Source organism: Actinomycetota bacterium, from assembly GCA_016700055.1.
Lineage (GTDB): Bacteria > Actinomycetota > Acidimicrobiia > Acidimicrobiales > Ilumatobacteraceae > Kalu-18.
The window spans coordinates 287,140-343,951 of record CP064997.1 but is presented as its reverse complement, the minus strand read 5'-3'; the positions used below and the strand labels follow the sequence as shown (position 1 = coordinate 343,951).

Here is a 56,812-nt window from a genome sequence, read left to right as displayed (position 1 = left end):
GCCGAGGTAGTCGTGGCCGTCCCAGGCGGGGAACGGGGCGAGGAGCTGCAGGCGCTCGCTCGTCGGGCTGACCGCGACCTGGACCCCAGAACCGTCCGCCGGCGGAGCGGTGAAGGTGTCGACTCCGGGGTCGTAGCCGCGGTTCGGCAGCACCTCGCCGACGGGCGGGTCGAGGCGCACGGCGGTGCCGTCGGGGGCGGCGATGGTGTCGGCGGTCGGGTCGAAGTCGAGCCGGCCGGCGAGCGCGATCGCCATCACCGTGTCGGGGGAGGTGACGAAGCTGAGCGTGTTGGCCGAACCGTCGTTGCGCTTCGGGAAGTTGCGGTTGAACGAGTTGACAATCGTGTTCGGCTTGTCGGTGATCTCCTTCGCGCGCTCCCACTGGCCGATGCAGGGCCCGCAGGCGTTCGCGAGCACCGTCGCCCCCACTGCCTCGAGGTCGGCGAGCAGGCCGTCGCGCTCGATCGTGGCCCGGATCTGCTCCGAGCCCGGCGTGATCAACAGCTCGCACTTCGCGCGGAGCCCCTTCGCCGCGGCCTGCCTCGCGACCGAGGCGGCGCGGGTGATGTCCTCGTACGAGGAGTTCGTGCAGGAGCCGATCAGCGCGGAGGACACCTCGAGCGGCCAGCCGTTCTCCGCGGCGGCGGCCCCGACGCCGGCGGCGCCGACGGGATGGGCGCGGTCGGGGGAGTGCGGGCCGTTGATCAGCGGCTTCAGACCGTCGAGGTCGATCTCGACGAGTTGGTCGTAGAGGGCGCCGTCGTCGGGACGCAGGTGCTGCGCGACCCGGTCCGCGGCGTCGGCGATGGCCTCACGCCCGGTCGCCTTCAGGTACGCGGCCATGTTCTCGTCGTAGGCGAAGAGCGAGCAGGTGGCGCCGATCTCGGCGCCCATGTTGCAGATGGTGGCCTTGCCGGTGGCCGAGATGCTGTCTGCCCCGGGCCCGAAGTACTCGACGATGGCCCCGGTGCCACCCTCGACGGTGAGGATCCGGGCGACCTCCAAGATGACGTCTTTCGGGCTGGACCAGCCGCTCAGCGAGCCGGTCAACTTGACGCCGATCACCTTCGGCCAGCGCACGTTGAACGGGAAGCCGGTCATCACGTCGACGGCGTCGGCCCCGCCGACGCCGATCGCCACCATGCCGAGGCCACCGGCGTTCGGGGTGTGGCTGTCGGTGCCGATCATCATCCCGCCCGGGAACGCGTAGTTTTCCAGCACCACCTGGTGGATGATCCCGCTGCCCGGGCCCCAGAAGCCGATGCCGTACTTCGCGGACACCGAGCGCAAGAAGTCGTAGACCTCGCGGTTGGTGTCGAGCGCCACGCCGAGGTCGATGTTCGCGCCCACCTTGGCGAGGATGAGGTGGTCGCAGTGCACCGTCGAGGGCACGGCGGTCTCGGGGAGGCCGGCGGTCATGAACTGCAACAGCGCCATCTGGGCGGTCGCGTCTTGCATCGCCACCCGGTCGGGGCGGAAGTCGGCGTAGCTCGCGTTGCGCTCCAGCTCCTGGCCGGCGGGGTCGACGAGGTGGTTGATCAGCACCTTCTCGGTGAGGGTGAGCGGCCGGCCGAGCCGCTCGCGGCCGAGCGCGACCCGCTCGGCCAGGGTGCTGTAGACCCGCTCGACGAGCTCGATCGGTGTACCGGCGGTGACGGTGGCCATCTGGGATTCCCCCTTGCGTTCTCTACCTGATGTAGACAACTCTAATACAAGTGAGGGAGATCCGCTACCAGCAGATCGCACGTGAGGTGCGCGAGCGAGTCGTCGACGGCGCGTACGGCGCCGGGGGCGTGCTGCCGAGCGAGGCGGAGCTCGGCGTCGAGTTCGGCGTGAGCAGGGTCACCGTGCGCCGGGCGCTCGAGCTGCTGCGCGAGGAAGGGCTCGTCGATGCCCGTCAGGGTTTCGGCTGGTTCGTCGCCCGGGAGCCGCTGCGCCAGAGCCTCGGCCATCTGGCCACGATCGAAGGCCAACTGGCCGAGTCGGGCATCCGCCCCGAACGGCGGATCCTCGAGTTCGCGTTCGTCCCCGCCACACGCGCGGTCGCGGCCGTGCTCGGAGCCGAACAGGTGCTGCGCGTGAAGCGCGTCAACCTGGCTGACGGTGAGCCGTTCGCCGTCGTCACGGTCTGGTGCCCGGCCGAGCGCGGCCAGCACCTGAGCCGGAGCGACGTGGAGCGCTCGCCGTTCTACGAGCTGCTCGACGTGGTGCTCGCCGGCGCGACGCAGACCATCGCCGCAGACGCGGCCACCGCGGCCGATGCCCGCCTGCTGGGCGTGCCCTCAGGCTCGCCGGTGCTGCGCTGCCGGCGCGTGACCACCGACACCACCGGGCGCGCGGTGCTGCTGTCCGAGCACGTCTTCCCCGGCCACCGCACCGAGTTCGTCGTCGACCTGCCCCACGCCGAGCCCTCGATCGCGCCGACGGGTCTGCGCCTCGTCGACGAGCGCTGACCGCCTGCCAGACTCGGTTCCATGACCGAGCGCGTGACCATCTCCATCGCCGGCGGAGTCGCCGACGTCCGCCTGAACCGACCCGACAAGCGCAACGCGCTCGACGGGGAGATGTTCCTCGCCATAGCGAGGGCCGGCGAGCGGCTGTGCTCCGAACCCGGGGTGCGCGCCGTGGTGCTGAGCGGTGAGGGGCCCTCGTTCTGCGCCGGCCTCGACTTCTCGTCGTTCCAGCAAATGGCAGGTGGCGCAGCTGCCGGCAACGACGACGGCAACCCGGGCCGCGTCGACGCGGGCCGCATCACCCACCTCGGCCAGCAGGTGTGCTGGGTGTGGCAGGAGGTGCCGGTACCGGTGATCGCCGCCGTGCACGGCCACGCGCTGGGCGGCGGCATCCAGATCGCGCTCGGCGCCGACATCCGCATCGTGCACCCCGACGCCCAGCTGTCGGTGCGAGAGGTGCACTGGGGGCTCGTTCCCGACATGACCGGCACGCTCATGCTGAGCCACCTCGTGCGCCCCGACGTGGCGAAGGAGCTGACCTTCACCGCGCGGGTCGTGTCCGGGCGCGAAGCGGTCGAGCTCGGCCTCGGCACGCGTCTGTCGGAGACCCCGCTCGAGGACGCGTTGGCCCTTGCCGGCGAGATCGCCGGGCGCAGCCCGCATGCCATCCGCGGGGTGAAGGAGCTGTTCAACCGGTTGACGGGCGCGGGGGCAGCCGAGCAGTTCGCCGCCGAGCGCCGGGTGATCGGCTCGCTGGTGGGCACCGCCAACCAGGTGGAAGCGGTGAGCGCGAACTTCGAGAAGCGTCCCCCCGCCTTCGGCGACCTCGGCTGAACGACCCCGGCTGAACCGGGGCGGTCAGCTCCGCCCGCCTACGGTGGCGACGACGAGAAGAAGGATGCCGGCGAGGCCGACGAGCAGCAGGATCGACGCCACAATGCCGCAGACGCGGCCGGCCTGGACGGCCCCCCGGTTGCGGTACATGGCGGGATTGGCGTCGATCTCGCGCAGCGCGTTGTTGCCCATCGACCAGGCGATCGGGCCGAGGATCTGGCAGAGCACGAGGCTCAAGATGCCGACCACGAGCACCGCGGTCCCCTGGGGGTGGTCGATCTGGCCGCCTCCCCAGCCGTACCCGCCTTGGGGCGGCGGCTGGTAGCCGGGCGGCGGGCTCGGAGGCGGAGGCGGCATGCTCACCGGCAGAGTCTGGCACGGTAAACCTTGGTCGCGCGGCCCCGCCGCGGCCTAACATGGGTTCCGACACCGCTCGGGCCAGTGCCGTCCCGGAGGTCCACCCAGCCGATCTCGACTCCGTGGATGAGGACGATGCACAACCAGTACCCCGCGCCGTATGGGCTCTACGATCCGCGCTTCGAGCACGACTCGTGCGGCGTGTCGTTCGTCGCCAACGTGTTGGGCAAGCCCAGCCGCTCGATCGTCTCGATGGCGATCGGGGCGCTCTGCAACCTGGAGCACCGTGGTGCCACCGGGGCCGAGGCCGACACCGGCGACGGCGCCGGCATCCTCGTGCAGGTGCCGGACCGGTTCTTGCGTGAGACGGCGCCGTTCGGGCTGCCCGCCGCCGGGCACTACGCCGTCGGGCTCGCGTTCTTGCCGGCCGACCCGGCGCTCGCCGAGAAGGCGCAGGAGTCGATCGAGCGGATCGTCGCCGACGAGGGCCTGACCGTGCTCGGCTGGCGCGCCGTGCCGGTGAAGCCCGAGTGCCTCGGTGCAACGGCGCGCCGGGCGATGCCGTCGTTCCAGCAGCTCTTCGTCACCGACCCGGCGGGAGCGAGCGGGATCGATCTCGACCGCTTGGTGTACGTGGTCAGGAAGCGGGTCGAGCACGAGCTCTCCCCCGAGGAGCGCACGTACTTCCCCTCGCTCGGGAGCCGCACCCTCGTCTACAAGGGGATGTTCACCACCCCCCAGCTCGCGACGTTCTTCCCCGACCTCCAAGACGAGCGTGTCGAGAGCGCGCTCGCGTTGGTGCACAGCCGGTTCTCCACCAACACCTTCCCCACTTGGCCCCTCGCCCACCCCTACCGGTACGTCGCGCACAACGGTGAGATCAACACCGTGCAGGGCAACCGCAACTGGATGCGCACCCGCGAGGCGATGCTCGCTTCCAGCCTCGTGCCCGGCCTCGACCGCGCGTTCCCCATCTGCACCCCGGGTGCGAGCGACTCGGCCACCTTCGACGAGGTGCTCGAGCTGCTCCACCTCGGCGGTCGCTCGCTGCCCCACGCGGTGCTGATGATGATCCCCGAGGCCTGGGAGAACCACGAGACGATGGACGCCGACAAGCGGGCGTTCTACCGCTTCCACGGGTCGCTGATGGAGCCGTGGGACGGCCCGGCAAGCATCGCGTTCACCGACGGCACCGTCATCGGCGCGGTCCTCGACCGCAACGGGCTGCGCCCCAGCCGGTACTGGGTGACCGACGACGACGTCGTCGTGCTCGCCTCCGAGGTCGGCGTGCTCGACCTCGACCCGGCGCGGATCGTGCGCAAGGGGCGCCTCCAGCCCGGCAAGATGTTCCTCGTCGACACCGCGCAGGGGCGCATCGTCGACGACGAGGAGCTGAAGCGCACCCTCGCCGCCGAGCAGCCCTACGCCGAGTGGCTCGACGCCGGCCTGGTCGAGCTCGCCGATCTACCCGCTCGTGAGCACGTCGTGCACAGCCACATGAGCGTGCTGCGCCGCCAGCAGGTGTTCGGGTACACGCACGAGGAGCTGAAGGTGATCGTCGCCCCGATGGCGGCGAAGGGGACCGAACCGATCGGCTCGATGGGCACCGACACCCCGATCGCGGTGCTGTCGGACCGGCCTCGCCTGCTGTTCGACTACTTCGCGCAGCTCTTCGCCCAGGTCACTAACCCTCCCCTTGACGCGATCCGCGAAGAGGTGGTGACTGCAGTCGGGGCGACGATCGGGCCGGAGTCGAACCTGCTGTCGCCTGGCCCGCAGAGCTGCCGTCAGCTCGTGCTGCCGTTCCCGATCATCGACAACGACGAGTTGGCCAAGATCATCCACATCGACGACGACGGCTCACGGCCCGATCTGCGGGCCCACGTCGTCGCCGGGCTGTACCGCGTGGCGGGCGGGGGGCTGGCGCTGAAGCGCGCGCTCGACGCGATCCGCCGCGAGGTGTCGAACGCCATCGACGAGGGTGCCCGGATCATCGTGCTCTCCCAGCGCAACTCCGACGAGGTGTACGCGCCGATCCCGTCGCTGCTGCTGACGAGCGCCGTTCACCACCATCTGATCCGCGAGAAGAAGCGCACGATGGCGGGGCTGGTGGTGGAGTGTGGCGACGCCCGCGAGGTGCACCACATGGCGCTGCTCGTCGGCTACGGCGCCGGCGCGATCAACCCCTACCTGGCGTTCGAGTCGATCGAGAAGATGATCGCCGAGAACTTCCACGGCCTCGGGGAGATGGACCCGCACAAGGCGGTGAAGAACTACATCAAGGCCTGCGGCAAGGGTGTGCTGAAGGTGATGTCGAAGATGGGCGTCAGCACCGTCGCCAGCTACACCGGCGCCCAGATCTTCGAGGCCATCGGCCTCGGTCGGGAACTGGTCGACGAGTACTTCACCGGCACGGTCAGCCGGCTCGGGGGCATCGGGCTCGACGAGATCGCGGCCGAGACCGCAGCTCGCCACGCCGACGCCCACCCCGCGAATCCCGAGCAGCGGGCGCACCGCAAGCTGGAGCTCGGCGGGGAGTACCAGTGGCGCCGCGAGGGCGAGCACCACCTGTTCAACCCCGAGACGGTGTTCAAGCTGCAGCACGCGGCGCGGGCCAAGCGCTACGACATCTTCAAGGAGTACACGGCGAAGGTGAACGACCAGTCCGCGCGCCTCGCCACGCTGCGCGGCCTGTTCGAGCTGAAGACCGGCGCGCGGCCGGCGGTGCCGATCGAAGAGGTCGAGCCCGTCGCCGAGCTGGTCAAGCGCTTCTCCACCGGCGCGATGAGCTACGGCTCGATCTCGCAGGAGGCCCACGAGACGCTCGCCGTCGCGATGAACAGCCTCGGCGCGAAGAGCAACACCGGCGAGGGCGGTGAGGATCCCGACCGGCTGTACGACCCCGAGCGGCGGTCGGCGATCAAGCAGGTCGCCTCGGGCCGGTTCGGAGTGACGAGCGAGTACCTGACGAACGCCGCGGACCTGCAGATCAAGATGGCCCAGGGGGCCAAACCCGGCGAGGGCGGTCAGCTGCCCGGCGCCAAGGTGTACCCGTGGATCGCCCGCACCCGGCACTCCACCCCCGGTGTGGGCCTGATCAGCCCCCCACCGCACCACGACATCTACTCGATCGAGGATCTGAAGCAGCTGATCCACGACCTGAAGAACTCGAACCCCGAGGCGCGCATCCACGTCAAGCTCGTCGCCGAGGTGGGTGTCGGCACCGTCGCCGCGGGGGTGTCGAAGGCGAAGGCCGACGTGGTGCTGATCTCGGGCCACGACGGCGGGACGGGTGCCTCGCCGCTGACCTCGTTGAAGCACGCCGGCGGGCCGTGGGAGCTCGGTCTCGCCGAGACCCAGCAGACGCTGCTGCTGAACGGGCTGCGTGATCGCATCGTCGTGCAGACGGACGGCCAGCTGAAGACCGGTCGCGACGTGGTCGTCGCCGCGCTGCTCGGCGCGGAGGAGTTCGGCTTCGCGACCGCGCCGCTCGTCGTCAGCGGCTGCGTGATGATGCGCGTCTGCCACCTCGACACCTGCCCCGTGGGCGTCGCCACGCAGAACCCCGAGCTGCGCAAGCGGTTCAGCGGCAAGCCCGAGTTCGTCGTCAACTTCTTCGAGTTCATCGCCGAGGAGGTACGTGAGCTGATGGCCGAGCTCGGCTTCCGCACGATGGCCGAGATGATCGGCCATGCCGAGCTGCTCGACACCCGCCAGGCGGTCGACCACTGGAAGGCCCACGGGCTCGACCTCAGCGCGATCCTCGCCGTTCCGGAGAACCCCTACGGCCAGACGCTCGTGCAGTCGGTGGCCCAGGACCACGGCCTCGACGTGGCCCTCGACCGTCAGCTCATCGAGCGCGCGCAGGGCGCGATCGAGCGCGCCGAGCCGGTCGCGTTCTCGATGGCGATCCGCAACGTGAACCGCACCGTCGGCACCCTGCTCGGCCACGAGGTGACCAAGCGTTGGAAGGGCGAGGGCCTTCCCGACGGGACGATCTCGATCCACTTCCGCGGTTCTGCCGGCCAGTCGTTCGGCGCGTTCGTGCCACGAGGGATCACGTTGCGCCTGGAGGGAGACGCGAACGACTACGTCGGCAAGGGCCTGTCCGGGGGCACGGTCGTCGTGCACCCCGACGAGCGGGCGACCTTCCCCGCCGAGGCCAACGTCGTCGCCGGCAACGTCATCGGCTACGGCGCCACCGCCGGGGAGATCTACCTGCGCGGCGTCGTCGGCGAGCGCTTCTGCGTGCGCAACTCGGGGGCGACGGCCGTCGTCGAGGGTGTCGGCGACCACGGCTGCGAGTACATGACCGGTGGCCGGGTGATCGTGCTCGGCCCGACGGGTCGCAACTTCGGCGCCGGGATGTCCGGCGGCATCGCCTATGTGTACGACCCCGAGGGGGTGTTCGCTTCCAGGGTCAACTACGAGCTCGTCACGCTGCAGGAGCTCGATGACGGCGACCGTGAGTTCGTCGCGAACACCGTCGAGCGCCACCGCGCGCTCACGGGGAGCCCGGTCGCGGCGCGGATCCTCGACGCCTGGGAGGCGGAGCAGGCCCACTTCCGCAAGGTGATGCCCACCGACTACGAGCGCGTGCTCGCGGTGATCCGGGCGGCCGAGGCCGAAGGTCTCGACGAGGAGCAGACGGCCGAGCGAGTGATGGAGGCGGCGCATGGGTGAGGTGACGGGTTTCCTGCAATGGGACCGCGAGATGCCGTCGCGGCGCCCGGTCCCGGTGCGCCTGCGCGACTGGTCGGAGGTGTACGAGGACTTCGGGGTCGACCGGATCACACGCCAGGCCGGGCGTTGCATGGACTGCGGGATCCCGTTCTGCAACAACGGCTGCCCGCTAGGCAACCTGATCCCCGACTGGAACGACCTCGTCTACCGCGATCACTGGCGCGACGCGTTCGACCGCCTGCATGCCACCAACAACTTCCCCGAGTTCACCGGCCGGCTGTGTCCGGCGCCGTGCGAAGCGGCGTGCGTGCTCGGGATCAACGCCGACCCGGTGACGATCAAGCAGGTCGAGGTGGAGATCATCGACCGCGCCTGGGACGAGGGGTGGGTGACCCCCCACGTGCCAGCGGTGCGCACCGGCAAGCGGGTCGCCGTGATCGGCTCTGGCCCGGCGGGCCTGGCCGCTGCCCAGCAGCTCACCCGCGCCGGTCACGACGTGCTCGTGCTCGAGCGCGCCGATCGGGTCGGCGGGTTGCTGCGCTACGGGATCCCCGAGTTCAAGCTGGAGAAGCGCCACGTCGACCGGCGCCTCGCCCAGATGGAGGCCGAGGGCACCGAGTTCCGCACCGGTGCCATCGTCGGCGTGAGTGTCGACGTCGAGGTGCTGCTCGCCTCCCACGATGCCTTGGTGCTCGCCTGCGGAGCCACGCAGTGGCGTGACCTGCCCGTGCCCGGGCGTGAGCTGAACGGGATCTTCCAGGCGATGGAGTACCTCCCGCTCGCGAACAGGGTGCAACAGGGCGACATCGACAGCTCGCCGATCGACGTGGCCGGCAAGCACGTGGTGATCATCGGCGGCGGGGACACCGGCGCGGACTGCCTCGGCACCGCGCACCGTCAGGGGGCGGCGTCGGTGACCCAGCTCGAGATCCTGGCCAGGCCGCCCGACGCGCGAGCGCCGGACAACCCCTGGCCGCAGTGGAGTCAGGTGTTCCGGGTGTCGTCCGCGCACGAAGAAGGCGGCGACCGCGTCTACTCGGTCAACACCGAGCGCTTCTTGGACGACGGCGACGGCAACGTCCGCGCGCTCTTGATCCACGAGGTCGAGCTCGTCGACGGCAGGTTCGAAAAGATCGCGGGCACCGAGCGTGAGCTGCCTGCCGACTTCGTGTTCTTGGCGATGGGCTTCGTCGGCCCAGAGCGCGGATCCTGGCTCGACCAGCTCGGCGTCGCGTTCGACCAGCGCGGCAACGTCGCCCGGGGCCAGGACTACCAGACGAACGTGCCGGGGGTGTTCGTGGCCGGCGACATGGGCAGGGGTCAGAGCCTGATCGTCTGGGCCATCGCCGAGGGGCGGTCCTGCGCGGCAGGCGTCGACCGCTACCTGACGGGTTCCAGCACCCTGCCGCGCCCGGTGAATCCCACCGATCGTCCACTGATGTGACGCAAGGTGACGGGGGCGACACCAGTTGACTCCGGTTCACGCGTACGCTGTCGTCCCGTGCGCGCGCATCGAACTCGTTCCCTCCGCTCCGTCGTCGGAGTCGGCTTCGTCGGCATCGTCGGCATCGTCGGGCTGACAGCCTGCGGGGGCGGCGGTTCCGAGGCCTCGAGCACCACCTTGAAGCCGCTCACGTCGACCGCGTACGTCACCACTCCGCCGCTCGTGTCGAGCACCGTCGATCCGTCGAACACGGTCCCGCCCGAGCGTCAGTACACCGTGCAGTCGGGCGACTACTTGTACGCGATCGCTGAGGCCTTCGGCGTGAAGGCGGAGGACATTGCGAGCTACAACAGCTGGACCGACGGCGTGCGCCACCCGCTGAACCCCGGCGACGTGGTGAAGATCCCGCCCGGGGGCACAACGCCGACGACCGACCCGACGACCGAGTCGGCCGCGCCGTCGTCTGACTCGACGCCCTCTACCCCGACCACCGTCCCACCGGATTCCCAGGGCACGTACACGGTCGAGGAGGGCGACTTCCTCTACGGGATCGCGGAGAAGTTCGGCACGACCGCCGAGGCGATCGCCACGGCCAACGGCTGGACCGACGGGGTGAACCACAGCATCTTCGCCGGCGACGTGATCGTCATCCCGGCAAAGAGCGAGTAGCTCAGTCTCCGAGGTCGGGCCAGCGCCGGCGTTGACGCCGGCGGACTCCGGCCGTGCCCAAGCGGCGGCGCTCGGACAGCTCCCACTGGCGGCGCCAGCCGGTGTAGTCGGGGCCGGTCAACTTCGGGCTGGTGCCGGCATGGGCGCGGCGTCGCGCGGTCCAGAAGTCGGTCAGTGCCTCGTCGCCGAGCGCGGTCACCGCCGCCTCGATGCGCGCGGAGAAGCGGCGCGTGCTCTCGTCGGTGCCGGGTCGCAGCGGGTGGCCGAACACCACCTTCGTCGTCCCTGCCTTCGGGCGCTTGGCACCCTTGCCGTAGAGCGCGCCGGTGCCGTCGATGAAGACCGGCACCACCGGCGCCCCGGTGCGCGCCGACAAGTAAGCCGCGCCACCCTTCCACTCCTGGCCCCAGCCGTCGGGAGAGCGGCCCCCCTCCGGGTAGATCACGAGGCTCCAGCCGTCTTCGAGGAGGCCCCTGATCATGTCGGCTGACCGCCTCCCGGTGGCCTCGCGATCGATCGGGATCGCGTTCAGCGTGAGTGCGGCCAGCACCGCCTTCCAGCGGGTGTCGAAGAAGTAGTCGGCCGCAGCGGCGACGACCAGCTTGGAGCGCCACGGCTCGGGGACGCACACCGCCATCAGCGGGGTGTCGAGGTGCGAGTGGTGGTTCGGCGTGAAGATCAGCGGCGGGGCGTCGTCGTCGAGCCGGCGCAGGTCGGCCAGGCGATCGACGCCGAACACCTCCGGGCTGGCGAGTCCGGTGATCATCGCCCGCACCGGCCCTTCGGCCAGCACCCGCCGGGCGGCGCGCGCCGGGACCGAGCGCGCCCAGTCGGTGTCGTAGTCCGCGCCGAGCGTCGAGGGCTCGCGCGGCACTGCCACCCCGCGGGGGACCGTCGGCGACCGGTACGGGAAGCCGTAGGAGCTCACCTTGCGCACCGCGCCCGCCGAGGCGCGCTCCAGCGAACCCGCCACCTTGCCCACCTTCGCCAGGCGGCTCGGCCTCCACGGGGCGTCGTCGCGAGCCATCAGCGGACGTCGGCCACGAGCAGCGGCGGCGAGTGCAGGTGGGTGATGGTGGGGGAGCGCCCGACGACGTCGCTCGCGATCTCCAACGCGTCGTCGAGCGTGCTCGCGGGGGTGAACCCCAACCGGCGGACGGCCTTCGGGTCGCCGCCGACGATGATCACCTTGGCGCAGTGCTGCATCCCGTGGCTGCCCCAGTACCACATGTAGAACGGGTGCACCCCGTGGTAGGCGTAGCTGGTGCGGTACAGGTGGCGGTACCACTCGTCCTCGGCGTAGCGGCGCTCCCACTTCTCGCTCATCACGTGGGGGTCGGTGGTGTCGGTGAGCACCTGGTCGTAGAAGTCGATGTAGCTCGGGTGGTGCACGGGGTTGAAGTCCGGGTACGTCGGGTGGGTCATGATCACCACCCCGCCCTCACGCACGAGGGGCATCCCCCGGTACATGTTGAAGAAGTAGCCGAGGCCCATGCACATGACGAGGATCGGGTTGAGGATCGAGTGCACGTTGTACGGGCTGATGTAGGGGATGCCCATCGTCAAGATGTCGGTCTGGCCCTGCACCTCGACCAGCTGCTGGGCGTAGACGTGCTCGGTGGTGAGCTTGTGCACCGCCTCCACCTCGCCGGCCTGCACGCTCGTCATCTGGTGCGGTGACTCGATGGAGTGGAAGATGTTGCGGGCCACTCGCCGCGGCGCCCGCTTCAGCGACTTCTCGGTGCCGAGGTACATCGCCCGGTCACGGGCGGTCCACTCCCACTCCCGCTTGGACAAGAAGGCGAACGGCGTCGGGAAGGTGTCGGTGTTGAGCGTCGTCTCCACCTGGAACACCTTCACCCCGGAGTCGACGAGCACCTGGCCCATGCGCCAGTTGCTCTTGTGCAACTCGCTGCGGTGCTGGTCCATGAAGCTGCGCGATTGCAGCATCGTCACCGGGTTGTGGTGGTGGCGCAGCGAGCGGTACGACGCGAGACCGGTGGCGGTGCTCTTCCAGCCACCGTCCATGGCGACGAGGTTGATGTTCACGTACACCAGCAGGTCGCTCTCGGCGGCCCGCTTGTTAATCTCCACCTCCTCGCCGTGGGGGGTGGTGCCGAGGAAGCTCAGGTTGTCGGGATCCTCGGCGTCGTGCTGGTACAGCAGCCCGCGGGGCGCGAACGCGTCGTACACCCTGTCGCCGACCGCGTGACGCAGCTCGGCCTCGGTCATCCGCCGGTGCAGCGCGAGCGCGGAGATGATGTGCACGTCGTCGACGCCGGCCTCGGCGGCGAGATCGAGCACCGCCTCGATCACGCGCTGGCGGATGTCGGGGCGGCGCATCTTCGGCAGCGGCAGGCTGACGTCATCGAACGCGATCGTCAGCTTCATCCCCGCGTGCAGCAGCGTCGGCAGCGGGTCCTGGTCGATCGGGTTCAACAGCGCGTGGCGGATGGCACCGTCGACGTCGTCGATCGCGGCCAGCGGCTCGGCGGGGTAGACCACCCGGCTGCGGCCCGCAGGCAGGCGCTCCAGCGAGAACTGCTCGCCTCTCCAGAAGAGGGTCGGGGGGGTCGAGCGGTCGACCTCGAGGACGAATCCGGGACGGGGCATTACTTCCTCCGCACGTTCTGCCGTAGGTCGAAGGCCACCTTCACCGCGCCGCGGCGGCCCGCCGCGGCGGCGTGGGCGATGGCGTCCTCGAAGTCGTCGATCGGGTAGGTGGCCGAGCACAGCCGCTCCAGCCGGCACGCGGCCGCGGTGTCGATGGCCAGCTCGAACGTGCGCCGCCGTCCGCCGTCGGGCATCGTCTCGGTGCCGTAGGTGTACGCGCCGACGAGCTGGGTCTCGCGGTGCCAGAGGCCGGTCAGGTCGACGGTGACCTCGGCCGGCATCCCCATCAGCACCACCCGGCCCCGCGGCCGGGTGAGGCGCAAGCAGACGGCGATCGAGTCGGCGGTGCCGACGGCGTCGATCGCCGCGTGCGCGCCGCTCGACAAGTAGTCGCCGACGACGTGGCAGCCCACCTCTCGGCGCACGGCGCGGGTGAGCTCGCCGGGGGCGACCACCTGGTCGGCGCCGAGGCTGCGGGCCAGTGCCTGCTGGTGGGGGTAGCGGGCGCCGACGACGATCCTCGCGCCGGGCACGTAGCGGCGCAGCCCGGCGACCGCGCAGAGACCCATCGTGCCTGCGCCGAGCACCGCGACGACGGGCTGCTCGCCACGTTGCGCCGCCGCGGCGACCTGCGCCCAGGTGGACAGGGCGGCGTGGATCCCACCCGCGGCCGGCTCGACGAGCAGTGCCTGCTCGTCGGGCATGTCGTCGGGCACGTCGTGCAGCTGGCTGTCGTGGGCGACGAGCTCGTCCGCCCAGCCGCCGCTCGTGGAGCTGCAGAAGCCGATCTGGATCCCCGGCTCCAGCGGGCCGGTGACGAGGTGCGCGTAGTCGTCGCCGTCACCAGGGGCCGCTCCGGGGAACGGCGGCTCGGCACCGCGTGCCTCGTGGCCGAGCACCGGCTCGATCACCACCCGGCGACCGTCGTCAGCGTCGCCGACCACCTCGTGCCCCGGCACGAAGGGGAACGAGATCCAGTCGTCGAAGTAGGTCGACGCGTGCCCCTCGACCGTCGACAGGTCGCTGCCGCAGATGCCGGTCAGGCGGGGACGCACCCGGTGCCATCCGTCGCCGGGCAGCGCCGGTGGCGCGATGTCGACCAGCTGCAGCGGTCCGACGCGTGCCGCGGTCGCCGGGCTGAGCGGGCTGACGAGGCGGGCGAGCGCGAACTTGGCCGGCCGGCGGGATACGCGCAGCGCCCTCATCGAGAGCCCCGACCGGTGAACCGCGACGCGGTGAAGCGACTCCGCTCACCCTCGCTCAACATCGGCCCGATCGGCAGCAGCGGCCGCGGCCCGCCGGATGCCTTCGACCAGTGCTCCACCAGCCAGCCGCGCTTTCGCGCGATCGCCGCCAGGCGGGTCTCGGGGTTCACCGCCACAGGGAAGCCGACGGCCTCGAGCAGGGGCAGGTCAGAGGTGCTGTCGGCGTAGGCGATCGACTCCTCGAGGAGCATCCCCTCGGCGGCGCAGTAGTCGGCGAGGATCTGGGCTCGGGTCTCGCCCGTCGGCGGTACCTGAGCCAGCTCTCCGGAATAGGTGCCGTCGGGCCTCACCGTCATCTCGGCGGAGATGATCTCGTCGAAGAGCGGACGCAACCCCGCCACCGCGAAGTCGAGGGCCCCCGTGATGAGGATCGTGCGGTGCCCGAGGGCGCGGTGCTCGCGGACCCGGCGCAACCCGGCCGGGAAGCTCTTCGTCATCACCAGCCTGGCGAGGAGCTCGGCCGCGTCCGTCTCGATCTGCTCCACCGGCGCGTCCTCGTAGCGGCGGTAGAAGTAGCGCAGGAAGTCGCCGCGGTCCTTGCGGTCCATTGCCAGCAGGCCCGGTGCCTCGCGCAGCGTGCGCAGCACGTAGCGCACGCGCTCTGGCCCGTTCAGCCGCCGCGTCGCGAGGAACGAGTAGCTCTCGACGACGTTCGAGGCGATGAGCGTGTTCTCCAGGTCGAACGCGGCGACGTGGCGCTTCGCATCGAGCACCTGGCGGCGCAACCGGTCGGCCCGGTCGACGCGGTGCTTGCCCGGCGTGGTCTTGACCCGCGCGTGCTGCACGATCGAGGGCAGGTGGACGGTGGTGATGTAGGTCGGCCAATGGACGGCACGGGGATCCAGGCAGAACGCCTCACGGTCCGCCGCGTCGAGCTCGTTCCAGACCGACATCAGGTTGTCGACCTGGTAGATCGCCTCGCACTCGGTGTACAAGCCGTACAGCTCGACGTACTCGAGGGCGCGTTCGATCTCGCCGCGCTTGTCCTCGAGCGTCGCCGAGAGCGACGCCTGCTTGCCGCGCAGCGGCAGCGTCTGCAGCGCGCGCTCCGCGCGAGCGATCGACTTCTGTGCCCGCTGGAGCTGGTTCTGGACCCGCCCCCGCCCGGGGAACTGCCAGTCCGGCACGACGATGGGCTGGCCATCCGAGTCGTACAAGGGGTGCTCGGTGAACCAGTCGTGGACGTTGTCGACGAGGGTGCGGTACTTGAGCGGGTTGAGCGAGCCGGACGCCGCCTGGGTGATGCGCGGCGCGCGCTCGGGCCCCAGCGCGGCGACGGCGATGATCGCGGCGACGACGAGGTCGACGGGGATGACGTCGACGGTGCCTTCTGGCACCCCGGGGAACTCCTTCAGCAGCCCGCGGGCGTAGGAGATGATCACCGGCTCGGCCATGCGGAAGCCGCGGATCCAACCGGGGAACGGCTCGGCCAGGGACGACTCGATGATCGAGGGCCGCACGATGCTGACAGGCACCGAGCCCTTCGACTCGACGAGCGCCTGCTCGCCGAGGGCCTTCGTGAACGCGTAGGCATCGGGCCAGCCCACGCTCGCCGCCCGTGAGCGCCCGGCCTCAACTAGGCGGTCCTTCACCCAGCGCTCACGGAGCTGCTCGGTCTTCGCGGCGAGCGCAGGCGCTCCGGCGGCGCCGAGCTCGGCGCGGGCTTCGGCGCGGAAGCGCTGCAGCTCGACCGGCGTGCGGCTCTCTGCCTCGGCGTCGCCGCGCAGGCGGCGCGCGGCGGCGACCTCGACGCGCCAGCGCAGCCCGAGGTCGAACGGTCCCTCGCTGACCAGCTCCTCCGGCGCGTTGCCGCGCCGGTTGCCGGCGACGTAGCAGGTGCTCACCGACACCATGTGGGGGAACGAGCCGTCGGCGTGGGGGCCGAGCTCGTTCAGCAGCTCGGCGATGCGCACCGGCCCGAGCAGGTTCACCTCGACCGCCCCGTCGAGCGGGGAGTCGAACGAGACGGTGGCCGCGGAGTGGATGACGAGATCGCACTCGGCGAGCACTGCGCGGTCCTCAACGGAGAGCCCGAGACCGTCGGTGCCGACGTCGCCGGTGATCGTGCGGATGCGCCGGGCGCACATCTCCTCGAACGACTCGTCGCCACCGGCGTGGCTCTCGCGCAGGCGGTCGAACGCGTTGTTCTTCAGGATCTCGCGCTTGACCCGATCGGCCGCCGTGGTGCGCTTGCCGGCGCGCACCAGCAGCACCAGCTCGCAGCCGGGCACGCCGCGCAGCAGGCGCTCGACGAGTGCAGTGCCGACGAAGCCTGTGGAGCCCGTGACGGCGATGCGCTTACCGGCGAGGGCCTCGGCGATCATCGAGCGAAGTTCTAGCACGTCCGTCTACCAAGTGGTAGAGAGACTGCAGGTCGAACCGATGCCCACCACCCTCGAACCGAGCCCGAGCACGCGCGAGCGCATCCTGCGGGCGGCCACCGACCTCTACGGCACGCGCGGCTTCGACGCGGTCAGCCTCGACGTGATCGCCGCCGAGGTGGGGGTGCGCAAGCAGACGCTGCTCTACTGGTTCCCGTCGCGCGACGAGCTGGTGCAGTCGGTGCTGGCGGAGACCGCGGCCGAGCTGGTCGTGGTCGTCGAGGCCGCGATCCGCGCCGCCCCCGACGATCCGCTCGCCCGCGTGGAGGCGGTGGTGCGGGCGGTGTTCCGCCCCGCGGTGCGCCGCCCGGCGCTGCTCGGCCTGGTGCGGGAGGTCAGCCGGCTGCCGGCGCCGCTCGCCGACGGGCTGACGCGCGAGCTGGCCCCACTCGTCGAGCGGGCCGTGACGTGGCTGCGCGCCGAGATGGAAGCCGGACGCGTGCGCCGCGGCGATCCCGGCCTCGTCGTGGCCCTGGCCTACGCGACGGTCACCGGCATCGCCACCGAGCCCGAAGCCCTGCGGGTGGTCGGCTGGCAACCCGACGCCACGGGCCTTCGCCACCTGCGCGCCGAGCTGCTCGCGTTCTTGCGCGCCGCCCTGGCCCCGTGAACCGCGTGATCCGTGCGTCGAGATCGGCGACCGCTCAGCGGCTCGTGGTGCGCCGCTTGCGGGCGTGGCGCTCCAGCGCGAGGCGCACGAGCTCGTCGATCAGGGCGGGGTAGCTCATCCCGGACGCCTGCCACAGCTTGGGGTACATCGAGATCGGGGTGAACCCCGGCATCGTGTTGACCTCGTTGCACAGGAACCCGCGGCCACCTTCTTCGTAGAAGAAATCGACGCGGGCGAGCCCGTCGCAGCGCAGCAGGGCGAAGACTTCGAGCGCGAGTGCCTGCACCTTCGCCGCTTCGTCGGGCGACAGCGGCGCGGGCACGAGCAGCTCGGCACCGTCGTCGACGTACTTGTCCTCGTAGTCGTAGAACTCGTTGCCCGGCACGATCTCACCGGGTACGGAAGCCCTCGGTCGGAGATCGCCGAGTACGGCCACCTCTATCTCGCGACCGGTGATCGCTTCTTCGATTACAACCCACTCGTCGTAGGCGAACGCGTCCTTCACCGCGGAGTCGAGCTCGTCGACGGTGCGCGCCTTCGACACGCCGACCGAGGAGCCCATGTTCGCCGGCTTCACGAACACGGGCATGCCGAGCGTCGCCGCGGCGGCCTCGAGCGACGCCGGGGAGGCGTCGTGCTCGTGCAGTGCCACCCAGCGCGCCTGGGGCACCCCGTGTCGGGCGAGCACGTCCTTCGCCATCGCCTTGTCCATGCCGAGCGCGGACCCGAGCACACCGCTGCCGACGTACGGCACCCCTGCCAGCTCCAGCAGGCCCTGCACCGTGCCGTCCTCGCCCATCGGGCCGTGGAGCAACGGCAACACGACGGTGGTCGACGGCAGCGGGGCGACGTCCGTGGACGCGCCGGACAGCGCGTGGGCCGGGGTCACGGCCTCGCCGGTGGCCTCGACCGTGGCGGGCAGGGAGCGTGCATCGGCGCCGGAGCCTTCCAGCGCGGCGACGGCGTGATGCGCGAGGTGCCAGCCGCCGTCGCGGTCGATGCCCACGGGGACGAGCTCGTAACGCTGCGGATCGCAGGCGCGCATCACGTGGAAGGCGGTCATGCAGCTCACGTCGTGTTCGGCGGACTGTCCGCCGAACAGCACCACCAGGCGTGTGCGTGCGGTGCTGCCCGCCTCTCCCGGCATGCGGGCGACGCTACTCGGGACACCTCCGGGCCGCGGCAAGGCTCACTACGATGGGCACGCGATGCCGACGAACTCCGATCCTCGCTTCATGACGCACCATGCGTTGCGCATCAAGGGGTTCGCGAAGGTCGAGGTCGTCGCCGAGCTCGCCGACCTCGACGTGACCGAGGTCCACCAGCACCTGCGTGACCTCGAGGCCGAAGAGCTCGCCGTCTTCCGTGAGGCCCGTGCGCTGTGGCAGCTAAGCCCGGCAGGGCGCGAGGCCCACCACGAGGCCCTCGCCGTCGACCTCGCCTCGGTCGACGTGGCCGCGCTCGGGGCGCCTTACCGCGAGTTCCTGACGGTCAACGATGCGTTCAAGACGCTCTGTGGCGACTGGCAGCTCCGCGACGGGGGCCCGAACGACCACGGCGACCGCGACTACGACCGCGCGGTCGTCGAGCGCCTCGTCGACCTGAACGACGGGGCCGTGCGCGTGGTCGGGGCGATGGCAGGCGTGCTCGGGCGGTTGTCGCCGTACGTCACCCGCCTGGACCGCACCTGCCTGCGCATAGTCGAAGGTGAGAACAACATGTTCACCGGTGTGATGTGCGGCTCGTACCACGACGTGTGGATGGAACTGCACGAGGACCTGATCCTTTCCCAAGGGATCGATCGGGCTGCCGAGGGGTCGTACTGATGCCGCGGTTCGGGCAGGTGCTGACGGCGATGGTCACCCCGTTCGACGCCACGGGAGCGCTCGACCTCGACGCCGCCCGCGACGTCGCGCGCTACCTGCAGGACAACGGCAACGACGGCCTCGTCGTCGCCGGCACCACCGGCGAGGCGCCGGTGCTCACCGACGACGAGCGCCTGTCTCTCGTCGCCGCGGTCGCGGAGGCGGTGACGATCCCGGTGATCGCCGGCACCGCCACCAACGACACCGCCCACAGCGTGCACCTCACCGCGCAGGCGGCCGCGCTCGGCGCCGCCGGGGTGCTGGTGGTGTGCCCCTACTACAACCGCCCGTCCCAGGCCGGCATCGCCGGGCACATCCGCGCAGTGGCCGGCGCGACGACCCTGCCGGTCGTCGTGTACGACATCCCGGTGCGCACCGGTCGCAAGGTGAACACCGCCACGCTGCTCGAGCTCGCGCACGACGTGCCGAACATGCTCGGGCTGAAGGACGCGGCGGGCAACCCGGGCGAGACCGCGCGGATCGTCGCGGCGGCACCGGCTGGCTTCGAGGTCTTGAGCGGCGACGACGCGATGACCCTGCCCCTCCTCGCGGTCGGCGCGGTGGGGGTGATCGGCGTGGCCACCCACTGGACAGGGCGTGAGCACCAGCGCCTGTTCGAACGCTGGCAAGCTGGTGACACCGCCGGCGCACGCGCGCTCAACGCCCAGCTCCTGCCGAGCTTCGCCTACGAGACCGGCGACGAAGCCCCGAACCCGATCCCGACGAAGGTGATGATGAACCTGCTCGATCTGAAGGTCGGCGAGTGCCGCTTGCCGATGGGCCCGCCGCCACCAGGCCTGGCGGACCGTGCCCGCGAGGTGCTCGACGGTCTGGAGCAGGCTCGACGTGGCTGATCCCGTCCGCATCGCGTTCCTCGGCGGCCTCGGCGAGATCGGCCGCAACTGCATGGTGATCGAGCAGGAGGACCGCCTGCTGCTCATCGACTGCGGGCTGATGTTCCCCGACGCCGACATGCACGGCATCGATCTCGTTCTGCCCGACTTCACCTGGCTGCGCGAGAACGCGCGACGGGTCGAGGCCTGCGTCGCCACCCACGGTCACGAAGACCACGTGGGCGGGCTCCACTTCCTGCTGCGCGAGCTCGAGTTCCCCATCTACGGCTCCGCGGTCACCCTCGGTCTCGCCCGGAGCCGCATCGAGGAGGCGGGCCTGCTCGGGCGTACCCGGCTGGTGACGGTCAAGGACGGAGAGCGCCTTCGGATCGGTCCCTTCGACGTCGAGTTCATCCCCGTCACGCACTCCGTCCCGCACGCGATGGCGGTGGCGTTGCACACCCCGCAAGGGGTGATCCTGCACTCGGGCGACTTCAAGATCGACCTCACCCCGGTAGACGGCCGGCGCACCGACCTCGCCCGGCTGGGTTCGCTCGCGTCCGACGGCGGTGTCCGCCTGCTGCTCGCCGACTCGACCAACGCCGAGGAGCGCGGGCACTCGCCGACGGAGAGCTCGATCGGCGCGGTGCTGCGCCAGCTCTTCGCCGACCACGCCGGCCGGCGCATCATCACCGCCAGCTTCGCCAGCCACATCCACCGCATCCAGCAGATCGCCGACGCCGCGGTCGCGTCAGGGCGCAAGGTGGCCACGCTCGGGCTGAGCGTGAAGAAGAACGTACGCATGGCTCGTGAGCTCGGGGTGTTCTCCATCGCCGACTCGTCGCTGATCGACATCGAACAGATCGACGACCACGCGCCCGGCGAGGTGTGCGTCATCTCCACCGGCAGCCAGGGCGAGCCGATGTCGGCCCTCGCCCTGCTCGCCCGCGGCGACAATCGCTGGCTGAAGGTCGGCGAGCACGACACGGTGATCCTCTCCAGCCACGCCATTCCGGGCAACGAGATGAACGTCAGCCGGGTGATCGACGGGCTGCTGAAGGCAGGGGCCGAGGTGGTCCACTCCGGTGTCGCCGACGTGCACGCGAGCGGTCACGCCCAGGCCGACGAGTTGAAGACCTACCTGTCGATCGTACAGCCGGAGTGGTTCGTGCCGATCCACGGCGAGTACCGCCACATGGTCGCGAACGCGAAGCTCGGACAGCTGATGGGTGTCGACCGGCGCAAGATCCTGCTGTGCGAGGACGGCGACGTGCTCGAGCTGAACGACGAGGGATTGACGCCGACGGGGCGGGTCCCGGCCGGCTACCTGTACGTCGACGGCATCGTCGGCGACGTGGGCCAGGGCGTGCTGCGTGACCGCCGGGTGCTCGCCGAAGAAGGCGTCGTCGTGGTCGTCGTGTCGGTCGACGTCGAGGCCGGCAAGGTGCTCACCGGCCCGGAGATCATCACCCGCGGCTGGGTGTACGCGCCGGAGGCGGAAGATCTGCTCGACGAGGCGTGCGAGGCGGTGTCGGCAGCGGTCGAAAAGGCGCTGCGTGAGGGTGTGCGTGACCCGGAGGGGTTGGAGCGCGACGTGCGCCGGGCCGCGGGCAAGTTCGTCAACGAGCGCACGAAACGCCGCCCGATGATCGTGCCCGTGGTGATGGAGGCCTGAGCCCCCTGGGCGCGGACTTGGCCGAAAGCGTCGACTTGCCCGAACGCTCGCGCGCCCCCTTGGTAGGTTGAGCCCCATGCCCACGTGGGGTCCCGACAAACGGCGCACCGCCCGCGCCAGCCGCACGCCGGCGGCCTCCAAGGTGTCCAAGGCGTCCAAGTCGCGCCAGGCGCAGCCGGCCGCCGCGGCGGGCAAGCGGGCCGCCGAGCCGCGCAGCGAGCTGCGCGAGGCCGTTCACGGGCGCGAAGACGAGCTGTGGGGCATCGCGCTCGTCGGCGCCGGCGTGCTCGCCGCGCTCGGGGTCTACCTGCGCCTCGCCGGTCCCCTCGGCAGAGCGGTGTCCACCGCGCTCGGGTGGCTCGCCGGACTGGGGCGGTTCGCGATCCCGGTGATCCTGGTCGGCGTCGGTGTGGCCCTCATCCGTGAGGGCCGCCACGCCGAGCGGACGCGCCTCGTGCTCGGCGGTGCGCTCGTCTCCGGCGCGGTGCTCGGCCTGCTGCACGTCGCCCGCGGGCCGAGTGGGCTGAGCGGCGTGTCCGAGCTGAAGCGTGGTGGAGGCTGGCTCGGAGCGCTGCTCGGTGTGCCACTCGTTGGTCTGCTCGGCACGGTCGGGGCCTCAGTGCTGCTCGTCGCGCTGGCCGTCGCCGGGCTGATGCTGCTCACGAAGGCATCGCTGCGCTCGATGGTCAGCACCGGCGGCCACGCCGTCGGCGGCGTCGTCGGGCCACTCAGTCGCCGTGCCCGCAAGGCGTTCGGCGACCTCGCCACCCTGTCGAGCGACCGCAACGGGCAAGCAGGTGGCTCTGGCGAGTTCACCGACGCCACGTGGCCGGCACCTCCGCCCCTGTACGACGCCGCGCTGGAAGACGACGCCTCGCCGCGCGGCGCCAAGGCCGGTGGCACGCGGGGCCGCAAGTCCTTACCCGCGCCGGTCGTGCCGGGCGAGCCCGGGGGCGAGCAAGGCGAGCTCGCGCTCGGGCCTGGCGCGGCACGCGGCCAGTGGGTGCTGCCGCCGGCGACGCTGCTCGTGCGCAGCGGCACCCAGACGATCGACCGCGCCGAGGTCGAGTCCCGCGGTCGCACGCTGGAGGAATCGCTCGCGTCGCACGGTGTCGAGACCAACCTCGCCGGCATGACCGTCGGCCCGACGGTGACGCGCTACGAGCTCGAGCTCGGCCTCGGCGTGAAGGTGGCCCGGGTGACCAGCCTGCAGCGCGACATCGCCTACGCGCTCGCGGCCACCGACGTGCGCATCCTCGCCCCCATCCCGGGTCGGTCGGCCATCGGCATCGAGGTGCCCAACCACACCCGCCAGCTCGTCTCCCTCGGCGACATCTTGTCGGCGCCCGAGGCCAAGCATGCGAACCATCCCCTCGACGTCGCGATCGGCAAGGACATCGCCGGGCGCGCGGTGTTCTTGAACCTGGCCACGACGCCGCACCTGCTCATCGCCGGCGCCACCGGCGCGGGCAAGTCGAGCGGGCTGAACTGCATCATCACCTCGCTCCTGATGCGCACCACCCCAGACCAGGTGCGCCTGATCCTCGTCGACCCGAAGCAGGTGGAGATGGGCCAGTACAGCCGGCTGCCCCACCTGCTCACCCAGCCGGTCACGAACCCGAAGAAGGCCGCCAACGCGCTGGCTTGGGCGGTGAAGGAGATGGAGCGCCGCTACGACGTGCTGTACGAGGTCGGCTTCCGCGACGTCACTGGCTACAACGCGGCCTTCGACCGCGGCGAGCTGCAACCCGAGCCCGGCTCCGACCGCCAGTTCGAACGGATGCCCTACATCGTGGTCGTCGTCGACGAGCTGAACGACTTGATGATGGTCGCCCAGCGTGACGTCGAGGAGAGCATCATCCGCATCTCCCAGAAGGCTCGCGCCGTCGGCATCCACCTGATCGTGGCCACCCAGCGCCCGAGCGTGAACGTGATCACCGGTGTGATCAAGGCGAACGTGCCCGCCAGGATGGCGTTCGCGGTGTCGAGCCTCACCGACAGCCGGGTGGTGCTCGACCAGAGCGGCGCCGAGAAGCTCGTCGGCAAGGGCGACATGTTGCTGCTCCCCGGCAACTCCAACGTCGCCCAGCGCATCCAGGGCTCGTGGGTGTCCGAGGAAGAGGTGCGCAAGGTCGTCGCCCACTGGCGCCGTCAGGCTCCCGAGGTGCAGTACGTGTCCGGCGTCGAGGAAGGCGGCGAGACGGCGCAGAGCGCGTTCGCCGACACGATCACGGCCGGCGGCGCCGACTCCGAGGACGAGGTGCTGCTGAAGCAGGCGATGGAGCTCGTCGTGCGCAGCCAGCTCGGCTCCACCTCGATGTTGCAGCGCAAGCTGAAGGTCGGCTTCGCGCGCGCCGGCAGGCTGATGGACGAGCTCGAGCAGCGCGGTGTGGTCGGGGCGAGCGAGGGCTCGAAGGCGCGGGCGGTGCTGATGTCGATCGAGGAGTTCGAGCTGCTCCACGAAGCCGAGGGCCGTTGACCGGTGGCATGATCCTGTGATGGCCCACGCAGGACTGATTGAGATCGCATCGGGACTGAGCTTCCCCGAAGGCCCTATCGCGATGGCAGACGGCAGCATCGTGCTCGTCGAGATGTTCGGCAAGCGCCTCACGCGGGTGCGCCTCGACGGCACGAAAGAGACGATCGCGGAGATCGAGGGCGGCCCCAACGGCGCGGCGATCGGCCCTGACGGCGCGGTGTACCTGTGCAACAACGGCGGCAGCTTCACGCCGGTCGACCTGGGTGGGCTCGTGCTGCCCGGCCCGTTCGACCCCGACCGCTACATCGGCGGGCGCATCCAGCGCGTCGATCTCGCGAGCGGTGCCGTGACCGACCTGTACACCGAATGCGACGGCCGGCCACTACGCGGCCCGAACGACCTCGTCTTCGACGCCCACGGCGGCTTCTACTTCACCGACCACGGCATCCGTGACCGGGAGGCGAGGACGAGCGACATGACCGGCATCTACTACGCGCTGGCCGACGGCTCCTCCATCACCGAGGTCGTCTTCCCCTGCGATCAACCGAACGGCATCGGGCTCGCCCCCGACGGGTCCAGGCTGTACTGGGCCGAGACGCACACCGGGCGGGTGTTCCAGCGTGACGTCGTCGCCCCCGGACAACTCGCCGAGGTGGGTCTCGTCGACCCGAGCGGGGTGCTCTGCGGGCTGCCCGGCTTCCAGCTGCTCGACTCCCTCGCCGTCGACGGTGCCGGCAACGTGTGCGTGGCGACCCTCGTCAACGGGGGGATCACCGTCATCTCCCCGGCTGGCGAGATAATCGAGCACATCGCCACCGACGACCTGCTGACGACGAACGTCTGCTTCAGCGCGGCCGGTGGGTGCACGGCCTTCATCACCGTCTCGGCCACCGGCAGGCTGTTGTCGATGCCTTGGGCCTTCGCCGCGCCGCAGCTCGCCTACACCGCCTGAGCCGAAGGCCGCGGGGGATAGCCTCCCGGCCGTGCCCCAGCGCTTCTACCTCGAAACCCTGGGCTGTCCGAAGAACCAGGTCGACTCCGACAAGCTCGCCGGCACGATGCTGGCCGACGGCCTCGTCGGTACCGACGACCCCGAGCAGGCTGACCTGGTGGTGGTCAACACCTGCGCCTTCATCGCGCAGGCGCGGCAGGAGTCGATCGAGGTCATCTTGGCCCTCGACGACCGGCGTAAGGACGGTGCGCGCCTCGTCGTCACCGGTTGCATGGCCGAGCGCTACGGGACCGAGCTGGCCGACGCGCTGCCCGAGGTGGACCTCGTCGCCGGCTTTGGCGTGCCGGTGCAGGGGCGCACGCTGATCCCCGTCACCGCCGCGCCGGTCCCCCTCCTCGACCTGCTCAACCTGCCCCGGCCCCGGGCGAGCGCCCCCTGGGCCTACGTGAAGATCGCCGAGGGCTGCGATCGCACGTGCGGGTTCTGCGCCATCCCCAGCTTCCGCGGGCCCCAGCGCAGCCGCGACGTGGCGAGCATCCTCGACGAGGTCGACGCGCTCGGGGCGCGCGAGATCGTGCTCGTCGCTCAGGACCTCGCGAGCTACGGCAAGGATCGGCCTACCGAGCTCGGCGCCGGCAGCATCGTTCCGCTCGTGCACGCGGTCGCCGAGCGGGCCGACTGGGTACGCCTGCTCTACCTGTACCCGAGCGATCTCTCCGACGAGCTGATCGATGCCATCTGTGCGACAGGCGTGCCGTACTTCGACCTGTCCCTCCAGCACGTCTCCAAGCCGCTGCTGCGCCGGATGCGCCGCTGGGGCGACGGCGAGCGGTTCGCGCGCCGCATCGCCGACATCCGCCGGCGGCAGGTCGACGCCGCGTTCCGCAGCAACTTCATCGTCGGCTATCCGGGGGAGACCGAGGCCGACCACGACGAGCTGCTCGCGTTCGTCGAGCAGGCCGAGCTCGACTGGTGCGGCTTTTTCGCATACTCGGCCGAGGAAGGCACGTATGCCGCCGGGCTCGACGCGCAGGTGCCCGAGGGACTGGCCGGCGAGCGCCTGGCCGAGCTGCGCGAGCTGCAGGACGGCATCACGGCGCGCAAGCGTGATCAGTTGATCGGCTCCACCGTCAGGGTCCTCGTCGACGAGCCGGGTACCGCGCGCAGCCACCGCGAGGCCCCCGAGATCGACGGCGTCGTCGAGGTGCCCGAGATCCTCGCTGTCGGGTCGTTCCACGAGGTGGTCGTCCGCAGCGCGCTCGGCACCGATCTGGTCGCCGAGCCCGTGGCCGCGGTGGCGGAGCGAGGTCGCTGATGGCCGTCGACCCGAACGCGTTCGCGACGTGGGCCAACGCGGTCACCGTCGGCCGTGTGCTCGTCGCCCCGCTGCTGTTCGTGATCATCCCCAACGACGACGGCGGATCGTGGCCGTCGTTCCTGCTGTGGTTCGTGCTGTGCTCCAGCGACTTCGTCGACGGTTACCTGGCCCGGCGCCACGGCACCACCCGCTCGGGCGCGTTCCTCGACCCCCTGGCCGACAAGGTGCTGGTGCTCGGGGCGATGTTCACCCTCGTCAGTCGCGAGGTGTTCTGGATCGTCCCCGTGCTGATCATCGCCACCCGCGAGGTGGCGATCAGCGTCTACCGGGTGCTGGTCGGCGCGAAGGGGGTCAGCGTGCCGGCGAGCCGCCTCGCCAAGGTGAAGACCACCGTGCAGCAGTTCGCCGTCGCGTTCGCACTGATGCCGTTGACCGCGCGCGACGCGACCTGGCTTTGGCAGTCGTTGCTCTGGCTCGCCGTGGTACTCACAGTCGTCAGCGGCGTGCACTACCTGTGGCACGCCCACCGTGGCGTGGTCGCCATCGAGCAGAACGTCTGATGCGCTGCGACGTCGTCGCCGTCGGCACCGAGTTGCTCCTCGGCCAGATCGTCGACACGAACTCGGCCTGGATCGGCGAGCGCCTCGCCGCGCACGGGATCGACTCGCTGCTGCAGGTGAAGGTCGGCGACAACCGCGCCCGGATCGTCGACGTGTTGCGCAGGGTGCTCGCCGACGCCGACGCGGTGGTCGTCTGCGGTGGCCTCGGGCCGACCCACGACGACCTCACCCGCGACGCGATCGCAGAGCTGATGGGGGCCGAGCTGGTCCCGGACGTTGAGGTGGCCGATCGCATCCGCGAGCTGTTCGCGCGCCGCGGCCGGCAGATGCCGGAGAACAACCTGCGCCAGGCACTGGTGCCCGTCGGCGCCACCGTGATCCCCCAGACGAGGGGGACGGCTCCGGGTTTGATCTGCCCGGTCGGCGACAAGGTGGTGTACGCCGTCCCCGGCGTGCCCCACGAGCTGTACGACATGGTGGAGCGCGCGGTGCTGCCCCACCTCGACTCACGCGAGGCCGAGGGCTCGGTGATCGTGAGCCGCGTGCTGCGCACCTGGGGCGAGAGCGAAAGCGGCCTCGGCGAGCGGCTCGACGAGGTGATCTCCAGGCTGGAGGAGGAGGGCACACCGACGCTCGCGTTCTTGGCCAGCGGGTGGGAGGGGTTGAAGATCAGGCTCACCGCGAAGGCCCGCACCCGTGAAGCGGCAGAGGAGCTGATCGACCGCTGGGACGCCGAGGTGCGCCGCCACGTCGGCCAGTTCGTGTTCGGCGCCGACGACGACACGATGGAGTCCGTCGTGCTCGACCTGATGCGCCGCCGCGGCGTCACCCTCGGCCTGGCCGAGTCGGTGACCGGAGGCCTCGTCGCCGGCCGGCTGACGTCTGTGCCGGGTGCGAGCGACGTGCTGCGCGGGGCGATCGTGTCGTACGCGAGCGAGGTCAAGCACGATCTGCTCGGCGTCCCCGAGGGACCGGTGGTCAGCGAGGCTGCAGCGGCCGCGATGGCCACGGGTGCCCGGCGTGTGCTGAGAGCCGACGTCGGTCTCGCGCTCACCGGGGTGGCCGGCCCCGCCGAGCAGGACGGGATGCCCGTCGGGATGCTGTGCGTGGGCATCGCGTCCGGTGACGGGCCGGCGCTCACCTCGACGCTGCGCCTTCCCGGCCAGCGCGAGCAGATGCGCCAGATGGCGGTGATCTCGGCACTCGACCTGCTGCGCCGCCACCTGCTCGCCGGCGGTTGAGTTGAACCGGGTGTTCGTCGCCGTCTGGCCCCCGGCCGAGGTGCGCCGGATGCTCGCTGCACTGGAGCGTGACGAACGTGTTGGCATCCGCTGGACCACGCCGGCCGAGTGGCACGTGACGCTCGCGTTCCTCGGCGACGTCGATCCCGGCCAAGTCGCCTCGGCCCTCGCCGGGCTTGCCCACCCGCCGGCCACCGCGCGCTTCGAGGCAAAGGTGGGCAGGCTCGGCCGCGACGCCCTCGTCGTGCCCGTCGCCGGCCTCGATCTTCTCGCCGCCGAGGTGCGCCGATGCGTCGGCGGACTCGCGCAACGGTCGTTCGACGGGCGGGCGTTCCACGGCCACCTCACCCTCGCCCGCGTCAAGCGGCCCGGTGCTTGCAGCCTGACGGGCGAGGTGCTGGAGGGGGAGTGGCGGGTGAACGAGGTGACCGTGGTGGGCAGCCGGCTGCACCCCGACGGCCCCCGCTACACGGTGACGGCGACGATCCCGCTCACCGCGCCGGCCGCCCGCTGACGATTCCCGAGGCGTGATCCCCGAGCCGATGTCGGCGGACCCCACTGCCTAGGCTGCACGGGTCATCGGACGTTCTGGGGAGGATGGGGATGAGCGACCACGGGGTTGGGCCGGGTTCGACCGCGGTTCCCACGATCGACCGCGAGGCGCTTCGTGAGAAGTACCGCGAAGAGCGCGACAAGCGGCTGCGGCCCGACGGCAACGAGCAGTACCTGCAGCCGACCGGCAAGTTCGCCCACCTCCTCGACGACCCCTACGTGGAGCGCACCGAGCGCGACCCGTTGTCCGACGAGGTCACCGTCGCCGTCATCGGCGGCGGCTTCTCTGGCCTGGTCACCGGGGCCCGGCTCAAGCAGGCCGGCATCGACGACGTGCGCATCATCGAGGGCGGCGGCGACTTCGGCGGGGCGTGGTACTGGAACCGCTACCCGGGTGCGATGTGCGACACCGCGGCGATGGTGTACCTACCTCTGCTGGAAGAGACCGGGCACATGCCGAGCATGAAGTACGTGTTCGCGCCGGAGATCTTCGAGCACGGTCGGCGCATCGCCCGCACGTTCTCGCTCTACGACGACGCCCTCTTCTCCACCCAGGTGACGAAGTTGGAGTGGGACGAGCAGGCGTCGCGCTGGATCATCCACACCGACCGCGGCGACGCGATCAGGGCACGCTTCGTCACGATGGGCACCGGGCCCTTGCACCGCCCGAAGTTGCCTGGCATCCCCGGCATCGAGACCTTCGCCGGCCACACCTTCCACACCAGCCGCTGGGACTACGCCTACACCGGTGGCGACACCAACGGCGCGCCGATGTCGAACCTCGCCGACAAGCGCGTCGGCATCATCGGCACCGGTGCCACGGCCGTGCAATGCATCCCTCACCTCGCCCGCGACGCGCAGGAGCTGTACGTGTTCCAGCGCACGCCTTCGTCGATCGACGTGAGGAACAACCACGCCATCGACCCGGAGTGGTTCGCGACGCTCGGCCCGGGCTGGCAGCAACGGTGGCTCACCAACTTCGCCACGCTGCAGACCGGTGGTTTCGCCGACGAGGACCTGGTGCAGGACGGCTGGACCGACATCTCCAAGCGCATTCGCGACCGGATGATGGCCGACATCGCCGCGGGCGCCGAGTTCGGGCCGGAGGCGATGCTGCGCGCGTACGAGGACAGCGACGACGAGAAGATGACCGAGATCCGCGCCCGCGTCGACGAGGTGGTCCGTGACCCCGCCACCGCCTCGGCGCTAAAGCCCTGGTTCCGCCAGCTCTGCAAGCGGCCCTGCTTCCACGACGAGTACCTGCAGGCCTACAACGTGGCGTCCACCCACCTCGTCGACACCGACGGCTTGGGAGTGGAACGCATCGACGAGACCGGGGTGTGGGTGGCCGGCGTGCACTACGAGCTCGACTGCATCGTGTTCGCTTCAGGGTTCGAGGTGGGCACACCCGCCGCCCGGCGTTCGGGGTTCGAGACCTACGGACGCGACGGGCTGACGCTCTCGGAGAAGTGGTCAGGGGGCATGCAGAGCCTTCACGGCGTCCACGTGCACGGCTTTCCCAACCTGTTCGTGGTCGGGCCGAGCCAGGGCGCCAACCTGATCTCCAACATCACCCAGAACCTGACCGAGGCCGGCACCACGATCGCGGCGATCATCAACCACGCGCTGGACGAAGCCGCCGACGAGGTGGAGGCCACCGCCGCGGCGGAGCACGACTGGGTGGCGATGCTGGAAGGCAGCCCGCGGGCATTCCTCGGCAGCCCCGAGTGCACACCCGGGTACTACAACAACGAAGGCGGCCCGATCGGGCGGCGGGAGCGGCTGAACTCGAGCGGCTATCCCGACGGCCCGGTGGCGTACTGGCAGTACCTCGACCGCTGGCGCACGTCGGGCGAGTTCGCCGGCCTCGAGTTCCGCGCCGGTCGCTTCAGCTAGGGCTGGCGACGAGCACCGGGATGCGGCGCTGCGTCTTGGCCTGGTACTCGTCGTAGTTGGGGAACACCGCGGCCGCTCGTTGCCACCAGGCGTCGCGTTCGTCGCCCTCGACCTCACGCACGGTCACCGGGAACGGCGCCGGGCCGTCCTGGATGGTGACCTCCGTCGGGTTGTCGACGAGGTTCTTGTACCAGACGGGGTTGTTCGGCGCGCCGCCCATCGACGCAACCAGCGCGTACTCGCCCTCGTGCTCGACGCGCATCAGCGCGATCTTGCGCAGGTTTCCCGAACTACGGCCGCGCATCGTGACGACGACGATCGGGATGCCGGTGTCGAGCAACGTGTTCGCCTCGGTGCCCCCGGAGCGCTCGTAGGCCGCCACCTGGTCGCGGACCCATTCGAAAGCGCTCGGTACGTATTCACCCTCTAATGCCATGTCCCGAAGATAGCTGCGCGATCTTCGCTTTCCGGGTTGACGAGACGAACATACGTTCGTATACTGTGTTCATGGAACCCGCAGTTGGGGTTGTAGGGGTCGAGGAAGAGGCGCTGGCGGCCTTGAACGCCGGTGTCGATGCACTCTCTCGCCTCGACCTCGTCGAGCTCTCTGACGACAGATTGCACGCGTTGACCGTTGCGGTACAGCGCTGCACCGCCCGGTTGGGTGTGGCCCGCGCCGCGATGGTCCGCCGCTGGGATACACGTGGGGTGTGGGCCGCAGACGGGTCGCGCAGCCCCGCCCACCGCCTGGCCCGAGAGACGAACACCTCAACGCACTCGGCGCGGGTGGAGCTCGCTCGGGCGCGGGATCTTGCCGTGATGACGAAGACCGCAGCGGCGATCGAGGCCGGTCGGTTGTCGTTGGATCACGTGTACCTGTTCGCCAGGGCGCGCAAGGAACCCTGCCAAGCGGCGTTCGCCGACAGCGAGGAATGGCTCGTCGACCAATGCGCCCGGTTGCCGTTCCCCGACGCCGAACGGCTCGTCCGCTACTGGCGCCAACGCGCCGACGCCGCCGCGGCGGAGGACGAGGCCGAGCGCAACGAGAGCGCCAACGCGTTGCACGCGTCGGCGACCTTGGACGGCACGGTGGTGATCAACGGTCAACTCGACGCGATATCGGGGGCGGTGTTCACCAACGAACTCAACCGCTTGGAACGCCAGTTGCTGCTGGCCGACAAGGCGCAACTGGTCGTGAGAACCGTGACGCAGCGGCGGGCGGCGGCGTTGGTGGAGATGGCCAAACGCTCAGCCGCGTCCAAGACCGGCCGCCAACGACCACTTGTCACCGTGCTCGTCGGCGACGAAACCTTGCGGCACATGTGTGAGCTGTCCAACGGCACCGTGATCACCCCCGGCCAAGCAGCCGGACTGGTCAACGACGCACTAGTGGAATCGGTGATCTTCGACAACAAGACCACCGTCATCGCCGTCACCCACAAACGCCGCTTCACCGGCGCCCTACGCCGCGCGATCGAAGTCCGTGACCGCCGCTGCCAACACTCCTCGGGCTGCTACCAGAGCGTGGAGCGTTGCGACGTCGACCACATCACGCCCTGGCGCGACGGCGGGCAGACCAGCCAGTTCAACGGGAGGCTGCTGTGCGCCTTCCACAACCGCCACCCCGACGTCAGCGACCACCACCAGGTCAAACCCCAACCCGTGAGACCGATCGACGACCTCGACCGCCTCCGCGCCCTCATCCGCTGGCGCAACCAACAAGCCCAAGCCGCCGAAGACGCAGCCAACGAAGAAGCGAACGACGGCGACAGCGATGACGGTGACGAGGGTGGCGGCGAGCAGTCCGCGTGGTGATCAGGAGTCGATGCTCGACAAGCAGAAGAAGGCGCCGGTCGGGTCGGTATACGCACCGAGGTGTCCGTAGGGGGTGTCGTGCGCCGCGGTCACCTCGGTTCCCCCGAGCGCCAACAGCCTCGCCGCCGTCGCGTCGACGTCGTCGGAGGCGAAGTAGATCTGCCACATCGAGGGGATCTCCGGCGCGAGCGACGCGGCGTCCATGATGCCTGCTCGCGCGACTTCGCTCTCGCCGAGCGTGGTGTACCTGAACTGATCTGTGTCGCTCAGGGTGTGCAACTCCCAGTCGAACGCGTCGCGGTAGAAGGCGAGCGAGCGCTCGTAGTCCTTCGAGAGCGACTCGAACCAGATCGGCGTGCCGTGCTCGGCGAGCAATTCGGTTCCGGCGAAGTCCGCGCTCTGCCACACCGACACCACCGCTCCGGCCGGGTCGGCGACCACCATCATCGAGCCGCTGGTGTCGATCTGCATCACCGGCACGACGATGGTCCCACCGGCGGCTTCCACGCGGCGGGCCGTGGCGGCGATGTCCGACGAAGCCAGGTAGACGTTCCAGGAGTCGGGGAACTCGGCTTCCTGCTTGGCCATCACGCCGGCGACGACGGCTCCGCCGAGGGACGCGAGGTGGTAGCTGCCCCCCTCGTCGTTGCTGGCGTCTTCGAACTCCCAGCCGAACAGCTCTCCGTAGAACGCCAACGCTCCGTCGACGTCGGAGGTCATCAGGTCGATCCAGCACGGCGCCCCGGCCGGGCGTGGGGTGGTCCTCGGCATGGCGCGTCCTCGATTCGTCGGGAGATGTCCAACGTAACCGCGCCGGTGCATACCTCTCGACGGGTATCTTGCGCGCGCCTCGCCTCCGTAGCTCAGCTGGACAGAGCGGCGGACTTCTAATCCGTTGGCCGCAGGTTCGAATCCTGCCGGAGGCACACGTCGGGCTCAGGGGGTCCGGCAGCGGTCAGTCGCTGGCGCGTTCCGGCAGCGGGACCACGACCGTCGCGCGGGTAGCGCTCTGGAGCATCCACGTGGTGGTCGATCCGAGCAGCATCGCGGCGAGTCTGCCTCGACCACGCGCACCGAGCACGACGAGGTCGGCACGCGTGGATGCGTCCAGGAGGGCAACGCGGGCATCGGCAATCACGAATGAGTGGTCCGCGCGGTTGTCCGGGTCAAGCTCGCCCATATGGGTCCGGAACTCTGCCTCGGTGGCTTCGACCTCGACCGGGAACCGCTCACGGACCAAGTCCGGAGCGAGCCATGGGGCAATCCCGAGTGCGTCGAGAATGGTGATTGCCGCGTCGGGTTGGGCGAACCCGAGCGCCCACTGCGCTGCTGTCCGCGCGTTCGCCGAAGCGTCATAGCCGACCAGAATGCGGCGGGCAGGTCCGAGCGGCGCCTCCATCGCGATCACCGCAACGGGCGCGACGCTGTGCGACACACAGCGCTGACTGACCGACCCGAGCACCAGTCCCGTGACACGGCCGAGCCCGCGCGCTCCGACGACGAGCAGATCAGCCTCACGACTGGCCTCAATCAGTACGTCTGCCGCTGACCCTTGGGCGATTCGGGCCTCGACCTCCACGCCGTCGCGCGAGAGCTTTGTCGCGAGCGCTTCGGTAGAGCGCCGTAACTCGGACTCGAGGTCCGACCAATCTGGCAGAACGGCCATGCTGGACATCGCACCCATGGGGACAATCGGGAGCGTCCACGTCGCGAGTACGACGATGCGCACGTCGCGTCCGACGGCTTGATCGATCGCCCACTCAGCAGCGTGCCGCGCGTTGTCCGATCCGTCCACGCCCACAATCCATGTCGATGTCATTCGCCCATCATGCTCGTGTGCCCCGGGTTCCGCGCGGTCAGCTTGCTTGATCGCGGGCGGTGTGGTGGGCGTGACGGCGCTCGTACTCGATCGGGCTGAGCATCCCGAGTGATGAGTGCCGGCGTCGCCGGTTGTGGAAGATCTCAAGGTACTCGAAGATCGCGTTGGCCAACTCGAGCCTGGTGTTCCATCGCTTGCGGTTCAGGAGCTCGACTTGCATCCGCGCCCAGAATGACTCCATCTGGCCGTTGTCGTAGCAATCGCCGATCGATCCCATTGATGGGACGAGCGCTGAGTCGAGCGCTCGCCTGGTGAAGGCCCACGACGTGTATTGCGTTCCGTGGTCGGAGTGGATCACGACGCCCTCGGCTTGGCGGTTCTCGATCGCCATCCCGAGCGCGTTGACGACGAGGTTGGCGGTCTGGGAGCTGTCGATCGCCCAGCCCACGACTCGGCGGGAGAACGCGTCGAGCACGACCGCGCAGTACACCTTGCCCTCGCGGGTGCGGTGCTCGGTGATGTCGGTCAACCACAGCCGGTTCGGCTCGGTCCGGGCGAAGTCCCGGTTCACGAGATCCTCGGCGGTCGGCGTGTTCGGGATCTTGCGGAACCTCGGCCGGCCCGGAAGACCGGCGAGACCGAGGCGGCGCATCACTAGCTCGACGGTGCAACGAGCGACTGTCATCTGGCGGCCGAGCACGAGCTCAGCGTGAACCCGGCGCGCCCCGTAGGTCTGGCGGGACTCTTCGTGCACAACGCGGATGACGTCGGCGAGGATCGCGTGGCGCACACTGCGCGCCGACGGCGTGCGAGTGCGCCAGGCGTAGAACCCCGACACCGACACACCGACGACCCGGCACGCCACTTCGGCAGGGAGGTGCTCGCTCACGATCTGGGCGACGACCTCCCATCTCCTTTTGGGTCGGCCTGCGCCTTCAGCAGCTCGTTGGCCCGCGTGGTCACGGCCAGCTCGGTCTCCAGCTCGCGGATCCGCTTCCGAGCTGCTGCGAGTTCCGCCGACTCCGCCGTCGTCACACCAGCACGCAGCCCGCGATCGATGCGGTCCTGGTTCCGCCAGTTGTAGATCGTCTGGTCCGACACGCCGAGCTGCTCGGCGATCTCGACGACCGGCCTGCCGGCCTCGATCAGATCAAGCACCTTGCGACGGAACTCGACCGGGTACCTCCTCGGCACGATGACCTCCTCATCAGTGCCCGAGATTCAAGTACGCCGATCGCGCGATCACCGGGGCAGACCATCGACCGTGGCAGCGTCCCTGGACAACGACAGCGGTGATGACCAGACGGGCTATCGACACCGGCAACGGTCGCCGCCGGACCCGCCCCGAGCTCAGAAGACGAGGGCCGCCACGAAGGCTGCGTAGACCGCGCCGGCCGCTATCGCTGTGGCTTGGTAGGCGCGGCGGGGTGCTCCCAGCGCGATCAGCAGTGCCGACACGGCCAGCAGCGCCCACACGGCCGAGTGGCCGTACCGCAAGACGGCCTTGCCGATCCCGGTTTCGTCGCTTGCCTCGGACGGGACCACGAACCACCACACCACCGCGAGCGCCAGGCAAAGGCCCGCCGCGGCCAATCCGATCGGCAGACGGTGCTTCACTTGGCGGCGAGGCGCTTCCTCATCCAGGTCTGTTCGTGCTCGACGGCGCGGCGGGTGTCGCCGGCGACGAAGTCGGCGATCTTGCCGCCGATCAGGGGCACCTTGCACTCCACCGTGACGTGGGTGTCGTTGGCACACGCCTTCGCCCCCTTCGGGGTGAGGTGCAGCGTGCCGCGGATGTGCACCGGCGAGCCCTTGGCCTCGACCGCGAAGGTCCCCTCGCGGGCTCCCTTCGCGTCGGGGGCCCGCCAGTGGTCCGTCTGGGTCACCGCCTGGCGCGGCGAGAGGACCTTCTTCGCGAAGCCGGGGAGCTCCAGCGGGACGATTCGCCGGGTGACGATCATCACGCTGCCGTCGTCGGCCTCGGTGCGGTCGATCAGCTCCACGTCCTCTTGCCCGAGCGCCTCGTACTTGGCGCGGATCGCGTCGAAGTCGGTGAGCACGGCGAACACGCGGTCAGCGGCGTGCTGGTAGGTGTGGGTGGCTGTGATCTCCATCGGCCCTCCGGTCGATCGTCGGTTACGGGTTCAGGTGAGGATCTGCACGATGCGGCGCCCGCTCAGCTCGTCCAGGTCGATGCCGACCCAACCGGGCGGATCGGTCAGTGCCCATGGTCGCAGGTCGAGCTCGGGTAGGTGTCCGGTGGCCATGTACTCCTCCAGCCCGCGGGCCCGCCCGCGCCCCATCACGCTCCACCCGGCGTGGTAGCCGGGGTCGAGCGAGTCGACCTCGAACGCCACCCGCCGCGAGCGGATGGCGCGGTCGAACCACGATCCGGCAGCGGTGCGGACGACGACCAGGCGCTGCACCAGCGCGAAGTGGACGGGGAGCACCACCGGGCCGTCGACGTCTTCGAACGCGACGCGTCCGACGTGTTGGGTGTTGATCAGCCGGAGGCACTCGGCGGGTTCGAGCTCTTGCAGAACGGTGTGCGAATCCAGGTGCATCGCGCGTGCCTCCCTTCGCGGCCGTCGACCCTCGGCGTCGAGGGTCGCACCGAGTGACCGGGCGGGCCAGGGGCGATGGTCCCGACGTGCGGGTCGGGTGCGGATTCGGCCGGGTCTGCCTCTATCCTCGATCGACGGGCAAGGGCGACCACACGAGGTGCACGGCGTGAAGTTCAAGAAGGGCGACACCGTCATCTATCCCCAGCACGGGGCGTGCATCGTGCAGGGAACCAAGAAGATGACGATGTTCGACGAGGTGCAGGACTATCTCATCCTGCGGACGGTCATCAACGAGATGACGCTCTCCGTGCCGGTGGCCAAGGCCGACGAGGTCGGGGTGCGCCCGCCGGTGTCGCCCGACGAGCTCGAAGACCTCGTCGCCGTGCTCGCGAAGGCCGATCCGCGCGTGCCGTCGAACTGGAGCCGCCGCTTCAAGAACCACCAGGAGAAGCTGAAGAGCGGCGACGTCTACCAAGTCGCCGAGGTGGTCCGGAACCTGGCGGCGCGCAACCGTGACGCCTCGCTTTCCGCCGCCGAGCGCACGATGTACGAGCGGGCGCGGATCAACCTGATCTCCGAGATCGCTCCGGCTCTGAAGGTGTCGTCGGAGGAGGCAGAGCGCTACCTCGACGACGCTCTGGCGAAGGGCGTGCTGAGGGCTCCGAAGGAGACCAAGAAGAAGGCCTGAGCGCTGGCGTAGGGTCGGTGCCACCATGGGTGCGCGGATCCACGTCAGCCGGGAAGAGCTCGAGGTCAAGATCTCCGCGGGCGAGATCGACACCGTCGTGATGGCCTTCCCCGATCTCTACGGCCGTCTCGTCGGCAAGCGCACGACCGGGAGGTTCTTCCTGGAACAAGTCGCCGACGCCGGCACCGAGAACTGCGACTACCTGATCGCCTGCGACGTCGACAACGAGCCCGTGGCCGGGTACCACTTCGCCAGCTACGAGCAGGGCTACGGCGACATGGTGGCCAGGGCCGATTGGGAAACGGTGCGCATCACCCCGTGGGTGCCGAAGACGGCGCTCGTGATGTGCGATCTCCTCGACGTGCACACCGGTGAGCCGATCGAGGTCGCGCCGCGCACCGTCTTGCGCCGCCAGGAGCAAGCGGCGGCCGCCCTCGGGTACGTGGCGTTGGTGGCGAGCGAGATCGAGTTCTTCTTGTTCCGCGACAGCTACGCCGAGGCGTTCGAACGCGGCTACCGCGATCTGCGGCCGCACTCACCGTGGGTGCAGGACTACCACGTGCTGGCGACGACGCTCGACGAGTACGTCATCGGCGACATCCGTCGGGGCTTGGAGGCGGCCGGGGTGCCGGTGGAGTTCTCGAAGGGGGAGGCCGGACGGGGACAGCACGAGATCAACCTCGACCACACCACGCCGGTCGAGATGGCCGACCGCAACCACGTGTACAAGACGGCGGCCAAGGAGATCGCCGCCGCCCACGGTCGCAGCGTGTCGTTCATGGCGAAGTGGTCGATGGCCGACACCGGCTCGTCGTGCCACGTCCACTCCAGCTTGTGGGACCTCTCCGTCGGCGAGGCGCTCTTCGACGGCGGTGAGGGCGCACCGGAGGGGATGAGCGACCTGTTCCGCCAGTACCTCGCCGGCCTCGTCGCCACGGCCCGGGAGTTCTCCTTGCTGTGGGCGCCGACCGTCAACAGCTACCGGCGCTTCCAGCCCGGCTCGTGGGCGCCGACCGGCGTCGGCTGGGGCCTCGACAACCGCACGCTCGGCTTCCGGGTGGTCGGCCACGGCGCGTCGAAGCGCGTCGAGTGCCGCATCCCCGGCGCTGACGCGAACACCTACCACGCGTTCGCGGGCACCATCGCGGGCGGCCTGTACGGCATCCGCCACGGGCTGGAGCTGGGTGAGGCGTTCGCCGGCAACGGCTACCTCGCGACCGACATCGAGCGCGTCCCGGCGACGTTCGTCGAAGCGATCGAGCTGTGGGAGCGCAGTGACGCCGCCCGCGAGTGCTTCGGCGACGAGGTGCACCACCATCTGCTGACCATGGCCCGTGCCGAGTGGCAGGCATTCAACGGCGCGGTCACCGACTGGGAGTTGCGCCGCTACTTCGAGCGCATCTGAGGCGGAGGGTCGAATGGGTCGGTTGGAGGCAAAGGTCGCGGTGATCACCGGCGCGGCGGCGGGGCTGGGCCGCGTCGGCGCCGAGCTGTTCGCGGCTGAGGGCGCTCGGGTGGTCGTGGCCGACGTCGTCGACGGCGACGAGGTGGTCGACACGATCGCCGCCCGTGGGGGAGAGGCGACCTACGTGCGCTGCGACGTCACCGACGAGGACGCCGTCGCGGCCACCGTCGCGCACGCCGTGGAGACCTTCGGCGGGATCGACGTGCTGTACAACAACGCCGGGGTGATGCTGCCCGGCGACGACGATCCGGTGCACACGCCGATCGACGTGTACAAGCGGACGATGGACATCAACGTGTTGGGCACGCTCTTGATGTGCAAGCACGCCCTGCCCGTCATGCTCTCCGCCGGCAGGGGCTCGATCGTCAACGTCGCCAGCTTCGTCGCGCACATCGGAGCGGCGACACCCCAGGTCGCGTACACCGCGTCGAAGGGTGCGGTGCTCGCGATGACCCGCGAGATCGCGGTCGTCTACGCCCTCCGGGGAGTGCGGGCGAACACGTTGTGCCCTGGTCCGGTGATGACCCCGCTGCTCGCCGCTTTTCTCACCGACGAGGAGCGCCGTCGGCGGCGGCTGGTGCACATCCCGATGGGCCGCTTCGGCGAGGCGGAGGAGATCGCCGCCGGCGCGCTGTTCCTCGCCTCCGACGAGAGCAGCTGGATGACCGGCCAGTCGCTCGTCATCGACGGCGGCATCACCGCCGCCTACACCACGCCCGAGGACGTCGTCGGGGAGTAGCCATCGGGCAGACTCGCCCGATGGCACGAATCTCGTTCTGCGGTCTGGGAGTGATGGGCGCGCCGATGGCGCGCCACCTCGCCGGGGCCGGCCACGAAATGACGGTCTACAACCGCACCGCGCGGAGGGCGGCCGAGTGGGTAGCGGCCAACGGTGGGCGTTCGGCGCCCACGCCACGCGCGGCGGCCGAAGGTGCCGAGGTGGTGATGATGTGCGTCGGCAACGACGACGACGTGCGGGCGGTGGCACTCGGCGACGCCGGCGCGCTCGCCGGCATGAGCCCTGGTGCGATCCTCGTCGACCACACCACCGCGTCTGCGGGGGTGGCCCGTGAGCTGGCCGAGGCGTGCGCCACCGCGGGCGTCGGGTTCGTCGACGCCCCGGTGTCGGGCGGCCAGGCAGGTGCCGAGAACGGCGCATTGACGGTGATGTGCGGCAGCGACGACGAGGCCGTGTTCGAGACCGCCCGCGCGGTGATCGTCGCGTTTGCCCGGGCGTGCGAGCGGCTCGGTCCGGCCGGCGCCGGGCAGCTCACGAAGATGGTCAACCAGATCTGCATCGCCGGCACGGTGCAGGGGCTGAGCGAGGCGGTGGCCTTCGCCCAACGCGCCGGGCTCGACGTCGACCGCGTCGTCGACGTGATCGGCAAGGGCGCGGCGCAGAGCTGGCAGATGGACAACCGCGCACACACGATGGCCCGTGGCGAGTTCGAGTTCGGATTCGCGGTGGAGTGGATGCGCAAGGACCTCGCCATCTGCCTCGACGAGGCACGACGCAACGGATCCCGGCTGCCGGTGACCGCGCTCGTCGACCAGTTCTACGCCGAGGTGGTCGCCGGCGGCGGCCTGCGCTGGGACACGAGCAGCCTCGTGCACCTGCTGCAGGGGTGAGTCAACGCACGGCGAGGGGCAGGTGGTCGACGCCGCGGATCGTCAACCGGTCGCGCCACGTCGGCGTGCCGTCCAGGCGGAGCCCGGGGAACCGGCGCACTAGCGAGCCGAGGGCGACCTCGGCCTCGAGTTTGGCCAGGTTCGCGCCGAGGCAGTAGTGGACGCCTGCCGAGAACGCGAGGTGGCGGTGAGCGTTCGGGCGCTCGAGGTGCAGCCCGTGGGGGTCGTCGAACACCGCCGGGTCGTGGTTCGCGGCGCCGAGCAGGGTGGTCACGATGGTGCCCGGGGGCACCTCGACGGCGGTCGATCCCTCGCCGTAGCGCACCGTCGTGGTGGGCACACGGACCGTCTGTTGCACCGGCCCGTCGAAGCGCAGCAGCTCGTCCACCGCCTGCGGGCCGAGCGCGGGGTCGTCGTGCCAGCGCGCCAGCTCGTCGGGATGGCGCAGCAGCGCCAAGGTCGCGTTGCCGATCAGGTTCACGGTGGTCTCGTGACCGGCGATGTACAACAGCGTGACGAAGGCGATCAGCTCACCGACGTCGAGGCGGTCACCCTCTTCCTCCACCTGGATCAGGCTTGACAGCACGTCGTCGCCGAGATCGTGGCGGCGACGCTCGATCACCTCCAGTAGGTAGGGGATCAGCTCGGCGAACGCGGCGTCGACGGCGTCGAGGTCGGCGAGCGTCGCGGTGGGCTCCAGCCCGAACGTGATCACCTGGCTCCACCCGCGCAGCTCCTCGGCGCGGTCGACGGGCATGTCGAGCAGATCGGAGATCACCTGGAACGGCACCGGGAAGGCGAGCTCGTCGACGAGCTCGATCGTGCCCCGCTCCTCGGCGCGGTCGAGCACGTCGTCGACGAGCTGTTGCACCCGTGGGCGCAGCCGCTCGATCGCCGACGGGGTGAACGCCTTCGACACCAGCCGCCGCAGCCGGGTGTGGTCGGGCGGGTCGAGGTTGAGGATCGTCTTCGCGCGGGCGCGGCGGCGGTCACGCATGGCTTGAACGAGCGGGTCGGCAGGGGCGTTGGCGGTCGCCTCGACGTCACGGCTGAAGTCGTTGCTGCGCAGCGTCCAGGCCACGTCGTCGTAGCGGGAGAGCACGACGTTGCCCCTTGGCGTCCAGTAGGCCGGCGCCGCGGCGCGCAGGCGGTCGTAGAACGGGTAGGGATCCGCGCGGAAGGCCGGGTCGAACGGGTCGAAGAGCAGCTCGGCGGCGGCGCTCATCGGGTCATGTAAGCACGCGGGCGTTGCTCGGCGACGGTCGGAGCCGGTAGAACTAGTGAGAACTGTTCCCATTTTGCTGGGTTTGCTGAGGGAGAATGGCAGCCACCTCCTCGATCGGTCTCCTCGTCTCCTTCGCCGCCGTGCTCGCCGCGGCGACGGCGGGTTGTGGCGATGACGGTGGCGCGCCCGGCGCGGTGGTGGAAGAGGCGGTTGACGAGGTGGTGGTGACGTACGCGGTGCTCGGCGACCTGGTCGCCGATCTCGTCGGTGACGAGGCCAGGGTGAGGGTGGTCGTGCCGAACGGCCAGGACCCGCACCACCACTCACCGTCGGCGCGCGAGATCGAGGCTCTGCGCAATGCCCGGTTCGTCGTCGCGAACGGCCTCGACCTCGAAGAAGGCATGCTCGACGCGCTGAACGCCGTGGCCGACGCCGGAGTACTGGTGTTCAAAGTCGCCGACCACGTCCAGGTGCGTCAGGTAGGCGACGGAGCCGGCGACCCGCACGTGTGGCTCGATCCGACGACGATGGCCGAGATGGTGCCCGCGCTCGCCGCCGCGCTCGGCGACGCCCTCGGCGTCGACCTCGGCCCATCTGCAACCGCACTGGTCGACCAGCTCGTCGCGCTCGACGCCGAGGTGCGTGAGATCCTCGAGCCGATCGGAGTGGGGGAGTGCCGCCTCGTCACCGGTCACGAATCGCTCGGCTACTTCGCCGACCGCTTCGGCTGCGAGGTGATCGCGGCCGTGGTGCCGAGCCTGTCCTCGAGTGCCGAGGCTTCGGCGCAAGACCTCGCCGAGCTGCGCGAGCTGGTCGTAAGCGAAGGGGCGCGGGCGATCTTCACCGAGCTCGGCACATCCACCGACCTCGCCGAGCAGATCGCCGCCGAGGCAGATGTGCCCCTCGTCGAGTTGGCCACGCACCTGCTGCCGGGCGACACCGGTTACGCCGGGTTCATGCGCCGGCTGGCCGGCGACATCGCCAAAGCGCTCACCTCATGACCGACTTCTTCGTGGCCCCGTTCGTCGACAACGAGTTCCTCCGCCAGGCGCTCACCGCCGGGGTGCTCGTCGCGCTCGTCTGTTCCGTGGTGGGCACGTTCGTCGTGCTGCGCGGGCTCGCGTTCGTGGCCGACGCCCTCGCCCACGGCGTGCTCCCCGGCATCGCCGGAGCACTGCTGCTCGGGCTGCCCGCCTTGCTCGGCGCGGCGATCGGCACCACGGTGATGATGGGCGGCGTCGCGGTGGTCACCCGGCGTTCCCGGCTGTCGGGGGACACCGCGATCGGGCTGCTCTTCGCCGGCATGTTGGCGCTCGGGGTGATGATCACCTCGCGCTCGGGGAGCTTCTCGGGCGACCTGACCCGGATCCTGTTCGGTGAGGTGCTCGGTGTCGGGCTCTCCGAGCTGGCGTGGCAGGCAGGCGCCGTCGCCCTGGTCGGCGTGACCGCGTGGGTGTGCCGGCGACCGTTCCTGCTGCTCTGCGTCGACCCCGAGCTGGCGCAGACGAGCGGGTTCAGCGTCAGGCTCTACGAGAACGTGATGCTCGCCATGGTGGCGGTGGCGGTGATCACGTCGTTCCAGTCGGTCGGGACGCTGCTCGTGTTCGGCATGCTCGTCGCCCCCGCGGCGACGGGGGCGCTCGTCGCGAGAAGGGTGGCCTCGATGATGCTCGTCGCCGCGGCGTGCGGCTCGGTGTCGACGTACGCGGGTCTGCTCGTGTCGTACCACGCCGGCCTCGCGGCGAGCGCCAGCATCGTCGCCGTCGCCGTCGGCATCTTCGTCCTCGTGTTCGCCGCCGTCGAGCTGCGCCGGTCGCAGCCGGTCGTGCGGGCCGGTGCAGGGAGCGATCACGGCCATGCCCACTGAGCAGTCGCCGATCAGTACTGCCGGCCTCGACGTCGGCTACGGGGGCCAGACCGTGGTGGCCGACCTGACGCTGCACGTCCCGCCGGGGGGAATGCTCGTCCTGATGGGTACGAACGGTTCGGGCAAGTCGACGCTGCTGAAGACGCTCGCCGGGCTGCTTTCCCCTGTCTCGGGCGCGGTCACCGTGCTCGGAGAGTCCCCGGGGGCACTGCCTCACCGGGTCGCCTACCTCGGCCAGCACCCGGCGTCGTCGTTCACGCTGCCGCTGCGCGCGGCCGACGTGGTGGCGATGGGGCGCTACGCCGCGCTCGGGCTGTGGAAGCGAACCGGCGCCGCCGACCGGGCCGCGGCACGCGCGGCGATCGCGCGCATGGGCGTGGACGGCTTCGCGAACACGCCGCTCAGCGAGCTGTCCGGGGGCCAGCAACAGCGCACCCACCTGGCCCAGGCCCTGGCCCGGCAGGCCGATGTGCTGCTGCTCGACGAGCCGACGGCGGGCCTCGACATCGCGGGGCGTGAGGCGCTCGATGCCGTGCTGGTGCAGGAGCGGGCGCGAGGGGTGGCGGTGGTGATGGCCACCCATGACACGAGCGATGCCGCATCGGCCGATTCGGTGCTGTTGCTCGCCCACCGCGTCGTGGCCCACGGCACCCCCGACGAGGTGCTCACCGATCAGAACCTGCGCGCCGCGTTCGGCTTTACCGAGCGTCACTAGTACTGTTAGGGTTGCTATACAGATCTAGTGAGTGGGAGTTCGCGATGATCCTGTGCCAGTGCCATCGTGTGAGTGAGCGTGCCATTCGGCGAGCCATCCACGGTGGGGCGCGCTCGGTGGAAGAGATCGGCGCCGCGTGCCAGGCGGGCACCTCCTGCGGGTCTTGCCGGCCCTCGCTCGAAGAGCTCCTGGCCGAGGCCGAGGTGTGGGTGCCTGTGGGAGTCGCGGGGGCGTTCGCCGGGCGCTAGGTTGCCCGACATGCAGGGTGACCCCGAAATCCTCGAGACTCTGAACGACGTGCTGTCGGCGGAGTTGACCGCGATCAGCCAGTACTTCATCCACGCCAAGATGTGCGGCGACTGGGGTTACACCAAGCTGGAGCAGTTCGTCCGCACCGAGTCGATCGACGAGATGAAGCACGCGGAGATGCTGATCGAGCGCATCTTGTACTTCGACGGCGTGCCCAACCTGCAGCGTCTCTTCCCGCTGAAGGTCGGCGAGACGGTCGAGGAGCAGTTCCGTTCCGACGTCGCGCTCGAGTACGCGGCGATCGAGCGGTTGAACCGCGGGGTCGAGCTGGCGGTGGCCAAGGGCGACAACGGCACCAGGGAGCTGCTGGCGGGGATCCTCGTCTCCGAGGAGCAGCACACCGACTGGCTGGAGACCCAGCTCGACACGATCGAGCAGATCGGCCTGCAGAACTACCTCGCCCAGCAGCTCTGAGCGCCTGGCGCGCCCGGCATTGGACGACTTCTCGCACCGCTCGGGGGCGGCCCTCGTCACCGGTGGCAGCGGCGGCATCGGCGCCGCGATCTGCCAGATGTTGGCCGAACGGGGCAGCGACGTCGCGTTCACCTATCTGCACAACGAGGGGGCCGCGTCCGCGGTGCTCGCCGCGATCGACGCCGCCGGTTCCCGTGGGCTGGCGGTGGCCGTCGACCTGGGCGACGACGACGCGGTGCGAGAGCTGGTGGCCGAGGTGGTCGCCGAGTTCGGCGGGCTGCACACGGTGGTCCACGCCGCCGGCCCCCACGTACCCCAGCGCCACCTCAGCCGTGTCGCCCCGGCCGAGATGGCCGATCACCTCGACGCCGAGGTCGGCGCCTGCTTCCGCCTCGTGCACCACTGCCTCGCCCATCTCCGCGCGGCGGGGGGCAGCCTCGTGGCCGTCACCACGGCAGCGACGTCGCGGTTCCCGGTGCGCGACGGCCTGTCGTCGGTGCCGAAGGGTGCCGTCGAGTCGCTCGTCCGCGCGATCGCGGCCGAGGAGGGCCGCTTCGGGGTGCGGGCGAACTGCGTGGGGCCGGGCATGCTCACCGACGGCATGGCCCGCCGGCTGATCGAGTCCGGCGACCTCGACGAGGCAGCGCTCGCCGCGACCAGGTCGAACATCGCGCTCCGCCGCTTCGGCGACGCGGTGGACGTCGCCGAAGCGGTGTGCTTCCTCGCCTCCGACCGGGCCGACTTCGTGACCGGCCAGAAGCTGGACGTGGACGGTGGCTACGGGGTCTGACGCAGGTTGTCGTAGTAGGGCACGACCACCTCGCCGTCGGCACCTTCGCCGTCGTCACCGCCGAGCTTGCCGACCAGCGCCATCGTCACCGGTGAGATCACCTCGGGGTCGGTCATCACGTTCACGCATGCCGGCTTGCCGCTCGCGAACGCCCGCTCCAGCGCGCCGGGCAGCTCGGCGGGCTCGGTGACGCACTCGGCATGGCAGCCGAACCCGGCCGCGGCGAGGTCGTAGCGGACGAAGCCGAGCTCGGTCGCCACCCGCTTGTCACGGCCGTAGATCAGGTCCTGGCCGTGTGCCGACATGCCCCACAGCTGGTCGTTGTTGACGACGACGACGATCGGCAGCTGGTGGCGGACCATCGTGTCGAACTCGGCGAAGTTGAGGCCCACCGATCCGTCGCCGACCACGCAGACGACCCGCTTGTCGGGGTGGGCCACCTGCGCGGCGATCGCGAACGGCATGCCCGTGCCGAGGCATCCGAGGTATCCGTGGCTCATCCAGTGCCCGCCGTGGTGGACGCGTGCGGCCATCTCCATCCATCCGGCCGTCTCGCCGCCGTCGGCGGCGACGATCGAGTCTTCGGGCAGCACCTTGGCCAGCTCCACCATCAGCTTGTACGGATGGATCGGGGCTTCTGTGCTCTGGATCTGCTCGGCGAACATCATTTGTCCGGCGCCACGCACCATGGCGATCGACTGCTGCCACTGCGTGTGCTCGCGGGGTGCCGCACCCGCCGTCGCCGCGAGCAGCGCCAGCACCGTCTCGCGACAGTCGGCGGTGATCGCCAGCTCGACGTCGCGGTTGCGCCCGATCTCCTCGGGCTCGACGTCGACGTGGATCACCTTCGCGTCCGCCGGGATCAGCGAACCGCTGCGTCCACCGGTGAACAGACCGAGACGGGCCCCGAGCACCAGCACCACGTCGGGTCCGCCTGCGCCCATCGACGCGATCGCGAGGTTCGTGAACCCGCCCCCGGAAAGGGGGTGCACGTCGGAGATCATCCCCCGCGCCTTCGAGTTGGCGAACACCGGTGCGCCGAAGCGCTCGGCGAGCTGAGTCAGCTCGTCACCGAGGCCGGAGAACCAGGCGCCGCCACCGGCGAGGATCGCCGGTCGCTCGCCGGCCGCGAGCCATTCGGCGGCGGTGACCACCGCGGCGGCGGTCGGTGCGGGTGGTGACGGGGATGTCTCCAGCCCGATCGCCGGTTCGTGCTCGGCCGACGCGAACAGCACGTCGATCGGGATCTCCAAGAACACCGGTCCGGGCCGACCGGTGCACGCAATGGTGAGGGCGCGGGCGACGAGGTCGGGAATGCGGTGCGTGTGGGTTATGCGGTGCGCCCACTTCGTGATCGACGCGACGATCGCCACCTGGTCGATACCGCCCTGTAGGGGCAGCGTCTCGGCGTCGCGCAGCGGCGCCGCGCCGGCGATGAACAGCGTCGGCACCGCGTCGAGATGCGCGTTGGCGATTGCGGTCACGCAGTCGGTGAACCCGGGTCCGGCGGTGACCACCGCCACGCCGGGGCGCCCCGTGGTGCGTGCCCAGCCGTCGGCGGCATGTCCCGCCGCCTGCTCGTGGCGGGTGTCGACGAGGCGCATCCCTGCCTCGGCCGCCGCCTGCAAGATGGCATCGAGGTGCCCCCCGTGCAGCGTGAACAATGTGTCGATGCCGGCGCGCTGGAGCGTGTCGACCAGCAGCTCTCCCCCATGTCGCTTCATCCGGCGATGCTCCGCCGACGGGGAGAGCAGCACTAGAGCCTTAGGACCCGAGCCACGTAGCCTCGCCGACATGCCGATGAACTGTCAGCCGATCGCCACGCTGGACGAGCGGATCAACGACATCCGCATGCGCACCGCGGAGATCGTCAACGAGTACATCCTGCCCAACGAGGCGCGCCTCTGGCGCCGCGCGACGGAGGAATCGTGGGGCGACCACGCATCCACGCTCGAGCTGCGCGCCGAGATCAAGGAGCGGGTCAAGCAGGCAGGCCTCTGGGCGCCGCACCTGCCCGCCGAGTACGGCGGCATGGGCCTCGACTTCCTGGCTCACGCGTACATGAACGAGGTGCTCGCGTACGCCATCGGGGCGGCGTCGTTGTTCGGCGTCGTCGCGCCCAATTCGGGCAACCAGTCGGTGCTCGTGAAGTACGGCACGCAGCAGCAGAAGGAGAAGTGGCTGCTGCCCTTGATCGAGGGCACGCTCGAGTCCGGGTTCTCGATGACCGAGCCGCACAACCCCGGCTCCGACCCGCGCTCGCTCGACACCAGCGCGGTGCGCGACGGCGACGAGTGGGTGATCAACGGCCACAAGTGGTTCACCTCGAACGGCATCGATGCCGACTTCTTCATCGTCATGTGCCGCGTCCGCGAGCCCGGCCAGACCGACCCGAAGGTCGGCCCGATGGTGCAGATCATCGTGCCCACGGCGGTGAAGGGCGTCGAGATCGTGCGCGGCATCGGCGTTTGGGGCCGCTCCGAGTCCGACCACTGCGAGGTGAAGTACAACGACGTGCGCGTCCCGCTGGAGAACGCTCTCGGCCAGGTCGGCCAGGGCCACCAGGCGGCGCAGGACCGCCTCGGGGCGGGGCGCATCTACCACTGCATGAACTCCGTCGGCCAGATGTGGCGGGCCTTCGACCTGATGGTCGAGCGGGCCGCCAAGCGCGAGGTGCACGGCGGCAAGCTTCAGGACAAGCAGTTCGTCCAGGGTTTCATCGCCGACAGCTACATCGACATCCAGGCCGCGCGGCTGATGACGATCCACGCCGCGGAGAAGACCGACCAGGGGATGGACGGGGCGCGCACCGACATCTCGGCGATCAAGGTGTTCGTCCCCGCCGCGTACACGCGCGTGGTCGACCGGGCGATCCAGGTGTGGGGAGCCGCGGGCGTGTCGAACGATCTGCCCCTCGCGGGCATGTACATGGGGGCGCGGACGCTGCGCATCGCCGACGGGCCCGACGAGGTGCATCGCATCCTGATCGCCAAGAACGTGCTCGGCCGGTTCGCGAAGGGCGAGTCCTGGGACTTCGGCAACTGACGCGGTGCGGCCGCGTCAGCTGGTGAGCGCGGCGTACATGGCGGGGTAGCGAGCGAGGACCGCGATCGCGTGCTGCAGTTCGCGTTCGTCGACGTACTCGCCGATGCGATGCGTGTTCTGCTCCAAGCCGGCGCCGATCCCGAACATCGCGGGGTGCTTGACCGGGCCGGACACCACCCAGCGCTTCGCGTCGGGAACCTCGATCGTGGTGTCGTCTGCCGGGACAGGGAAGCCGACACCGTCGGTGGAGAAGATCCAGTGCCCGACGCGGGGCTCGCGCCGCAGCGAGCCGCCGCCGGCACCGCCTTCTGGCTCGGTGACGTGCGGGCTGACCACGGCGCGGTAGGTGTCGACGGCGGCGACGATCGCGGGATGCTCCTCGGGGGTGATCCACCCCGGGTACACCTGCTCGTTGTCGACCGTGTGGCCGCGCCAGGTGGGTTGGCGGTAGTGGGGCACGCTGACGTCGACGCTCAGCCCGGCGGTGCGGGCCGCTTGCACCGCGTCCAGGCCCTCGACGTCGGCCAGCGCCTGCTCGGGCGTCTCGCCGACGGTGAGCCGGCGGTCGAAGCGGAACGTGAACCGTTCCGGCACGGCGCAGTCGCTCGGCGTGTCGAGGCGCGACCACGACGCGGTGCGGGTGCCGCGGCCGAGGAAGGGGTGGGAGACGAATCCCTCCCCACGCTCGTGGCGGAGAGCGGCCTCGGCCAGGATCGCGCCGCCGTGCTCCAGCGGGTTGAGCCCCTCTTCCGGCATCGAACCGTGGCAGGAGCGACCGGTGACGCTGACCTCGATCTGCATCCGTCCTCGCTGACCGCGGTAGATGCCGAGGGCGCCGTGGCGTGCGTCGCCGGTGCCCTCGGTGAGCACGACGACGTCGGGGACCAGGTCCGCGGCGGCACCGGGTAGCACGCTCGTCATCAGGTGGCGGGGTCCGCCGCCGTCGTTGTCCTCCTCGGCCACCGTGGCGTAGGAGCGAACGATCGTCCCCCGTAGCGCTCCGTCGGGGACCAGCTCGAGCAGGATCTTCGTCGCCACGATCTGGGCGACCACCCCGGCGAGCTGGTCGGCGGCGCCGCGGCCGAACACGAGGTGGTGCCACTCGTCGTCTGGGGGCACCCAGCCGAGCTGCTCGCGCAGGGCCGCCGGGTCTGGCGGGATGGCGCCGGCACCGTCGTAGGCGTCGACGGTGCCGTGCAGCTTCGCGGTCCACTGGGCGCGCAGCGCCTGGACGGTGTCGCAGTGGCCGTCGAAGTACACCACCCGCTTGTGTTCCGGCGCGATGCCGTCGAAGGGGTCCTGCACCACCCACACCAGGTTGCCGAACTCGTCGATCGACACGTCGTCGGCGTGCTGCACCGCGCGCACGTCGACGATCGCCGCGTGGAGCAGCGCGAGTCGCGCCTGCTCGTGGTTCGAGAGCCCGGCCTCGGGATCGCCGCCTTCGTCGGCGGGCAGGTCGACGACCTCGGCCGGCACACGGATCGCCGCGCGCAGGATCTGCACCGCCAGCGGGCGGTAGCGCTCGGCGAGCTCGGCGACGCGTGCATCGAGCACGGCGGGTTCGGTCATCGTGGCCCCTCCGCGGTCAGGCGGCGGCCCAGCTGGGGAACCTTCGCCGCGGCGAGCAGCGCCATCACCACGTACAGCTTCCATTGCGCCTCGCGCGCGACGTGCACCTTGAACCTCTCCATCACCGACGGGCTCACCTCGGCGCCGACGTCGGCGGGCAAGCAGTGCATGTACAAGGCGTCGTCGGTGAGCCGCATCTTGCGTTCGTCGCAGATCCAGTCGCGGTACCCGGCGTTTCGCTCCAGCGCTCGGTGCTCGATCTCTCGCATCCGTTCCGTGTCGCCGGACCTGTTCGCGTCGACGCGCTCGGTCATGAGGGCGAGCGGGCCCCACGACTTCGGATACACCACGTCGGCGCCGGCAAAGGCCTCGTCCATCGACGTCACCGTGCGCAGCGACCCGTCGCCGGCGACGGCGTTCGCCGCGGCCCTCGCCAGTGACTCTGGCGACAGGTCGTAGCCGGGAGGATGAGCGAGGGTGACGTGGGCGCCGAAGCGGGGCAGCAACGTGATCAGGCCCTGGGGTACCGAGAGCGGCTTCGCGTAGCTCGGTGAGTACGCCCACGAGACGGTGATCCGGCGCCCGGCGACATCACCGCCGAAGTACTCCTGCAGCCACAGCAGGTCGGCGAGCGTCTGGGTCGGGTGGTCGACGTCGCACTGCAGGTTCACCACGGGCACCGCCCGCGTGTCGCCGGTGGCGGCGAGGTAGTCGTCGATGCCGCGTTTCACCGCCCGCATGAAGGTGTTGCCCTCGCCGAGGATCAGGTCGTGGCGGATGCCGAGCGCGTGGGCGTTCATGCCGAGCATCGCGCCGGTCTCCGCGGCCGTCTCGCCGTGAGCCACCTGGGTGGACGTGCCGTCGACGATCACCGGGTGCATGCCGAGCCTGGCGGCGGCGCCGGCCCATGCCGACTTGGTGCGCGTCGAGTTGTCGAAGAACACCGCATAGGCGAGCTCGCCGGGCAGCATCTCGGTGCCTGCTCCGCCACGGTCCATCTCGGCGAGGCGCCGGGCCACGGCGAGCAACGTGCGCAGCTCGGCGGTGGACCAGTCGTCGGTGGTGAGCAGGCTCCGCCCGTCGAGCGCGTCGATGCTGTCGGGGTCGAGTTCGGTGCCCACGCTCAGATGACGACGACCGTCGTGCCGATCTGGGCGAAGTCCCACACGAAGGCCGCGTCGGCGTTGGCCTGACGCTGGCAGCCACCAGAGAGGCGCTGGCCGAGCTCGGCCTCGGTCTGGTACGGCGAGTTGTCCTCGACGTGCAGGGGTATCGCGTGGAAACCGATCGCGCCGCGCTCGGTGTCGAGCCAGCGGACCATCTTCGGCAGGTAGGCCTTGCCGTTCCACGCCGTGGACACGTCCGAGCGGCTGTACACCTGGTGCGTGCCGGGGGTCTCGTTGTCGTACTGGCTGCCGGCGACGAGCCAGGAGCGGATCACCGTCTCGTCGTCGTCGACTGCCCACACCCGCTGGCCGGCTCGGTCGTACACCAGGCGGTAGCCCGAACCGGAGCTCTCCGGCAGCGGCGGGGCGTCGGGCCCGCTCGTCGCCACCGACGACAACGGGTAACCCCACAGGTCCTGCGCGCCGTCGGGAGGCGCCGGGGTGCGCACGACCAGTGACTGCTCGTCGGGCCAGATGCCGAGCGACAGGGCGGTCTCACGCCCGACGACGCCGTCGACGTACAGCTTGCGTTCGGCCTGCACCGCGCTCACGGCGTCGAAGGTCGCCTGGTCGAACTGGCCGCTGGCCGGCCCTTCGTAAGCTCCGGCGGCGACGAGGGCCTGCTGCAGGCAGGCGACGCTGTCGCCGGTGGCGCCGAGGCGCAGCGAGCGCACTTCCAGCGTGCAGCCTTCGGCGCTCGGGGCGAGCGTCTCGGTAAGCGCAGCCTCGGTGAGGGCGGGGTCCTGCTCGTCGCCGGCGAAGGCCAGGTCGCCGTCTGCTGCGGGAGCGGCCGTCGATGCTGTCGTCGATGCGGTGGTCGACGCGGTAGTCGACGCGGTAGTCGACTCGATCATCGAGGCGATCGCCGTCGACGCGTCGTCGGGACCGGATGCAGCGGCATCGTCGTTGCCGAGGCCGGTGATCGCCGCGACACCGCACCCTGTCGCAACCACGATCACCAGCGCCACGAAGGCCTGTCGCTGTCGCCCGATCACGTCGTACGAACCTACCAGGAGGAGCTCACTCTTCCAGGGAGCCCGCCGAGGCGCGCATCCGTTCGAACGACGAGCGCAACAGGCGGGACACGTGCATCTGCGAGATCCCCATGCGCTCGGCGATCTCGGACTGCGACAGATCCTCGAAGAACCGCAGCACGACGATCTCGCGCTCGCGCGCGGGCAGCCGGGAGAGCAACTCCACCGCGATGGCGCGCTGCTCGGAGAGCTCGAGGCCGGCGTCGGTGGTGGCGAGCGAGGAGCGGTGGTCGGAGGCGACGCGGTTTTCGTCCCCGGGCGCGGTGTCGAGGCTGCTGGCGGTGTACGAGGCGCCGGCGGTGAGGCCGGTCACCACGTCGTCGCGATCGATCTGGAGGTGGGCGGCGAGCTCGTCGACGGTGGGTGAGCGGTGCAGCTTCTGGTTCAGCTCGTCCGTCGCCCGGCGCACGGCGAGGTGCAGCTCCTTCGCACTGCGCGGGACGCGCACCGACCACGTCCGGTCGCGGAAGTGGCGCTTGATCTCGCCCTCGATCGTGCGTCCGGCGAACGCGGCGAACGGAATGCCCCGTTCGGGCTCGAACCGCTCCACCGCCTTCACCAGGCCGACCATCGCCACCTGGCGTATGTCGGGGTCGTGGGTGCCTCGCGACAGCCGCCGCGCGATGTGTGCGGCCAGCGCCATGTGCAGCTCCACCAACTCGTTGCGCAACCGCCGGCTCGGTTCGGCCCGGTACCGGAGGAAGAGCTCGTGGTGGTCGTTGCCGCGGGCGCCGTCACCCATCGCGATCGTCGCTGCGACCGCCGGACTTGCGCAGTCGGCAGCCGCCGTGATCGAGCAGCTCGTACGAGTCGACGACGGTTTCGAGGATCCGTTCGGCGAGGTCGTCGAACCGAGCCGCTCCGGCGCCATCCGTGCGGGTCATCGTCGCTTCGACGAATCCCGGGCGCACGCGGAAGTCGACCGTCAGCCGGGCGTCGTCCGGCGCACCGTCGGCGGGGTCTTCGGCCAACACCGAGAAAACCTCGTTGATGCCGAGACGCAGGTCGTCGATGTCGTCGACGGAGAAGCCGGCATCGGCACCGAGCGACGAGGCGACCATGCGCGCCGTGGAGGCGTGACGCAGGTCGAGCGGTAGCGAGAGCGTGATCACTTGTACGTCTCCGGCGCTCATCGGCCCGAACTGTACCGAGTGGGCATGTCGTCTCGTGGCGTGTCCCGCGCGGCGCGCCGGCTGAGCGGGATGATCCACCAGCAGGTGACTGCGAGCAGGAAGATCCCGCCGGCGGCCAGCGCGGCCCAGGTCGTCGAGAACAAGATGTCGGTGATCAAGAACACGGCTCCCGCGATCGACAGCGAGATGAGCCAGAGCGCGACGATCGCTTCGACGGTGGCGGTGATCATCATCGCTTCCTTGTCGTGCTTGCGGAAGCGCAGACGATGGAAGGCCGAGGGGGCGAGCAGCAGCACCAGCGCCGCGCCGGCGGAGAGGAAAGTCCCGTAGTACACGCCGCGCTGGGTCGACGTCAGCGTCTCCATCCGCTGGCTGAAGGCCACCGTCAACAAGAACGCGAACAGCACCTCGGCACCGGGGATCACGGCGCGCAGCTCGTGGAAGAGCTCCTCGTGCTCGCGACGCAGCTGCTCGGCCTTGGACTCGCCTTCTGATGCGCTCTCTGCGGGCGGCGAGTCGGTAGAGGGAGTAGCGGGCGGAGAGGTTGGAGAGGGAGGTAGGGGGACGGTCAGCGCCACGGTGACGACGGTTCCCTCCCGGGTCGCCCCTCAAACCCTTACGCTGCGCCATCGTGCGCTGGTTGCCGGAGCTGGCCCGTGGTTATCGGCGGGAGTGGCTCTCTGCCGACATCGTCGGGGGCGTCGCCGTGGCCGCCCTGCTCGTGCCGCAGTGCATGGCCTACGCGGAGTTGGCCGGTCTGCCCGCCTCGGCCGGCTTCCGCGCGGCGCTGCCGGCGCTCGTCGTATACGCACTCGTCGGATCGTCACGGCATCTGGGGGTGGGGCCCGAGCCCGGGACGGCGCTGCTCGCGGCGACGGCGGTGGCCCCCTTCGCCGCCCGCGGCAGCGACGACTACGCCGAGCTGATGGCCGCGCTCGCCGTCCTCGTCGGCCTCGTCGCGCTGGCCGCGCGCCTCCTGCGGCTGTCGATCGTCTCGTCCTTGCTCTCCCGCCCGATTCTCGTCGGGTACCTCGCCGGGGTCGGGATCACGCTCGCCTCCAGCCAGCTCTCGAAGCTGACCGGCATCGCCGTCGAGGGGGACCGGGCACTGCCGCGCTTCGCGGATGCCTTGCGCCGCCTCGACGAGATCCACTGGCCGACCGCGGCGATCGGCGCCGGATGCTTCGCGGCGATTCTGGTGCTGCGGCGTCTCGCGCCGAAGGTGCCCGGGGTGCTGGTTGCGGTCGCGGTGGCGACGGCGCTGGCGTGGGTGTTCGACTGGGCCGCGCACGGGGTGGCAGTCGTCGGGGATCTGCCGTCGGCGTTCCCCACGTTCGCCGTGCCGTCGGTGCCGCTCGACGACGTGTGGGCGCTGCTGCCGGGGGCGCTCGGCATCGCCGTCGTCGGCTTCACCGACAACGTCCTGACCGCCCGCTCGATCGGTGCCAAACACGGCTACACGACCGACCCCGACCGCGAGCTCGGCGCGCTCGGAGCCACGAACGTCGCCGCCGGCCTCGGCGGAGGCTTCCCGGTCTCGTCGAGCGCGAGCCGGTCGGTGACACCCGCGTCGCTCGGCAGCCACACCCGCCTCGTGGGTCTCGTCGCGGCGGCAACCCTGCTTCTCGCTCTCGCCACTGCCCGCCCGGCGCTCGCCTACGTACCCGAAGCCGCGATCGGCGCGGTGATCCTGGCCGCGGCCGTGCTGATCATCGACGTGGCGGAGTTCGCGGCGCTGTGGCGGCTGGACCGGATCGAGTTCGCACTGGCGGTCGGGGCCGCGCTCGGCGTGATCCTCTCCGACGTGCTGATCGGTGTCGGGGTCGCGGTCGGGCTGTCACTCCTCGTCGCCTTGCAGCGGATCGCGCGTCCCGAGGACGCGGTGCTCGGCGACGTCGCCGACCTGGAGGGCTGGATCCCGGTCGAGTCGGGAGGGCGCCCGCTCGCCGGACTCCTCGTCTACCGGTTCGACGCCCCGTTGTTCTTCGCGAACGTCGAGCACTTCCGTGACAGGTTGCGCGAGGCACTCGTGGCGAGCACGGGGGAGGAGCGCTGGGTGGTGCTGGACTGCGAAGGAGTCGGGTCGATCGACACCACGGCGGTTCGCGAGCTCGCCGCCCTCGTCGACGAGCTGCACGCCAGTGGCGTCGACGTCGTCGCCGTCGCCCGGGCGAACCAGGGCGCGCAGCGAACGCTGCGCCGAGCCCGCCTCCTGCACCCCGCCGGCAGCGTCCGGTCGTTCTCCACGATCAACAGCGCAGTGCGCGCCTACCGCCGTGCGGGCGGTTGAACCGGGCGCCGGACAGGGCGCGAGGGCGCGATACGGTCGCAGCCGTGGGCGCCGGCGACACCCCTCAGCCGGCCCAGCTCTCCATCCAGGTCCCGAACTTCGCCCAGTCCCCGCCGGGCTGGCAGACATCGATCGACCTGGCCGTGGCCGCCGACCGCGCAGGCGTGGACCGTGTCGTCGTCTCCGACCACATCCTCTACGGCGAGCGGCTCGACGCCTACGGCGTACCCTCGCTCGGCGGCACCGCGGGCGGCAGGCAGCCGACCGATCCCGACGGCCACTGGCTGGAGCCGCTCACCCTGCTGGCGCTGCTCGCCGGCGTCACCTCACGCGTGCGCCTCGGAACGGCGGTGCTGCTGGCCGCCCTGCGGCCGCCCGCCGTGCTCGCGAAGCAGGCGGCGACGCTCGACGTGCTCTCCGGTGGCCGGCTGGACCTCGGAGTGGGCGTCGGGTGGCAGCGGGAGGAGTACGCGGCGTGTGGGCTGGACTTCGGTCGCCGCGGTGAACTGCTCGACCGCTGCCTGTTGTTGTGCACCCGTCTCTGGACCGAGCAGGTGGTGGACTTCGACGACGGCGAGCTGCGCCTGGAGCG

General features: G+C 70.4%; 51 protein-coding genes, 1 tRNA gene and 1 pseudogene (2 of these 53 running past the window's edge). 31 read left to right on the top strand and 22 right to left on the bottom strand.

The features are described from left to right. Positions 1–1,665, bottom strand: partial view of an aconitate hydratase gene (locus IPM43_01670; GenBank protein QQS25125.1) — the 5' portion only. It extends 609 nt beyond the left edge of the window; 1,665 of the gene's 2,274 nt are visible here — the first part of the coding sequence; it begins with the start codon at positions 1,663–1,665; the stop codon falls past the left edge of the window. Positions 1,666–1,715: 50 nt separating this feature from the next. On the opposite strand from IPM43_01670, the gene IPM43_01665 reads away from it, so the two are divergent. Continuing rightward, on the top strand, positions 1,716–2,453 hold the full coding sequence (locus IPM43_01665) for a GntR family transcriptional regulator (GenBank protein QQS25124.1): 738 nt from the start codon (positions 1,716–1,718) through the stop codon (positions 2,451–2,453). Positions 2,454–2,474: 21 nt separating this feature from the next. Continuing rightward, on the top strand, positions 2,475–3,287 hold the full coding sequence (locus IPM43_01660; GenBank protein QQS25123.1) for a crotonase/enoyl-CoA hydratase family protein: 813 nt from the start codon (positions 2,475–2,477) through the stop codon (positions 3,285–3,287). A gap of 24 nt (positions 3,288–3,311) precedes the next feature. On the opposite strand, the gene IPM43_01655 is transcribed toward IPM43_01660, so the two are convergent. Further along, entirely contained in the window at positions 3,312–3,644 is a 333-nt protein-coding gene (locus tag IPM43_01655; GenBank protein ID QQS26290.1) for a DUF4190 domain-containing protein, read from the bottom strand. Between the two features lie 126 nt (positions 3,645–3,770). Between IPM43_01655 and gltB the strand changes: the two genes are divergently transcribed. From gltB to IPM43_01640, 3 genes are read left to right on the top strand one after another with little or no spacing between them, the layout of a single operon-like run. Continuing rightward, entirely contained in the window at positions 3,771–8,327 is a 4,557-nt protein-coding gene (gltB, locus tag IPM43_01650) for a glutamate synthase large subunit (GenBank protein ID QQS25122.1), read from the top strand. Beyond that, complete coding sequence (locus IPM43_01645) at positions 8,320–9,771, top strand: glutamate synthase subunit beta (protein ID QQS25121.1); 1,452 nt, start codon at positions 8,320–8,322, stop codon at positions 9,769–9,771. Before gltB ends, IPM43_01645 begins: the two co-directional genes overlap by 8 nt. 57 nt (positions 9,772–9,828) lie before the next feature. Next, positions 9,829–10,440, top strand: a complete 612-nt coding sequence (locus IPM43_01640) for a LysM peptidoglycan-binding domain-containing protein (protein QQS25120.1) — start codon at positions 9,829–9,831, stop codon at positions 10,438–10,440. Between the two features lies 1 nt (position 10,441). On the opposite strand, the gene IPM43_01635 is transcribed toward IPM43_01640, so the two are convergent. Genes IPM43_01635 through IPM43_01620 form a run of 4 tightly spaced genes read right to left on the bottom strand, consistent with a single transcriptional unit; the run spans position 10,442 to position 16,642 of the window. Continuing rightward, on the bottom strand, positions 10,442–11,467 hold the full coding sequence (locus tag IPM43_01635) for a 1-acyl-sn-glycerol-3-phosphate acyltransferase (GenBank protein QQS25119.1): 1,026 nt from the start codon (positions 11,465–11,467) through the stop codon (positions 10,442–10,444). Next, positions 11,467–13,053: a DUF2088 domain-containing protein gene (locus IPM43_01630; protein QQS25118.1), complete on the bottom strand. Its 1,587-nt coding sequence runs from the start codon at positions 13,051–13,053 to the stop codon at positions 11,467–11,469. Before IPM43_01630 ends, IPM43_01635 begins: the two co-directional genes overlap by 1 nt. Continuing rightward, on the bottom strand, positions 13,053–14,258 hold the full coding sequence (locus tag IPM43_01625) for a zinc-binding dehydrogenase (GenBank protein ID QQS25117.1): 1,206 nt from the start codon (positions 14,256–14,258) through the stop codon (positions 13,053–13,055). The genes IPM43_01630 and IPM43_01625 overlap by 1 nt, the downstream gene beginning before the upstream one ends. Further along, complete coding sequence (locus IPM43_01620; protein ID QQS25116.1) at positions 14,255–16,642, bottom strand: HAD-IB family phosphatase; 2,388 nt, start codon at positions 16,640–16,642, stop codon at positions 14,255–14,257. The genes IPM43_01625 and IPM43_01620 overlap by 4 nt, the downstream gene beginning before the upstream one ends. Before the next feature lie 58 nt (positions 16,643–16,700). Between IPM43_01620 and IPM43_01615 the strand changes: the two genes are divergently transcribed. Then, positions 16,701–17,309 (top strand): TetR/AcrR family transcriptional regulator, encoded by a 609-nt coding sequence (locus IPM43_01615; GenBank protein QQS25115.1) that lies wholly within the window; start codon positions 16,701–16,703, stop codon positions 17,307–17,309. Between the two features lie 34 nt (positions 17,310–17,343). On the opposite strand, the gene IPM43_01610 is transcribed toward IPM43_01615, so the two are convergent. Continuing rightward, positions 17,344–18,456: a D-alanine--D-alanine ligase gene (locus tag IPM43_01610; protein QQS25114.1), complete on the bottom strand. Its 1,113-nt coding sequence runs from the start codon at positions 18,454–18,456 to the stop codon at positions 17,344–17,346. A gap of 61 nt (positions 18,457–18,517) precedes the next feature. Between IPM43_01610 and IPM43_01605 the strand changes: the two genes are divergently transcribed. The 10 genes from IPM43_01605 (at position 18,518) to IPM43_01560 (ending at position 30,680) form a co-directional block, all read left to right on the top strand. Further along, on the top strand, positions 18,518–19,135 hold the full coding sequence (locus IPM43_01605; GenBank protein ID QQS25113.1) for a MarR family transcriptional regulator: 618 nt from the start codon (positions 18,518–18,520) through the stop codon (positions 19,133–19,135). After that, complete coding sequence (dapA, locus tag IPM43_01600) at positions 19,135–20,028, top strand: 4-hydroxy-tetrahydrodipicolinate synthase (GenBank protein ID QQS25112.1); 894 nt, start codon at positions 19,135–19,137, stop codon at positions 20,026–20,028. The genes IPM43_01605 and dapA overlap by 1 nt, the downstream gene beginning before the upstream one ends. Continuing rightward, the gene (locus tag IPM43_01595; protein ID QQS25111.1) at positions 20,021–21,682 is read left to right on the top strand and encodes a ribonuclease J; all 1,662 of its coding nucleotides are present in this window, start codon (positions 20,021–20,023) and stop codon (positions 21,680–21,682) included. The genes dapA and IPM43_01595 overlap by 8 nt, the downstream gene beginning before the upstream one ends. A 76-nt stretch (positions 21,683–21,758) precedes the next feature. Next, entirely contained in the window at positions 21,759–24,161 is a 2,403-nt protein-coding gene (locus IPM43_01590) for a DNA translocase FtsK 4TM domain-containing protein (protein QQS25110.1), read from the top strand. Between the two features lie 19 nt (positions 24,162–24,180). Further along, the gene (locus IPM43_01585) at positions 24,181–25,113 is read left to right on the top strand and encodes an SMP-30/gluconolactonase/LRE family protein (GenBank protein QQS25109.1); all 933 of its coding nucleotides are present in this window, start codon (positions 24,181–24,183) and stop codon (positions 25,111–25,113) included. Between the two features lie 31 nt (positions 25,114–25,144). Continuing rightward, positions 25,145–26,428, top strand: a complete 1,284-nt coding sequence (gene rimO / locus IPM43_01580; GenBank protein ID QQS25108.1) for a 30S ribosomal protein S12 methylthiotransferase RimO — start codon at positions 25,145–25,147, stop codon at positions 26,426–26,428. Then, the gene (gene pgsA / locus IPM43_01575; GenBank protein ID QQS25107.1) at positions 26,428–26,991 is read left to right on the top strand and encodes a CDP-diacylglycerol--glycerol-3-phosphate 3-phosphatidyltransferase; all 564 of its coding nucleotides are present in this window, start codon (positions 26,428–26,430) and stop codon (positions 26,989–26,991) included. Before rimO ends, pgsA begins: the two co-directional genes overlap by 1 nt. Next, positions 26,991–28,232, top strand: a complete 1,242-nt coding sequence (locus IPM43_01570) for a competence/damage-inducible protein A (protein ID QQS25106.1) — start codon at positions 26,991–26,993, stop codon at positions 28,230–28,232. The genes pgsA and IPM43_01570 overlap by 1 nt, the downstream gene beginning before the upstream one ends. Before the next feature lie 10 nt (positions 28,233–28,242). Continuing rightward, complete coding sequence (thpR, locus tag IPM43_01565; GenBank protein ID QQS25105.1) at positions 28,243–28,746, top strand: RNA 2',3'-cyclic phosphodiesterase; 504 nt, start codon at positions 28,243–28,245, stop codon at positions 28,744–28,746. Positions 28,747–28,835: 89 nt separating this feature from the next. Then, complete coding sequence (locus IPM43_01560) at positions 28,836–30,680, top strand: NAD(P)/FAD-dependent oxidoreductase (protein ID QQS25104.1); 1,845 nt, start codon at positions 28,836–28,838, stop codon at positions 30,678–30,680. On the opposite strand, the gene IPM43_01555 is transcribed toward IPM43_01560, so the two are convergent. Next, positions 30,673–31,116, bottom strand: a complete 444-nt coding sequence (locus IPM43_01555; GenBank protein QQS25103.1) for a nitroreductase family deazaflavin-dependent oxidoreductase — start codon at positions 31,114–31,116, stop codon at positions 30,673–30,675. The genes IPM43_01560 and IPM43_01555 overlap by 8 nt on opposite strands. A gap of 71 nt (positions 31,117–31,187) precedes the next feature. On the opposite strand from IPM43_01555, the gene IPM43_01550 reads away from it, so the two are divergent. After that, a complete protein-coding gene (locus IPM43_01550; GenBank protein ID QQS25102.1) occupies positions 31,188–32,495 on the top strand; it encodes a DUF222 domain-containing protein in 1,308 nt (435 codons plus the stop codon). Here IPM43_01550 and IPM43_01545 read toward each other — a convergent pair whose 3' ends face one another. Further along, on the bottom strand, positions 32,496–33,266 hold the full coding sequence (locus IPM43_01545) for a VOC family protein (GenBank protein QQS25101.1): 771 nt from the start codon (positions 33,264–33,266) through the stop codon (positions 32,496–32,498). Positions 33,267–33,347: 81 nt separating this feature from the next. Here IPM43_01545 and IPM43_01540 point away from each other — a divergent pair. Beyond that, positions 33,348–33,421 (top strand) — tRNA-Arg (locus IPM43_01540). 29 nt (positions 33,422–33,450) lie between these two features. Here the strand turns inward: IPM43_01540 and IPM43_01535 are convergent. The 5 genes and pseudogenes from IPM43_01535 to IPM43_01515 form a co-directional block, all read right to left on the bottom strand. Further along, on the bottom strand, positions 33,451–34,314 hold the full coding sequence (locus IPM43_01535) for a universal stress protein (protein ID QQS25100.1): 864 nt from the start codon (positions 34,312–34,314) through the stop codon (positions 33,451–33,453). Positions 34,315–34,351: 37 nt separating this feature from the next. After that, a pseudogene (locus IPM43_01530) lies at positions 34,352–35,508 on the bottom strand (IS3 family transposase). A 156-nt stretch (positions 35,509–35,664) separates the two neighbouring features. Next, complete coding sequence (locus IPM43_01525) at positions 35,665–35,931, bottom strand: hypothetical protein (GenBank protein QQS25099.1); 267 nt, start codon at positions 35,929–35,931, stop codon at positions 35,665–35,667. Next, positions 35,928–36,428, bottom strand: a complete 501-nt coding sequence (locus IPM43_01520; protein ID QQS25098.1) for a DUF2505 domain-containing protein — start codon at positions 36,426–36,428, stop codon at positions 35,928–35,930. Before IPM43_01520 ends, IPM43_01525 begins: the two co-directional genes overlap by 4 nt. 30 nt (positions 36,429–36,458) lie before the next feature. After that, the gene (locus IPM43_01515) at positions 36,459–36,878 is read right to left on the bottom strand and encodes a pyridoxamine 5'-phosphate oxidase family protein (protein QQS25097.1); all 420 of its coding nucleotides are present in this window, start codon (positions 36,876–36,878) and stop codon (positions 36,459–36,461) included. A 166-nt stretch (positions 36,879–37,044) separates the two neighbouring features. On the opposite strand from IPM43_01515, the gene IPM43_01510 reads away from it, so the two are divergent. Genes IPM43_01510 through IPM43_01495 form a run of 4 tightly spaced genes read left to right on the top strand, consistent with a single transcriptional unit; the run spans position 37,045 to position 40,660 of the window. Continuing rightward, a complete protein-coding gene (locus IPM43_01510) occupies positions 37,045–37,566 on the top strand; it encodes a CarD family transcriptional regulator (protein QQS25096.1) in 522 nt (173 codons plus the stop codon). Positions 37,567–37,591: 25 nt separating this feature from the next. Then, positions 37,592–38,971 carry a glutamine synthetase gene (locus tag IPM43_01505; GenBank protein ID QQS25095.1) on the top strand — a complete coding sequence of 460 codons (1,380 nt, stop codon included), beginning with the start codon at positions 37,592–37,594 and terminating at the stop codon, positions 38,969–38,971. Positions 38,972–38,984: 13 nt separating this feature from the next. Then, positions 38,985–39,770, top strand: a complete 786-nt coding sequence (locus IPM43_01500; protein ID QQS25094.1) for an SDR family oxidoreductase — start codon at positions 38,985–38,987, stop codon at positions 39,768–39,770. 20 nt (positions 39,771–39,790) lie between these two features. Beyond that, positions 39,791–40,660 (top strand): NAD(P)-dependent oxidoreductase, encoded by an 870-nt coding sequence (locus IPM43_01495; GenBank protein ID QQS25093.1) that lies wholly within the window; start codon positions 39,791–39,793, stop codon positions 40,658–40,660. A gap of 1 nt (position 40,661) precedes the next feature. On the opposite strand, the gene IPM43_01490 is transcribed toward IPM43_01495, so the two are convergent. After that, complete coding sequence (locus IPM43_01490) at positions 40,662–41,885, bottom strand: cytochrome P450 (GenBank protein QQS25092.1); 1,224 nt, start codon at positions 41,883–41,885, stop codon at positions 40,662–40,664. A gap of 95 nt (positions 41,886–41,980) precedes the next feature. Here IPM43_01490 and IPM43_01485 point away from each other — a divergent pair, with 95 nt between their 5' ends. The 6 genes from IPM43_01485 to IPM43_01460 are packed head-to-tail and all read left to right on the top strand — an operon-like array spanning position 41,981 to position 45,980. Further along, positions 41,981–42,886 carry a zinc ABC transporter substrate-binding protein gene (locus tag IPM43_01485; protein ID QQS25091.1) on the top strand — a complete coding sequence of 302 codons (906 nt, stop codon included), beginning with the start codon at positions 41,981–41,983 and terminating at the stop codon, positions 42,884–42,886. Beyond that, a complete protein-coding gene (locus IPM43_01480) occupies positions 42,883–43,752 on the top strand; it encodes a metal ABC transporter permease (protein QQS25090.1) in 870 nt (289 codons plus the stop codon). The genes IPM43_01485 and IPM43_01480 overlap by 4 nt, the downstream gene beginning before the upstream one ends. Then, positions 43,742–44,467: a metal ABC transporter ATP-binding protein gene (locus IPM43_01475; protein ID QQS25089.1), complete on the top strand. Its 726-nt coding sequence runs from the start codon at positions 43,742–43,744 to the stop codon at positions 44,465–44,467. The genes IPM43_01480 and IPM43_01475 overlap by 11 nt, the downstream gene beginning before the upstream one ends. A 44-nt stretch (positions 44,468–44,511) precedes the next feature. Beyond that, entirely contained in the window at positions 44,512–44,715 is a 204-nt protein-coding gene (locus IPM43_01470) for a (2Fe-2S)-binding protein (protein ID QQS25088.1), read from the top strand. A gap of 10 nt (positions 44,716–44,725) precedes the next feature. Continuing rightward, on the top strand, positions 44,726–45,190 hold the full coding sequence (bfr, locus tag IPM43_01465; protein ID QQS25087.1) for a bacterioferritin: 465 nt from the start codon (positions 44,726–44,728) through the stop codon (positions 45,188–45,190). Between the two features lie 19 nt (positions 45,191–45,209). Further along, a complete protein-coding gene (locus IPM43_01460; GenBank protein ID QQS25086.1) occupies positions 45,210–45,980 on the top strand; it encodes an SDR family oxidoreductase in 771 nt (256 codons plus the stop codon). Here IPM43_01460 and IPM43_01455 read toward each other — a convergent pair. Next, the gene (locus tag IPM43_01455; protein ID QQS25085.1) at positions 45,968–47,704 is read right to left on the bottom strand and encodes a thiamine pyrophosphate-binding protein; all 1,737 of its coding nucleotides are present in this window, start codon (positions 47,702–47,704) and stop codon (positions 45,968–45,970) included. The two genes, IPM43_01460 and IPM43_01455, sit on opposite strands and share 13 nt — an antisense overlap. A 76-nt stretch (positions 47,705–47,780) precedes the next feature. On the opposite strand from IPM43_01455, the gene IPM43_01450 reads away from it, so the two are divergent. Continuing rightward, complete coding sequence (locus tag IPM43_01450) at positions 47,781–49,025, top strand: acyl-CoA dehydrogenase family protein (GenBank protein QQS26289.1); 1,245 nt, start codon at positions 47,781–47,783, stop codon at positions 49,023–49,025. 15 nt (positions 49,026–49,040) lie between these two features. On the opposite strand, the gene IPM43_01445 is transcribed toward IPM43_01450, so the two are convergent. From IPM43_01445 to IPM43_01420, 6 genes are read right to left on the bottom strand one after another with little or no spacing between them, the layout of a single operon-like run. Continuing rightward, complete coding sequence (locus tag IPM43_01445) at positions 49,041–50,597, bottom strand: M20/M25/M40 family metallo-hydrolase (GenBank protein ID QQS25084.1); 1,557 nt, start codon at positions 50,595–50,597, stop codon at positions 49,041–49,043. After that, entirely contained in the window at positions 50,594–51,718 is a 1,125-nt protein-coding gene (locus tag IPM43_01440; GenBank protein QQS25083.1) for a knotted carbamoyltransferase YgeW, read from the bottom strand. The genes IPM43_01445 and IPM43_01440 overlap by 4 nt, the downstream gene beginning before the upstream one ends. Positions 51,719–51,720: 2 nt before the next feature. After that, positions 51,721–52,758 (bottom strand): peptidoglycan-binding protein, encoded by a 1,038-nt coding sequence (locus IPM43_01435; protein ID QQS25082.1) that lies wholly within the window; start codon positions 52,756–52,758, stop codon positions 51,721–51,723. A gap of 25 nt (positions 52,759–52,783) precedes the next feature. Continuing rightward, entirely contained in the window at positions 52,784–53,539 is a 756-nt protein-coding gene (locus IPM43_01430; GenBank protein QQS25081.1) for a SigB/SigF/SigG family RNA polymerase sigma factor, read from the bottom strand. Next, complete coding sequence (locus IPM43_01425) at positions 53,532–53,930, bottom strand: hypothetical protein (GenBank protein QQS25080.1); 399 nt, start codon at positions 53,928–53,930, stop codon at positions 53,532–53,534. The genes IPM43_01430 and IPM43_01425 overlap by 8 nt, the downstream gene beginning before the upstream one ends. Continuing rightward, the gene (locus IPM43_01420; GenBank protein QQS25079.1) at positions 53,927–54,508 is read right to left on the bottom strand and encodes a hypothetical protein; all 582 of its coding nucleotides are present in this window, start codon (positions 54,506–54,508) and stop codon (positions 53,927–53,929) included. The genes IPM43_01425 and IPM43_01420 overlap by 4 nt, the downstream gene beginning before the upstream one ends. Before the next feature lie 53 nt (positions 54,509–54,561). On the opposite strand from IPM43_01420, the gene IPM43_01415 reads away from it, so the two are divergent. Together IPM43_01415 and IPM43_01410 are read left to right on the top strand one after the other, a co-directional pair. Continuing rightward, positions 54,562–56,220 carry a SulP family inorganic anion transporter gene (locus IPM43_01415; GenBank protein QQS25078.1) on the top strand — a complete coding sequence of 553 codons (1,659 nt, stop codon included), beginning with the start codon at positions 54,562–54,564 and terminating at the stop codon, positions 56,218–56,220. A 44-nt stretch (positions 56,221–56,264) separates the two neighbouring features. Continuing rightward, positions 56,265–56,812 carry the 5' portion of a TIGR03619 family F420-dependent LLM class oxidoreductase gene (locus tag IPM43_01410; protein QQS25077.1) on the top strand. It continues 403 nt past the right edge of the window, so 548 of the gene's 951 nt are visible here — the first part of the coding sequence; its start codon is at positions 56,265–56,267; its stop codon lies beyond the right edge, outside the window.

What these genes read in the sequence shown, in the direction of transcription:
- IPM43_01660 (QQS25123.1), top strand. Translation starts at nt 2,475, where the DNA reads ATGACCGAGCGCGTGACCATCTCCATCGCCGGCGGAGTCGCCGACGTC.
- IPM43_01655 (QQS26290.1), bottom strand. Translation starts at nt 3,644, where the DNA reads ATGCCGCCTCCGCCTCCGAGCCCGCCGCCCGGCTACCAGCCGCCGCCC.
- gltB (QQS25122.1), top strand. Translation starts at nt 3,771, where the DNA reads ATGAGGACGATGCACAACCAGTACCCCGCGCCGTATGGGCTCTACGAT.
- IPM43_01645 (QQS25121.1), top strand. Translation starts at nt 8,320, where the DNA reads ATGGGTGAGGTGACGGGTTTCCTGCAATGGGACCGCGAGATGCCGTCG.
- IPM43_01635 (QQS25119.1), bottom strand. Translation starts at nt 11,467, where the DNA reads ATGGCTCGCGACGACGCCCCGTGGAGGCCGAGCCGCCTGGCGAAGGTG.
- IPM43_01630 (QQS25118.1), bottom strand. Translation starts at nt 13,053, where the DNA reads ATGCCCCGTCCCGGATTCGTCCTCGAGGTCGACCGCTCGACCCCCCCG.
- IPM43_01625 (QQS25117.1), bottom strand. Translation starts at nt 14,258, where the DNA reads ATGAGGGCGCTGCGCGTATCCCGCCGGCCGGCCAAGTTCGCGCTCGCC.
- IPM43_01620 (QQS25116.1), bottom strand. Translation starts at nt 16,642, where the DNA reads ATGATCGCCGAGGCCCTCGCCGGTAAGCGCATCGCCGTCACGGGCTCC.
- IPM43_01615 (QQS25115.1), top strand. Translation starts at nt 16,701, where the DNA reads ATGCCCACCACCCTCGAACCGAGCCCGAGCACGCGCGAGCGCATCCTG.
- IPM43_01610 (QQS25114.1), bottom strand. Translation starts at nt 18,456, where the DNA reads ATGCCGGGAGAGGCGGGCAGCACCGCACGCACACGCCTGGTGGTGCTG.
- IPM43_01605 (QQS25113.1), top strand. Translation starts at nt 18,518, where the DNA reads ATGCCGACGAACTCCGATCCTCGCTTCATGACGCACCATGCGTTGCGC.
- dapA (QQS25112.1), top strand. Translation starts at nt 19,135, where the DNA reads ATGCCGCGGTTCGGGCAGGTGCTGACGGCGATGGTCACCCCGTTCGAC.
- IPM43_01590 (QQS25110.1), top strand. Translation starts at nt 21,759, where the DNA reads ATGCCCACGTGGGGTCCCGACAAACGGCGCACCGCCCGCGCCAGCCGC.
- IPM43_01585 (QQS25109.1), top strand. Translation starts at nt 24,181, where the DNA reads ATGGCCCACGCAGGACTGATTGAGATCGCATCGGGACTGAGCTTCCCC.
- pgsA (QQS25107.1), top strand. Translation starts at nt 26,428, where the DNA reads ATGGCCGTCGACCCGAACGCGTTCGCGACGTGGGCCAACGCGGTCACC.
- IPM43_01570 (QQS25106.1), top strand. Translation starts at nt 26,991, where the DNA reads ATGCGCTGCGACGTCGTCGCCGTCGGCACCGAGTTGCTCCTCGGCCAG.
- IPM43_01560 (QQS25104.1), top strand. Translation starts at nt 28,836, where the DNA reads ATGAGCGACCACGGGGTTGGGCCGGGTTCGACCGCGGTTCCCACGATC.
- IPM43_01555 (QQS25103.1), bottom strand. Translation starts at nt 31,116, where the DNA reads ATGGCATTAGAGGGTGAATACGTACCGAGCGCTTTCGAATGGGTCCGC.
- IPM43_01550 (QQS25102.1), top strand. Translation starts at nt 31,188, where the DNA reads ATGGAACCCGCAGTTGGGGTTGTAGGGGTCGAGGAAGAGGCGCTGGCG.
- IPM43_01545 (QQS25101.1), bottom strand. Translation starts at nt 33,266, where the DNA reads ATGCCGAGGACCACCCCACGCCCGGCCGGGGCGCCGTGCTGGATCGAC.
- IPM43_01535 (QQS25100.1), bottom strand. Translation starts at nt 34,314, where the DNA reads ATGACATCGACATGGATTGTGGGCGTGGACGGATCGGACAACGCGCGG.
- IPM43_01520 (QQS25098.1), bottom strand. Translation starts at nt 36,428, where the DNA reads ATGGAGATCACAGCCACCCACACCTACCAGCACGCCGCTGACCGCGTG.
- IPM43_01515 (QQS25097.1), bottom strand. Translation starts at nt 36,878, where the DNA reads ATGCACCTGGATTCGCACACCGTTCTGCAAGAGCTCGAACCCGCCGAG.
- IPM43_01505 (QQS25095.1), top strand. Translation starts at nt 37,592, where the DNA reads ATGGGTGCGCGGATCCACGTCAGCCGGGAAGAGCTCGAGGTCAAGATC.
- IPM43_01500 (QQS25094.1), top strand. Translation starts at nt 38,985, where the DNA reads ATGGGTCGGTTGGAGGCAAAGGTCGCGGTGATCACCGGCGCGGCGGCG.
- IPM43_01495 (QQS25093.1), top strand. Translation starts at nt 39,791, where the DNA reads ATGGCACGAATCTCGTTCTGCGGTCTGGGAGTGATGGGCGCGCCGATG.
- IPM43_01490 (QQS25092.1), bottom strand. Translation starts at nt 41,885, where the DNA reads ATGAGCGCCGCCGCCGAGCTGCTCTTCGACCCGTTCGACCCGGCCTTC.
- IPM43_01485 (QQS25091.1), top strand. Translation starts at nt 41,981, where the DNA reads ATGGCAGCCACCTCCTCGATCGGTCTCCTCGTCTCCTTCGCCGCCGTG.
- IPM43_01480 (QQS25090.1), top strand. Translation starts at nt 42,883, where the DNA reads ATGACCGACTTCTTCGTGGCCCCGTTCGTCGACAACGAGTTCCTCCGC.
- IPM43_01475 (QQS25089.1), top strand. Translation starts at nt 43,742, where the DNA reads ATGCCCACTGAGCAGTCGCCGATCAGTACTGCCGGCCTCGACGTCGGC.
- IPM43_01470 (QQS25088.1), top strand. Translation starts at nt 44,512, where the DNA reads ATGATCCTGTGCCAGTGCCATCGTGTGAGTGAGCGTGCCATTCGGCGA.
- bfr (QQS25087.1), top strand. Translation starts at nt 44,726, where the DNA reads ATGCAGGGTGACCCCGAAATCCTCGAGACTCTGAACGACGTGCTGTCG.
- IPM43_01455 (QQS25085.1), bottom strand. Translation starts at nt 47,704, where the DNA reads ATGAAGCGACATGGGGGAGAGCTGCTGGTCGACACGCTCCAGCGCGCC.
- IPM43_01450 (QQS26289.1), top strand. Translation starts at nt 47,781, where the DNA reads ATGAACTGTCAGCCGATCGCCACGCTGGACGAGCGGATCAACGACATC.
- IPM43_01445 (QQS25084.1), bottom strand. Translation starts at nt 50,597, where the DNA reads ATGACCGAACCCGCCGTGCTCGATGCACGCGTCGCCGAGCTCGCCGAG.
- IPM43_01430 (QQS25081.1), bottom strand. Translation starts at nt 53,539, where the DNA reads ATGGGTGACGGCGCCCGCGGCAACGACCACCACGAGCTCTTCCTCCGG.
- IPM43_01425 (QQS25080.1), bottom strand. Translation starts at nt 53,930, where the DNA reads ATGAGCGCCGGAGACGTACAAGTGATCACGCTCTCGCTACCGCTCGAC.